Origin of the sequence: Pseudomonas sp. o96-267, from assembly GCF_003935465.1 — a bacterium.
In the GTDB taxonomy this organism is placed as follows: Bacteria; Pseudomonadota; Gammaproteobacteria; order Pseudomonadales; family Pseudomonadaceae; genus Aquipseudomonas; species Aquipseudomonas sediminis.
In genome coordinates this window covers 136,191-193,861 of the sequence record NZ_RHQP01000003.1, presented here as the reverse complement: position 1 = coordinate 193,861, position 57,671 = coordinate 136,191, and the positions used below count along the sequence as shown (strand labels likewise).

The 57,671-nt window shown below is 59.9% G+C and carries 44 protein-coding genes, 1 other RNA gene and 1 pseudogene (2 of these 46 cut by a window edge); 24 read left to right on the top strand and 22 right to left on the bottom strand.

Annotation, left to right across the window (positions count from 1 at the left end):
* Positions 1-80, top strand: the 3' portion of a protein-coding gene (locus EGJ86_RS03325; protein WP_125834045.1) for a site-specific integrase. Its footprint begins 790 nt before the window's first position; only the last 80 of its 870 coding nucleotides appear in the window; its start codon lies beyond the left edge, outside the window; its stop codon occupies positions 78-80.
* Here the strand turns inward: EGJ86_RS03325 and EGJ86_RS03320 are convergent.
* A protein-coding gene (locus EGJ86_RS03320; RefSeq protein ID WP_242408749.1) for a DUF4113 domain-containing protein crosses the window boundary here: on the bottom strand, positions 1-213 show its 5' portion. It extends 15 nt beyond the left edge of the window; only the first 213 of its 228 coding nucleotides appear in the window; it begins with the start codon at positions 211-213; its stop codon lies off the left edge, out of view. The genes EGJ86_RS03325 and EGJ86_RS03320 overlap by 95 nt on opposite strands.
* A 109-nt stretch (positions 214-322) precedes the next feature.
* Between EGJ86_RS03320 and EGJ86_RS03315 the strand changes: the two genes are divergently transcribed.
* Positions 323-949 carry an HAD family hydrolase gene (locus EGJ86_RS03315; protein WP_100549941.1) on the top strand — a complete coding sequence of 209 codons (627 nt, stop codon included), beginning with the start codon at positions 323-325 and terminating at the stop codon, positions 947-949.
* Positions 950-1,031: 82 nt separating this feature from the next.
* On the opposite strand, the pseudogene EGJ86_RS25250 reads toward EGJ86_RS03315, so the two are convergent.
* The 5 genes and pseudogenes from EGJ86_RS25250 to EGJ86_RS03295 all read right to left on the bottom strand — a co-directional run.
* Positions 1,032-1,373, bottom strand: a pseudogene (locus EGJ86_RS25250) (IS3 family transposase); the annotation flags it as partial.
* Positions 1,370-2,389, bottom strand: coding sequence for a YafY family protein (locus EGJ86_RS03310; RefSeq protein ID WP_218565866.1), 1,020 nt, complete (start codon positions 2,387-2,389; stop codon positions 1,370-1,372). The pseudogene EGJ86_RS25250 and the gene EGJ86_RS03310, both read right to left, overlap by 4 nt.
* 138 nt (positions 2,390-2,527) lie before the next feature.
* The gene (locus EGJ86_RS03305; RefSeq protein WP_125834044.1) at positions 2,528-4,699 is read right to left on the bottom strand and encodes an ATP-binding protein; all 2,172 of its coding nucleotides are present in this window, start codon (positions 4,697-4,699) and stop codon (positions 2,528-2,530) included.
* A gap of 99 nt (positions 4,700-4,798) precedes the next feature.
* Positions 4,799-5,449 carry a hypothetical protein gene (locus EGJ86_RS03300; protein ID WP_125834043.1) on the bottom strand — a complete coding sequence of 217 codons (651 nt, stop codon included), beginning with the start codon at positions 5,447-5,449 and terminating at the stop codon, positions 4,799-4,801.
* Between the two features lies 1 nt (position 5,450).
* A complete protein-coding gene (locus EGJ86_RS03295) occupies positions 5,451-5,846 on the bottom strand; it encodes a hypothetical protein (RefSeq protein WP_125834042.1) in 396 nt (131 codons plus the stop codon).
* A 216-nt stretch (positions 5,847-6,062) separates the two neighbouring features.
* On the opposite strand from EGJ86_RS03295, the gene EGJ86_RS03290 reads away from it, so the two are divergent.
* A complete protein-coding gene (locus EGJ86_RS03290; RefSeq protein WP_125834041.1) occupies positions 6,063-6,722 on the top strand; it encodes a hypothetical protein in 660 nt (219 codons plus the stop codon).
* 51 nt (positions 6,723-6,773) lie between these two features.
* On the opposite strand, the gene EGJ86_RS03285 is transcribed toward EGJ86_RS03290, so the two are convergent.
* On the bottom strand, positions 6,774-7,649 hold the full coding sequence (locus tag EGJ86_RS03285) for a WYL domain-containing protein (protein ID WP_125834040.1): 876 nt from the start codon (positions 7,647-7,649) through the stop codon (positions 6,774-6,776).
* Between the two features lie 173 nt (positions 7,650-7,822).
* On the opposite strand from EGJ86_RS03285, the gene EGJ86_RS03280 reads away from it, so the two are divergent.
* The 9 genes from EGJ86_RS03280 (at position 7,823) to EGJ86_RS03240 (ending at position 21,321) form a co-directional block, all read left to right on the top strand.
* Complete coding sequence (locus tag EGJ86_RS03280; RefSeq protein ID WP_125834039.1) at positions 7,823-8,068, top strand: hypothetical protein; 246 nt, start codon at positions 7,823-7,825, stop codon at positions 8,066-8,068.
* 75 nt (positions 8,069-8,143) lie between these two features.
* Entirely contained in the window at positions 8,144-8,785 is a 642-nt protein-coding gene (locus tag EGJ86_RS03275) for a peptidase M15 (RefSeq protein WP_125834038.1), read from the top strand.
* A gap of 240 nt (positions 8,786-9,025) precedes the next feature.
* On the top strand, positions 9,026-11,008 hold the full coding sequence (locus tag EGJ86_RS03270; RefSeq protein WP_125834037.1) for a class I SAM-dependent DNA methyltransferase: 1,983 nt from the start codon (positions 9,026-9,028) through the stop codon (positions 11,006-11,008).
* Positions 10,998-12,485 carry a restriction endonuclease subunit S gene (locus EGJ86_RS03265; RefSeq protein ID WP_125834036.1) on the top strand — a complete coding sequence of 496 codons (1,488 nt, stop codon included), beginning with the start codon at positions 10,998-11,000 and terminating at the stop codon, positions 12,483-12,485. The genes EGJ86_RS03270 and EGJ86_RS03265 overlap by 11 nt, the downstream gene beginning before the upstream one ends.
* Before the next feature lie 10 nt (positions 12,486-12,495).
* Positions 12,496-14,760, top strand: coding sequence for an AAA family ATPase (locus EGJ86_RS03260; protein WP_372237956.1), 2,265 nt, complete (start codon positions 12,496-12,498; stop codon positions 14,758-14,760).
* Positions 14,757-16,073 carry an McrC family protein gene (locus tag EGJ86_RS03255; RefSeq protein WP_125834035.1) on the top strand — a complete coding sequence of 439 codons (1,317 nt, stop codon included), beginning with the start codon at positions 14,757-14,759 and terminating at the stop codon, positions 16,071-16,073. Before EGJ86_RS03260 ends, EGJ86_RS03255 begins: the two co-directional genes overlap by 4 nt.
* Positions 16,074-16,242: 169 nt before the next feature.
* Positions 16,243-17,520, top strand: coding sequence for an AAA family ATPase (locus tag EGJ86_RS03250; RefSeq protein WP_125834034.1), 1,278 nt, complete (start codon positions 16,243-16,245; stop codon positions 17,518-17,520).
* Positions 17,517-18,119, top strand: coding sequence for a hypothetical protein (locus EGJ86_RS03245; RefSeq protein WP_125834033.1), 603 nt, complete (start codon positions 17,517-17,519; stop codon positions 18,117-18,119). The genes EGJ86_RS03250 and EGJ86_RS03245 overlap by 4 nt, the downstream gene beginning before the upstream one ends.
* 100 nt (positions 18,120-18,219) lie before the next feature.
* The gene (locus tag EGJ86_RS03240; protein ID WP_125834032.1) at positions 18,220-21,321 is read left to right on the top strand and encodes a type I restriction endonuclease subunit R; all 3,102 of its coding nucleotides are present in this window, start codon (positions 18,220-18,222) and stop codon (positions 21,319-21,321) included.
* Between the two features lie 1,324 nt (positions 21,322-22,645).
* On the opposite strand, the gene EGJ86_RS03235 is transcribed toward EGJ86_RS03240, so the two are convergent.
* From EGJ86_RS03235 to ssrA, 3 genes are all read right to left on the bottom strand, one after another.
* Positions 22,646-23,917: a tyrosine-type recombinase/integrase gene (locus tag EGJ86_RS03235; RefSeq protein WP_125834031.1), complete on the bottom strand. Its 1,272-nt coding sequence runs from the start codon at positions 23,915-23,917 to the stop codon at positions 22,646-22,648.
* A gap of 157 nt (positions 23,918-24,074) precedes the next feature.
* Entirely contained in the window at positions 24,075-26,528 is a 2,454-nt protein-coding gene (locus EGJ86_RS03230) for a site-specific integrase (RefSeq protein ID WP_125834030.1), read from the bottom strand.
* 99 nt (positions 26,529-26,627) lie between these two features.
* Positions 26,628-27,019, bottom strand: a transfer-messenger RNA (tmRNA) gene (ssrA, locus tag EGJ86_RS03225).
* A 128-nt stretch (positions 27,020-27,147) separates the two neighbouring features.
* Between ssrA and EGJ86_RS03220 the strand changes: the two genes are divergently transcribed.
* Entirely contained in the window at positions 27,148-30,060 is a 2,913-nt protein-coding gene (locus tag EGJ86_RS03220; protein ID WP_125834029.1) for an ATP-binding protein, read from the top strand.
* 4 nt (positions 30,061-30,064) lie between these two features.
* On the opposite strand, the gene EGJ86_RS03215 is transcribed toward EGJ86_RS03220, so the two are convergent.
* Together EGJ86_RS03215 and EGJ86_RS03210 are read right to left on the bottom strand one after the other, a co-directional pair.
* Positions 30,065-30,310 carry a hypothetical protein gene (locus tag EGJ86_RS03215; protein WP_125834028.1) on the bottom strand — a complete coding sequence of 82 codons (246 nt, stop codon included), beginning with the start codon at positions 30,308-30,310 and terminating at the stop codon, positions 30,065-30,067.
* Positions 30,311-30,375: 65 nt separating this feature from the next.
* The gene (locus tag EGJ86_RS03210) at positions 30,376-32,229 is read right to left on the bottom strand and encodes a DUF4105 domain-containing protein (RefSeq protein ID WP_177432752.1); all 1,854 of its coding nucleotides are present in this window, start codon (positions 32,227-32,229) and stop codon (positions 30,376-30,378) included.
* A 218-nt stretch (positions 32,230-32,447) separates the two neighbouring features.
* On the opposite strand from EGJ86_RS03210, the gene EGJ86_RS03205 reads away from it, so the two are divergent.
* From EGJ86_RS03205 to EGJ86_RS03175, 7 genes are all read left to right on the top strand, one after another.
* Complete coding sequence (locus tag EGJ86_RS03205; protein WP_125834026.1) at positions 32,448-34,937, top strand: Lon protease family protein; 2,490 nt, start codon at positions 32,448-32,450, stop codon at positions 34,935-34,937.
* 165 nt (positions 34,938-35,102) lie between these two features.
* On the top strand, positions 35,103-35,456 hold the full coding sequence (locus tag EGJ86_RS03200) for a hypothetical protein (protein ID WP_125834025.1): 354 nt from the start codon (positions 35,103-35,105) through the stop codon (positions 35,454-35,456).
* A 139-nt stretch (positions 35,457-35,595) separates the two neighbouring features.
* A complete protein-coding gene (locus EGJ86_RS03195; protein WP_004423362.1) occupies positions 35,596-36,087 on the top strand; it encodes a TIGR00645 family protein in 492 nt (163 codons plus the stop codon).
* 131 nt (positions 36,088-36,218) lie between these two features.
* Positions 36,219-36,521 (top strand): DUF6482 family protein, encoded by a 303-nt coding sequence (locus EGJ86_RS03190; protein ID WP_106733136.1) that lies wholly within the window; start codon positions 36,219-36,221, stop codon positions 36,519-36,521.
* Positions 36,518-37,918 carry a 3'-5' exonuclease family protein gene (locus EGJ86_RS03185; protein ID WP_177432750.1) on the top strand — a complete coding sequence of 467 codons (1,401 nt, stop codon included), beginning with the start codon at positions 36,518-36,520 and terminating at the stop codon, positions 37,916-37,918. Before EGJ86_RS03190 ends, EGJ86_RS03185 begins: the two co-directional genes overlap by 4 nt.
* Positions 37,915-39,450, top strand: coding sequence for a cryptochrome/photolyase family protein (locus EGJ86_RS03180; protein WP_125834024.1), 1,536 nt, complete (start codon positions 37,915-37,917; stop codon positions 39,448-39,450). Before EGJ86_RS03185 ends, EGJ86_RS03180 begins: the two co-directional genes overlap by 4 nt.
* Complete coding sequence (locus EGJ86_RS03175; RefSeq protein ID WP_021488275.1) at positions 39,447-39,575, top strand: DUF2256 domain-containing protein; 129 nt, start codon at positions 39,447-39,449, stop codon at positions 39,573-39,575. The genes EGJ86_RS03180 and EGJ86_RS03175 overlap by 4 nt, the downstream gene beginning before the upstream one ends.
* Positions 39,576-39,616: 41 nt before the next feature.
* Here the strand turns inward: EGJ86_RS03175 and EGJ86_RS03170 are convergent, their stop codons facing one another.
* The 3 genes from EGJ86_RS03170 to EGJ86_RS03160 form a co-directional block, all read right to left on the bottom strand.
* Positions 39,617-41,242 carry a methyl-accepting chemotaxis protein gene (locus EGJ86_RS03170; RefSeq protein ID WP_125834023.1) on the bottom strand — a complete coding sequence of 542 codons (1,626 nt, stop codon included), beginning with the start codon at positions 41,240-41,242 and terminating at the stop codon, positions 39,617-39,619.
* Positions 41,243-41,311: 69 nt separating this feature from the next.
* A complete protein-coding gene (locus EGJ86_RS03165; RefSeq protein WP_125834022.1) occupies positions 41,312-42,382 on the bottom strand; it encodes an HD domain-containing phosphohydrolase in 1,071 nt (356 codons plus the stop codon).
* Positions 42,372-44,861, bottom strand: coding sequence for an ATP-binding protein (locus EGJ86_RS03160; protein WP_125834021.1), 2,490 nt, complete (start codon positions 44,859-44,861; stop codon positions 42,372-42,374). The genes EGJ86_RS03165 and EGJ86_RS03160 overlap by 11 nt, the downstream gene beginning before the upstream one ends.
* A 215-nt stretch (positions 44,862-45,076) precedes the next feature.
* On the opposite strand from EGJ86_RS03160, the gene EGJ86_RS03155 reads away from it, so the two are divergent.
* Positions 45,077-45,706 carry an FKBP-type peptidyl-prolyl cis-trans isomerase gene (locus tag EGJ86_RS03155; RefSeq protein WP_092380275.1) on the top strand — a complete coding sequence of 210 codons (630 nt, stop codon included), beginning with the start codon at positions 45,077-45,079 and terminating at the stop codon, positions 45,704-45,706.
* A 137-nt stretch (positions 45,707-45,843) separates the two neighbouring features.
* On the opposite strand, the gene EGJ86_RS03150 is transcribed toward EGJ86_RS03155, so the two are convergent.
* Positions 45,844-46,074 carry a hypothetical protein gene (locus tag EGJ86_RS03150; RefSeq protein WP_004423370.1) on the bottom strand — a complete coding sequence of 77 codons (231 nt, stop codon included), beginning with the start codon at positions 46,072-46,074 and terminating at the stop codon, positions 45,844-45,846.
* A 253-nt stretch (positions 46,075-46,327) separates the two neighbouring features.
* Entirely contained in the window at positions 46,328-47,977 is a 1,650-nt protein-coding gene (locus EGJ86_RS03145; protein ID WP_125834020.1) for a methyl-accepting chemotaxis protein, read from the bottom strand.
* 222 nt (positions 47,978-48,199) lie between these two features.
* On the opposite strand from EGJ86_RS03145, the gene EGJ86_RS03140 reads away from it, so the two are divergent.
* On the top strand, positions 48,200-49,354 hold the full coding sequence (locus tag EGJ86_RS03140) for a mandelate racemase/muconate lactonizing enzyme family protein (RefSeq protein WP_125834019.1): 1,155 nt from the start codon (positions 48,200-48,202) through the stop codon (positions 49,352-49,354).
* 4 nt (positions 49,355-49,358) lie between these two features.
* Here the strand turns inward: EGJ86_RS03140 and EGJ86_RS03135 are convergent, their stop codons facing one another.
* The gene (locus EGJ86_RS03135; protein ID WP_125834018.1) at positions 49,359-50,264 is read right to left on the bottom strand and encodes a LysR family transcriptional regulator; all 906 of its coding nucleotides are present in this window, start codon (positions 50,262-50,264) and stop codon (positions 49,359-49,361) included.
* Between the two features lie 97 nt (positions 50,265-50,361).
* Between EGJ86_RS03135 and EGJ86_RS03130 the strand changes: the two genes are divergently transcribed.
* On the top strand, positions 50,362-51,507 hold the full coding sequence (locus tag EGJ86_RS03130; RefSeq protein ID WP_125834017.1) for a mandelate racemase/muconate lactonizing enzyme family protein: 1,146 nt from the start codon (positions 50,362-50,364) through the stop codon (positions 51,505-51,507).
* Positions 51,508-51,563: 56 nt separating this feature from the next.
* On the opposite strand, the gene EGJ86_RS03125 is transcribed toward EGJ86_RS03130, so the two are convergent.
* The 4 genes from EGJ86_RS03125 to EGJ86_RS03110 form a co-directional block, all read right to left on the bottom strand.
* Positions 51,564-53,084 (bottom strand): tripartite tricarboxylate transporter permease, encoded by a 1,521-nt coding sequence (locus EGJ86_RS03125; protein WP_125834016.1) that lies wholly within the window; start codon positions 53,082-53,084, stop codon positions 51,564-51,566.
* A 9-nt stretch (positions 53,085-53,093) separates the two neighbouring features.
* Positions 53,094-53,603 carry a tripartite tricarboxylate transporter TctB family protein gene (locus EGJ86_RS03120; RefSeq protein ID WP_125834015.1) on the bottom strand — a complete coding sequence of 170 codons (510 nt, stop codon included), beginning with the start codon at positions 53,601-53,603 and terminating at the stop codon, positions 53,094-53,096.
* A 66-nt stretch (positions 53,604-53,669) separates the two neighbouring features.
* Entirely contained in the window at positions 53,670-54,647 is a 978-nt protein-coding gene (locus EGJ86_RS03115) for a tripartite tricarboxylate transporter substrate binding protein (RefSeq protein ID WP_125834014.1), read from the bottom strand.
* A gap of 35 nt (positions 54,648-54,682) precedes the next feature.
* The gene (locus tag EGJ86_RS03110; protein WP_125834013.1) at positions 54,683-56,077 is read right to left on the bottom strand and encodes an enolase C-terminal domain-like protein; all 1,395 of its coding nucleotides are present in this window, start codon (positions 56,075-56,077) and stop codon (positions 54,683-54,685) included.
* Between the two features lie 550 nt (positions 56,078-56,627).
* Between EGJ86_RS03110 and kdgD the strand changes: the two genes are divergently transcribed.
* Positions 56,628-57,539: a 5-dehydro-4-deoxyglucarate dehydratase gene (kdgD, locus tag EGJ86_RS03105; RefSeq protein WP_106733123.1), complete on the top strand. Its 912-nt coding sequence runs from the start codon at positions 56,628-56,630 to the stop codon at positions 57,537-57,539.
* Positions 57,540-57,671: the final 132 nt, after the last annotated feature.

The window sequence follows — 57,671 nt, the reverse complement described above, 5'->3', positions numbered from 1 at the left end:
AAGCAGACTTATCGAAAGTTCGAACAACACATGCTGCATACGCTCGATCTCGTGCGAAGGCCATGCGCATTGATTGCTGATTGTCGAGCTCACCGGGCGTCGACCTTCAGTAGATCTCTCCCGTCGCATGCTCCGTTCGGCTGTTTTGGCCGGGCGCCTCGGCCGCTGCGTCCCTCGTCCCCAGCGTCCGTTAATGGTATCCAGCGTACTCATCAGTCGCTCGGTCTTGGCTGGCTGCTCCGGGGAAAACAGGACAGGCGTAGAACAAACCAGTCAATTCGGCGAAGATCAGGCTGTCCCTAACGCTCAGATAGGCATACCTGTGCCCCGCGTAAAAGCTGTGATTTTCGATGCTTTTGGAACTGTCCTGAAAATCCACAAAGGCTGCCATCCCTACAGGCAGGTACTTAAGATTGGTAGGCTGCGAGGTCGAGGCGTTCGTGCTGACGATGCCAAGATCATTATGACGAATCCGCTGAGCCTTGAAGCGGCGGCGGCTCATTTCGGAATCGCACTTCTGCCCTCTGAGCTGGAGCGGATTCAAGCAGAGCTAGATGCAGAGCTCCAGCGTATCGGACCCTACGAGGACGCACTGCTAGCTATCGAAGCACTGAAGTCAGCGGGCATAAAAGTCGCGATCTGCTCGAACCTCGCCCTTCCGTACCGGGAGCCGATAGAGCGTCTCTTTCCCGGCCTGGACGGATATGGCTACAGTTTCGAGATTGGAACACTGAAACCAGATGCCAGGATCTACCAGAACGTGATCGAACAACTCGGCGTCGCTGCTCATGAGGCATGGATGATCGGAGACTCACAGCAGTGTGATCGGGATGGGCCAACTAACTTTGGCATTAAAGGCCATTATCTCGACCGATACCTTACACGCACCGAGGGTTTTGCAGATCTCCGCTCATTTGTACGAGTTGTTCTTAATTCAAATAAACCATAAGTAATCTACCTGAATTATGCTCGCGTAGATGGCAAGGAGTGTCGTGCAAGCGGGAGGGCGCAGTGCTTGGCTACTCCTCTTCCTCGATATACCTGGCGAATAAATTAGCCCGTGCTTCATCACGAGTTCGATACGACTGATGGGCAATACGCTCTCGTTTGAGCTGACCGAAGAAGCCTTCAAAGGCAGCATTGTCGCCGCAATGCCAGACTGCGTTCATGCTGCAGGCCGGCGTGTTGCGATTCAGAAAGGGCTGCTAGTCAGCACCGGTGAATTGGCTACCGCGAGCCGAATGCAGGATCACTGACCAGTCACCCTGGCGCTGCCAGATCGCCATCTCCACCGCTCGGATCACCATCTGCCGATCCTGGCGATGATGCATCGAACAACCAACCACCAGCTTGCTGTAGAACCCTTCAATCAACTGTTAGGCACTTGCTCATGCAGCTCTAGAGCCGCCCGTAGTCGTTGCTGGATCTCGTCTCTGAGACCCTGTGGTTGTTGTATCTGAATGGATCCTGCGTGGGACAAAATCCACCACTTCAGCTCCCAGCTGTCATTCACTGTGGCGGTTAGTCGTGAGCCTTCATCTTCTGTGACCAGCAGCATGTCGTGGGATATGGGCGCCTCTTGCAGCAGGCGCGCGAGTCCTGCGCTGATCCAGGCTTCGAGCTTGATCTTCTCGTGGGTACCAAACTGCATGGCGCCACTATTGACATAGTCTCGCAGATCAAACCCTTCCGGTTTGAAGCATTGAGTGGGTAATCCACGTGCATCTTCGAAACGATGAACAACGAATTGACGGATGTCGTCGAAGGGTTCGACGCTGGCTATGAGGTAAGTGGTATGGGCTCGCTGTACCAGGCCCAGTGGGTTAAGGGTGAAGTTGTGAAATTGATTCTTGTGGGCTGAGTAGTAGCGGCAGCTGAGCTGGGTATCGTTCATCAGCGCTTGCTGAATCACGTCGAGAAGATCGGCGTTGATTTCTGGGGGGATTTGCGTGAGTTCCGGTTGCACGCTGGCCACCTTGTCCAGCCAGCGGGCCGAAGGATTTTCTTCGCTCATGGCTTCCAGCTTTTGCCTGGCCAGGTTGAAACGCGGCTCAAGCGTTTTCAGCATAAAAGCCGGTATCAAGGGGCGAATGCTGCCTTCCACCAGCCGCAAGGTAAGGGCCTCGCCAAGTGTGATGCCAGGAAGCTCGGCGCTTTTTCCGGGCATCCAGTGCCAACCGTAGGGCATGCCTTTGTTATTGCATTGCAGGGGAAAAAGCCTGGATAGCTCAACAAGGTCACGCTCAATGGTGCGCTTTGTGGTTTCGTGCCCTGCGTCACCGAGTAGGCGTTGTAACTCAAGCGTTGTGATCCCCGGGCCCTTGGGTGGCAGCAGCTTGAGCAGTTCCCATTGTCGGGTCAGTGTGCTGCGGCTGGTGGCTGATGGCACAGCGGGCATCCTTGTCTGGAAGTGTCTAATTGGCATCATGCCCAGCCCCGGTACTCCAAGCAACTGCATCATAGGGATGCCCTGACACCAACAAATCAGCAGGTTCAGCAACCTCAAGGCTGCCGAACCTTCCAGGATCTACCACTCGGCAAAGCCAATGGCTCTCATAGTGCTGGCGCTTTTCAGGCTGCTCTCAGCCAGCAGCGCATCAATCACGTGATTGGCGTCCGTAAAGGGGTTGAAGCGAGCACGCCTGGCCACTAGCGCAAAATCACCCGGTGTAAGGCAACTTTGTCTGAGTAGCCGGGCGAGCTTAAGGCTGTCCGGTTTCTTCAAGCCCATCTGGCGTAGATGCTGGCGGAGTAGTTGAGTGATTTGCTCCGCGGTGAGGTAGCCAAAACTAATCTTCAAGTCGAAGCGCCGCAGTGCCGCTTCGTCGAGGTTTTCCATCAGGTTGGTGGAGGCGATAAAGAGGCCGCGGTAGCTTTCCATCTGTGTCAGCATTTCGTTTACCGCACTGATCTCCCAGCTATGCCGAGCGTTGCGCCGGTCCTGCAGAAAGCTATCCACCTCATCGAGCAGCAGAATCGCATCATCGTCGTTGGCCTGCTCAAATGCCCGGGCGAAGTTTTGCTCGGTCATTCCCACATAAGGTGAAATCAAGTCGGATGCGCGGCGGGTCAACAGTGGCTTGCCGAGTTGCTGCGCCAGCCAATGACCAAACGCGGTCTTGCCTGTACCGGGAGGGCCGTAAAAGCACAGGCGCGCTTCGCCATAATTACGCAGCCCGCTCAAGAGCTGATCGAGTGGCATATCGGTATTGGCCAGTTCAGGGCTGTAAAACGTAGGCAAGGCATGCATGCGGCCCTGGCCGAGACGCGGAAAGCCCTGGGCTTGCAGCGTGGCATTGACCAGGAACTCAACAGTGGTGTCCAGGTTGGCCGCGTTTGTCTGATCCTGAATACTCGCCACGCTCATCGCCCGTGTGATGATGGCTGGCATCAACTGCTCGTGGTCCGCCAGCTTGTCGATCAAGGGCTGGCTGAGCTGATTGTGGCTGGCGCTGCGAATGATGTTCTCACGCTGCCGCCGCGGTGGGTTTTCCAGCCTGAGAACAAGGTCGAAGCGCCGAATATAGGCATTGTCCAGCGCATGAATGTTATTGGTGAGCCAAAAGCAGGGGATGGGGTTCTCCTCCAGCATGCGATTGATCCAGCCCTTCTGCCGCTCCTGGCCGGCCAGCATGGCCAGCTCGCTGCTGCCACTGAACAGATCTTCAATCTCATCCAGCACCAGCAGCGTCTTTTGCTGGCCGAGTACGCACATCGCTGAGCGAAGGGCGCACAGCCGTCCGCGGCGATCAATCGGATCGCCATTGTTATCCGTGCAGGCAATCTCATAGAGCTCGGCGCATAGTTCGTTTGCCAGCATGCGGGTGAGCTGACTTTTGCCTGTGCCGGGCGGGCCATAGATCAGAATGTTCACCCCCAGCTTCTTTTCCTCCAGTACCTGTTGCAGATAGGGGCGGGCGATATTCAGGGGCACACTGAGGTGGGTAAAGTCATCGGCACACAACAAGCTATCAGGGGCCGGACGAAAGGCGCTCTGAAAGAGTCCGATGGCACTGCCCTGATGGTGACGCACTGAAAACAGTAGGTCTTTGTTGTTGAAGCCCAGCAAATCAGACACGTGATTTCTCGCACTGCTGCGCAGGTTGGTTTCAATCAAGCCCGACTGCACCAGACGACCCTCTGCCGAAAGCCGCACGCGAATGTCATTCTGCGGGACGTCCAGCAGGATGCTCAGCACCCTAGTGAGGCGGTTGAAGCCGATGTAGCCGAGCTGGTTGCAACAGTCGTCCAGCAGAGTGTCAGTATTCATCAATGAGCAGAAACCGATCAGCTTCTGCTCAATTTCATCCAGGCCAATTAGCTGCGCGAGGTTCTCCAGATTTGCCTGGAGGTTGTCTGGCAGTACGGGGTTAGGGAAGGCTTTGTCGAAAAGCTTGCGCTCCGCACGCAGCGCGGCCAGCGTGCGTTCGTGGAAGCTAGGTTTGCGCGCTTTTTTCGAGGGTCCGGATCTACGGGTGTGAAAGACCGGTACCGGCACGGCGTCTTCGTCATCACTGTCGTCAGCTTCAATCAGCCAGTAGACCCCCAGCTCACGAGCGACATCATCATCACTGAAGCAGCAGTGGTTGATAAAACCACGATGACCAGAGCAGTCGAGCATCAACTTGAACATCCACGCTATAGCCAGCGGGCATGTGTCTTGACTGTGGGGGCCGGATTTGCGGGTGGGCTTTGGCATGGCGAGTCCTCCTTTGACCATGGAGGCATTCTTGCAACACCTTGCGACGTAATGTGTCGCATGCTGACTTGGTAGCTTTTTACCCAGCGCGATAAGGCCTCAAATTTCAAGCTCTCCTAAGAGCATCAGCACAGGTAGGGCGTTTTTATGGCTGGCGGTTGCAGCCAGCTTCAAATCATCAACGTTCGGATTGAGTTCTTCCAGGGCGCAGCCAAGGGCAGAGTAACTCCGCAACGATAAATCCGGACCTGCAAACAGAGAGGCAAAAAGGGTCTTGAAACGGCACTGCTGGAGCGCTTTCCATGGCACTTCTAGGGGATCTTCATAGGTGATGATGTGTATCACCAACTTCCGACTGGCACTGTTTCGTAGGCTATTGACTAGGTCCATCAAATCTATGCCCACAACCCCGTTGTGCATCAGCGCCACGCGAATCATATCGATGGCTTGCTCGGACCAGCTGATGAATTCACACGCATTCAGGGTGTGTGGGCATCTGACCTGATACGTATTCTCCGGCAAGACGCGAGCGCGGTCGGTCTGGTCGAAGTAAAGCGTAGCGAGCGCGCCATTTGCGGGCGGGCGGTAATCGAGCGGCGCATTGATGACAAAATTCAGATCGCTCAACCCTAGGGCGGACACCGGGTACTCCGCAGAGAAGCTGGTCTGCATGGACTCTTTAAGGGTCACAAAGTCCATAACACTTAAACGTGGCCAGTACATCGAATGCTTGATTTCAGGTGTCGACATATCATTCCCCTCGCTCAGCAACTTTCAGGCGAATGATCTTTCGGCTAACCGCCAAGTTGACCAGCCAGCTGATCAGTTGGGCGTAGTTAATGTCCTCCAATGCCGCAATCTGTTTGCGGGCCTCCTCTAGGCTGGCGAGCATCGCGCGCATGGCGTGGGCATCTAGGGTATCAGTGAGTCCCGCCCTAGACATTAAGGTAACGGGCTCAAGCAAGGCGTCGAATGCATCCTGCTGAATCAACAAGCGCGACAGATTGTTTAGCTGCTCCTGCAAATGCTCAGGTGGTTCGGAATGGTTGAGAAAGCCTGCCAGGCTGATGATTCGCCGACCTAAGCGCTTGGTATTCGAGGTTTCCTGCAGCAGTGATTCGAGGTTTTCCTTGATCAGGCTATCCATGGTGCTTCTCCCTTGAGAGTGAGCAGCCATGCTGCGCCTTGCGTGCGACGAAATGTGCCGCACGCATATTTTCCTGCTAGCCATAAACAATGAGTTGAGAGGCTGCTTTCTTGCGCCAAAGCTTTTATGACGGCAGTTTCCCCTAGCGACCTATTTTGTCGTGGAAGGGCTGCATGCTGAGTCAGCATTCTGTTTAGGTCGTGGAGACCAATTAACATGAACGGATTTCAGGGCGACTCAGTGTTTATGACAGTCAGCAGTATTGACTTCAATACCTGCCGTATTTCCCTGCATACGACACTAAAACGCGAGCTAGAACCTGAGGTATCTAGCTTGGGGGTTGGCAATGCCTACCTCGTTATTGATGCCCCGTTAGATACTGCTTGCAAGGGGGATGATGCCGGCGATGGGTTGCACCTGGAGTCATATGCGAGGATCAAGCAGCTGGAGGACTCAATCTTTCAGCTTATCTATGTCGAGCTACCCGCAGAGCTGTCATCTGACTCGTGGTTTGAGGCTGTGATGCCCTTTCTCAGGGCGTCCCTCTTAGAGGAGGGTTTGCTGGCTAATGGCTTGGAAAATTTCCTGGCTGTCCTGAGTGCGGCCAGTTCACGTCAATTGCAGTGCGCACTCATTAGCTGTACAGAGCCTTGGGAGGTGCCGGAGGAGGCGTTAAAGGTACTGAAGTTTCGCACCCTGTACGCCAACCTCTTTGGTGGCGAGCATCTCACATTAGGTATGTATGCCGGGCTGCTTGATGCGGTTGAGAGGTGCAATCCAGGTCTGACGACTAGCTGGCTTGATATGAAAATTCACGACAGTGCCCAGCCAATTTTGCTGCTACTCGGTGAGCCAGAAGGTGAGGCCGGGGTATAAGGTCTTGAATCGCCACTATCTGAGTCGTTACACGAAACCTGAAACCAAGCCTCAGTGATACAACCACTCCTGCAACTCATCCAGGTTCACCACCACAATTTGCTGCGCCGTTGCTTTGGCATGCACCTTGGTTGGATCGATCTGATAGCGCTGCAATACGTACTGCACCAATGCGCCGCGTGTTTCGATCACCAGTCGGCCATCCTGCATACCGTAGTCGGTTTCGATAATGGCTTGCTGCTCAGGCTTCAGGCGTGAGTCGGGTTCAATGATGACCTGCACCTGGTTAGTCCAGCCCGGGTCTTGCTCGCGTGTGTTTTCGGTTTTGTCGTCCATCAACTCCGGCACGCCACGAAAGCGGCTTAGCACAAAGTCGCGGTAATCCCGGTTCTTCTCGCAATAGGCGCGCACATGCCAGCGCATGCCGGTGTAAATCAGCGTGTGCGGGGCGATCAGGCGTGTTTCTGCGTCAGGCGTGGTGAACGAAACATACTCACATTCCAGGCGAAGGCCTTCGCGACAGGCGCGTAGAAGAGGGCGCAGTAGTTCCGGGCGAACCGTGCGATCCGGCACCTGCAGCACTTCGGTATGCGCATAGGCCAATGCCAGTCCTTCGATGTGTGGTGCACGGTCATGGTTCTGGTTGAGCAGGTGCAAATAGGCGCTGGCACTGTCATCAATAAACAGTGGCTTGAAGTGGCTGCTCGGTACATACCCCTTCAGATGCTTGTCGTATTCCAGGTTCTTCGGCGCGTAGTCGGAAATGTACGAGTTGATGTCCTTCGACGCCTGCTGACGACTGATGCCAAAGCTCTGCATCAGATGGCCTGTGGTCAGACGCCCCTCCCACCAGGCCACCGTCTCGATCAAACGGTAGCGCAGTGCCAGATCCCAGCGAACCGACGTGATTTCCTGCTTGCGCTTCATAGCCTCTCCATCTGCTCGAAAACTTTACCTGTACAGGCAAACACTCTAGATATGTCGCTTAAGGCTACATATCGTGATGCTGTCGTTCAAGTCCGCTGCAACAGGGCGGACTGGCAAAGGGAGAGCAAAGCGTGTTTGGACTTGGGATGTCGTGGCTCGTTATGGGTATTTGCATGCTGATTGTGCAAGGAGCTGGAATTGCCCTGTATTGGCAGGTCCTTAAGCGGCGTGAAGCGCTCGCCAGCTTGCAAAGCTTACAGGCCCAGTTGAAGCAGTCGCTGATGCGGGTTTATCAGCAAGAGGATGAAATACGCGAACTGACTGCCGGCCTGAGGGCGGAAAAGGCACACGTCGAGCAACTACAGCGCCAGCTTGAGTTTGCCCAAGAGCAGGCGAGGCAGATACATCACAACGGCTAATTACCCGCAGACAAATCAATAAGGTTTGGGTACAACCTCTGGCAATGGATGCCTATTTACAAGGAACACATCAGGATGAAGAAACCAGCATCGGTGCAGGCCCTGGAAGATTTGGGTCGGGTCAGGCTCTCCAAGCACTTTTTTATGCGTGATTTCCTCTACTCGGAAATCAGCCAAATCGAAGGCATCCCCAATATTCCGGACTACCCGGATCGGGCCATCGAAGCCGGGCGTGGGCTTTGTGAAAACTTGCTGGAGCCACTGCAAGATCGCTTCGGCCGTATCGCCACTCGTTCGGCGTATCGCGCCCCGGCGGTGAATGCCAAGGGGGCGGAAGACGGCAACAACTGTGCGAAGAACGAAAGCAACTACGCCGCGCATATCTGGGACTACCCGGATGCCGACGGCCACTTGGGCGCCACCGCCTGCATCGTGGTGCCGGCGCTGCTGCCCTGGTATGACCAGACCGGCGACTGGACGCCGCTGGCCTGGTGGATCCACGACAACCTGCCCTACGCCAACCAGTACTGGTTTCCCAAACTGGCCGCCTTCAACCTGCGTTGGAGTGCCAACCCGCAGGTGCTGCCGAGCATTAATACCTATGTCACCAACCCGCATACCGGGGATAAGAAGGCGTTGGTGTGCAAGGGCGTGGCGGCCCTTGGCTTGCAGGAGCGAAAGCAGCTCACAGAGTCATGGCTAGCTAGCCTGGGCTAAGCGCAGGGCTGGGATGGCTGGCCGCTGCAAACAGCGGTGTGTCGCTTTACCCCTGCTTTGCCAATGGATAAGGTGACGGGCATCGCAAAATGGCAGGTCGCGGTATCCCAGGGATGGCCCTCCAGATGCGCGGCGGCAACCGCCGCCTGGCGCTTCGCTCCCCGCGGTTCCCGTCTGTAATGCTGCCCCTATTTGAATTGAGTCGCCCCCGCTCTGGCGGGCGGCTATGGAGTGTTGTGTATGAGTGAGTTGGAGCAGGCCCTGCTGGTCTTGGTGCCGGTTGATGGTTCGAGCATTGGCAATCAGTCGCTACTGGAGCGCCTCAAGGGGCAGTTTCCCGATCTGAGCGAAGAGGCCTTCTGGGCCGCGCGTGACGGGCTGATCGAGCAGGGCGTGCTGCAAAAAGGCCGTGGCCGTGGCGGCTCGGTGTTGCGCGCGCAAGCATCGGGCAGCAGCCTGGCGGATCAGGTGTTGAACAAGGCCCGTGAGCGTATGGCCCCGGTGAACACTGAAGAAGTCTCAGCCGGTTATGTGGTGCAAGCCGCCGCAGCGGTGAAAAAGGCCAAAGCGCCCAAACAGCAGGCCACCAGCATTGAGGCCATGGAGAAAACCCTCTGGGCTACTGCCGACAAGCTGCGCGCCAATATGGACGCCGCCGAGTACAAGCACATCGTGCTCGGGCTGATCTTCCTCAAGTACATCTCCGACAGCTTCGCCGGCCGGCGCGCCGAACTGGAGCGCAAGCTCACCGACGAGAGCGACGACTACTACCTGGGCGCTCACGCCCTTGACGGCAGTGACCCCGAAGCGCTGAATGCCGAGCTGGAAGACCGCGACTACTACCGCGAGGTCAACGTGTTCTGGGTGCCGGAAGTGGCGCGCTGGGAGTCGATCCGCGCCGCCGCCAAGCAGGTGGATATCGGCAAGCGTATCGACGAGGCCTTGGCCGCCATCGAGGCGGAAAACCCCAAGCTGAAGAACATCCTCGACAAGCGCTATGCCCGCGCCCAATTGCCGGTTGGCAAGCTCGGCGAGCTTGTGGATCTGATCTCTACCGTCGGTTTCGGTGACGACACCAGCAAGGCCCGCGATCTGCTCGGCCAGGTCTACGAATACTTCCTCGGCCAGTTCGCCAGCGCCGAAGGCAAGAAGGGCGGGCAGTTCTATACGCCGGCGAGCATCGTCAAGACCCTGGTGGCGGTGCTCAACCCGCACCATGGCAAGGTCTACGACCCCTGCTGCGGCAGTGGCGGCATGTTCGTGCAGTCGGAGAAGTTCATCGAGGCCCACGGCGGCAAGCTGGGCGATGTGTCCATCTACGGCCAGGAGTCCAACCCCACCACCTGGCGGCTGGCGGCGATGAACCTGGCCATTCGCGGCATCGACTTCAACCTGGGCAAGGAACCGGCGGATACCTTTATCCGTAACCAGCACAGTGATCTGCGTGCCGACTTCGTGCTGGCCAACCCGCCGTTCAATATCAGCGACTGGTGGCACGGCAGCCTGGAAGGCGACCCGCGCTGGGTGTATGGCACCCCGCCGCAGGGCAACGCCAACTACGCCTGGCTGCAGCATATGCTCTACCACCTCAAGCCCAATGGCCGCGCCGGTATCGTGCTGGCCAACGGCTCGATGAGTTCCAGCCAGAACAGCGAAGGCGAGATTCGCCGGGCGATGGTCGAGGCCGACGTGGTGGAGGTGATGGTCGCGCTGCCCGGCCAGCTGTTCTTTAATACGCAGATTCCCGCCTGCCTGTGGTTCCTCGCCAAACAGAAAACCGCCCGCCCTGGCGAAGTGCTGTTTATCGATGCACGCAAACTCGGCACCAGTGTTAGCCGGGTGCAGATTGAACTGACCGACGCCGATATCGAGCGCATCGCGCAAACCGTCGCCAACTGGCGCGGCGAGCCGCTGGACGCCGCACAGGGCAGTGCCAGTGTCGCGGGAGGCAGGATGCCGGGAGCGACCGTGGGCGGAGGTCTCAGCGACTACCAGGACATCCCCGGCTTCTGCCGCAGCGTGAAACTTAGCGAAATCGCCGAGCATGGCCATGTGCTGACACCGGGCCGCTATGTCGGAGCCGAGGAAGTGGAAGACGACGACGAAGCCTTTGCCGAAAAGATGCAGCGGCTGACCCAGCAGCTTGGCGAACAGATGGAGAAGGGCGCGGAACTCGATCAGTTGATCCGGCAGAAGCTGGGGGGGCTGGGGTATGAGTTCTGAGTGGAGCTCACTCACTATTGGTGACTTGGTCAGAAGCGGTGAGGCAATAGTCCAAACTGGGCCGTTCGGCTCACAGCTACACAGTTATGACTATGTGGCCAATGGCACTGCCGTTATACCAACCGAGGCGATTGGTCGAGGCCGCATTCTCGATGTGTCTGTGCCACAAGTGAATGCAGACAAGGCCGCGGAGCTCGTAAGGCATCGGCTTAGTGTCGGTGACATCTTGTTTGCCCGTCGAGGTGCACAGGCAACTGGTCTGTCGGCCATTGTTGATGAGCGATATCAGGGTGCGCTATGTGGGACAGGGGCGTTGCTGCTACGTGTCCGGTCGAAGCGAGTGGACCCGCAATTCCTGGCCATGTACCTGTCCAGCGAAGAAGCATATAGCTGGCTCAGAACCCATGCGGTCGGCGCTGTGATGCCTAACATCAATACGGACATTATCAAAGCACTGCCCGTTTGTTTTCCGAGAATCGAAGAGCAAAGGAGCCTTGCACGTTTCTTGGGAGCCATTGATGAGCGTGTTCGTCTCCTGCGCGACACCAACGCCACCCTGGAGGCCATCGCCCAGGCGCTGTTCAAATCCTGGTTCGTCGATTTCGACCCCGTACGCGCCAAGGCCGAAGGGCGAGCACGCCAGGATGGCGAGCGCAGCGGGCAACCAAGGATGCCGCAGGCATCCGACTTGCCCAGGCCTGGAGCGGAGGCAGGAGCCGAAGCGCAAGGACAGCCGGAAGGCGCTATACAGGGATGTATGAGTGCCGCTGAAGGCAGGATGCCGAAAGCGGCCATGGACGCCACCACCGCTGCCCTGTTCCCCGATAGCTTCGAAGAGTCCGAACTGGGCTTGGTGCCGAAGGGGTGGCAGAGACTTGCTTTCACTGAAACAGTAAATGTTATTGGCGGGGGTACTCCTAAGACTTCTGTGCCGGAGTACTGGGATGGCGATATCCCTTGGTTCTCGGTCGTTGACGCCCCGGCAGTTTCTGACGTGTTTGTGATCGATACCGTCAAGCATATTTCTGTGGCAGGACTAAACGGTTCATCGACCAAGCTGTTGCCTGAAGGAACAACGATTATTTCAGCGCGTGGGACAGTAGGGCGTCTGGCTTTGGTTGGCAAAGACATGGCGATGAATCAGTCTTGCTACGGCCTTCAAGGCAAAGCAGGGGACGCCTATTTCACCTATTTCAGTACGTACCGTTTGGTTGAGAATCTTAAACAGCGTAGTCACGGCTCGGTGTTTGACACCATTACTACCGAGACAATGAAAGGTGTTCAGGTCATCTACCCGGATGCGAATGTTATTGAAGCGTTTGAAGCTCTTTTGCGTCCCTTCATGTGCCGAATTAAAGAAAACCTGCAACAAGCCCAAACCCTCACCCAACTCCGCGACACCCTCTTACCCCGCCTGATCTCTGGCCAGCTACGTCTGCCGGAGGCCGAGATTCTTGTCACAGAATCCATGGAATAGGAACTACTGGATGAGCACAGCAAGCCTTATTAGCGAGCAGGCGCTAGCGCAGGTGTTGGCCGACTCTGATACTCAGACGGTGCGTCAATGGGTTCTGGCTGCGCTTGCAGCCATCCGTGATCGTTATCCGACCTGTGATTTCTATGCGCTTAATCGCACTAATAATCGTGGAATTTATATAGGTGTCGGCAGGCGAAAGCCGGGTGCTGCCTCTGGCAAGAATGCGCTGATTTTGCTTGCCAAAAACCAAAAGGCTTATTTGGCTTTGCAGCACAATGGCATGTTTGCGGAACAGTACGGATCGCAACTGTCGCCAACGCAACTGGTGTCTGATCAGTACCCTGATGTTTCTGATGTAAGGAGCTGGCTTGAGCAGTTAGATGGTTTGCTTCGTGGGCAGGATCGTCAGGCATTTCAAGGTGAGGGGCGTACGCTGGATGATTATCTCAATCCTTCCAGTGCCACACCTGCAAGCTACGAGGAAACCACTATGACGGCGAGTCCAGCAGTGTCAGTGAGCCTGAACCAAATCCTCTACGGCCCACCGGGCACCGGCAAAACCTACAACACCATCAACCAGGCGCTGGCGATTCTGGCTCCTGAGTTCCTGGCGCAGAACAGTGGCAATGACCCGGAGACGCGCAAGCGCCTGAAAGCGGAGTTCGATCGTTTCGTGACCGCCGAGCGGGTGCGCTTTGTGACCTTCCACCAGAGCTTCAGCTACGAGGACTTTGTCGAAGGGCTGCGGGCGGACTCCGACACGGAAACCGGGCAGGTCAGGTATTCCGTTGAGTCGGGTGTGTTCAAGCGCCTGTGTGACGATGCCCGCACGCGACCGGCTTCTGACCTGGGGGTGCGGGGTAATCCTGCGATCTGGAAAATCTCCATTAATGGCACCGGCAGTTCACCGACCAAGAGTTACTGTCTGGACAATGGCGAGGCGCGCATCGGCTGGGGGGAAACCGGTGATCTGCGTGGGGACTATGAGCAGAATGCGTACTACCAGTCGCTCGGCGGTGGCGATAAAGGCACGCTCAATTACTTCGCCGAGCAGATGGTGGTGGGTGACATTCTGCTGTGCATCCACTCGGCCGAGCAGATCGGCTCGATTGGCGTGGTGACCGGCGACTACCGTTATGAGGCGCAGGTGCCGGCCGGGGTGCTCGGTGACTATCAGCATGTGCGCTCGGTGCGCTGGCTGTATCGGGATATCAATTTGTCCATTCTGCCGCTCAATGACGAACGCCAATTCACGCTGAAAACCGTGTATGCGATGAGTCGCTTCACCTGGGCTGATCTGCTGTCATACCTGCAGCAGCAGGGCGTGAAACCGGTTGAGTTGGTGACGGTGGCGGGCGCAGACAGTGAGCCCTATGTGCTGATTATCGATGAGATTAACCGGGGCAATGTTTCCCGCATCTTCGGTGAGTTGATCACGCTGATCGAGGAGTCCAAGCGCGAGGGTGCCGATGAGGCGCTGAGCGTGAAGCTGCCCTATTCGAAAAAGCCCTTCAGCGTGCCGAAGAATGTGTACCTGATCGGCACCATGAACACCGCCGACCGCTCACTGGCCGGGCTGGATATTGCCCTGCGCCGACGCTTCGTGTTCCGCGAGATGCCGCCGCGGCCTGAGCTGCTGGATGATGTTGAGGTGGTCGGGCTGAACATTGGTCAGCTGCTGCGGGTGATGAACCAGCGCATCGAGGTGCTGCTGGATCGGGATCACTGCCTGGGCCATGCCTACTTTATGCCGTTGAAAAAGGATGGCTCCCAGGCTCGGCTGGAGCTGATCTTCCGCAACCAGATTCTGCCTTTGCTGCAGGAGTATTTCTTCGAGGACTGGCAGCGCATCGCCTGGGTTCTGAATGACCAGCGCAAGGCGCCAAACGATCAGTTCATTCAGGAGCGAACCAGCTTCGCTGAAGCACTGTTTGGCCGGGACGTAGGGCAAGGCTTGGCGGCTAGCTACTGGACGCTTAATGATGAGGCGTTCGAGCGAATGGAGGCCTATATCGGCATTCTCGATGCCTCACGGGTGACTGCTGATCGGGTGGTAAAGCGCGAAGCGGCGCAGGGTGAGTTCACCTTGCGAGAACTGGCCAGCGGCTCCGTTGAGGTGTGGCGTGCGGATACCTTGCTGCAGCCGGCCAAGCCCATTTTGCGCCAGTTGGCTGAACAGCTTGGCGTTAGCCAGCAGAACAGCAACGGTAACGCGCTGAATACTAGAAGCCTGGGGCGCCACCTGATCGATCAGCTAAGCCAGGGCAAGGCGTGAAAGCAACCGTCACCATCCGCGAGTACGCTCGCCTGACTACGGCCGAGGTTGAGCCCACGTTGGATGTGGCTCAGCTATCGCAGAGCGCGTTCGACTGGCTATGTGAGCTGAGCGCCAGCTTCAGCCGTAACGGCGCCACGCTGCTGCAGGTGGACGGGCGGCATGCGTTGAAGTGGGACTCTTACGTAGGGGTGGTGGAGACGCCCTGTGGCACGCGCCTGGAGATTCTGCCCAAGCACCATGAGCAGGACGATTGCCTGCTCAAGAGTCGCCAGTTGCTGCGCAAGCTTATCCAGCAGGCTCTGCAGCTCAAGCCCCGTGATGCCTCGGTGGCCAGTCTGGAGCTGTTCGATGCGCCGCTCAGCGAGTGGGTGATGGGGCAGTTCTTGACTGAGCTGGATTTGCTGGTGAAGCGCGGTGTGCGCTTCGACTATCAGCGCATCGAGGAAGAGCAGCGCTTTCTGCGTGGCCAACTCAATGTAGTGGCGCAGATGCGCCAACCGCCGGGGCGGCAGCATCACTTCCAGATTCGTCACGACGTGTTTCTGCCTGATCGTGCCGAGAACCGTTTGCTCAAGCTGGCGCTGGAGCAGGTAGCCAAGAGCACGCAGGATGCAGCCAACTGGCGTCTGGCCAGCGAGCTCAGAGCGATGCTGGCCGAGGTGCCGTCTAGCAAGCAGGTGAGCCAGGATCTGCGTGCCTGGAGCCGCGACCGTTTGATGGCGCATTACCAGGCCATCAAGCCCTGGTGTGAGCTGATCCTCAACCAGCAGATGCCGATTGCCGTGAGTGGAGAGTGGCGCGGCATGAGCTTGCTGTTCCCGATGGAGAAACTCTTCGAGTGTTATGTGGAGGGCTGGCTGCGGCAACGCTTGCTGCGCGGTGCGAAACTAACCTCACAAGCCAGCCGGCACCACCTGTGCGGGCATGACAGCGGAAAGATGTTCTGCCTGAAACCGGACTTGCTGATCGACACCCCGGAGCAGCGTTGGATTCTTGATACCAAGTGGAAGCGCATCGATGCCGGTAAACCTGAGAAGAACTACGACCTCAGTCAGAGCGATTTCTATCAGCTGTTTGCCTATGGCCACAAATACTGCAATGACACTGGCATTCCGACGCTCGTGCTGATTTATCCGTGTTGGTCTGGTTTACGCAAGGCGCTGCCGGTGTTCGACTACGGTGAGGGGATGAAGCTTTGGGTGTTGCCGTTTGAGCTGGATGGGGAAGGCTGCCTAGTGGATGCCGAGGCGGCCGGTCTTGCGCTATGTAGCGATAGGGTCAGTCGAAATCCGCTGTGGCTGAGCGCATGAGACTAATTCAGCGATTAGATCCGGTGGCAGATACTCATCACGTGATGCGTTGCTTGTCCCTCATAAGTTGCAAGGGCACTGTTCGAGGTGTTTCTGGCATGATCAAATCCGTTTATTTGCACGGCGTGGCTGATGGCATTCCCTGCCCGTTAGTCAATGGAGATTACTCATGCTGAAAAGCCTGTTGCTTGAGGGCGTAGGTCCAGCCAAATTTTTTGGCCCGGTAGATTTTGCGCCACGGCTGAACTTCATCACCGGTGATAACGGCTTGGGCAAGAGCTTTTTGCTGGATATTGCCTGGTGGTCGCTGACTCGCACCTGGGCGCGGGGCGTGTCTGCGGTGCCGCCGACCAGCAGTAAGAAGAGCAGCATTACCTATGCCTTCAGTAAATCGACATCAGGTGACTTTGCAGAGACCAGCGTATTCAAGCGCGGTGATCAGCTATGGCCAACAAAGCAGGGCCGACCAGCTATTCCGGGTGTGGTGATCTACGCCGGGGTCGATGGCAGCTTTTCTGCTTGGGACCCCGCGCGCAACTACTGGCAAAGCGATGATGCGGCGGAGCGCCCCAGGGCGTTCAACTTCACCCCGGAGCAGGTGTGGAACGGGCTTGAGGGACCGAACGGCATTCGCTACTGCAACGGACTGATCCACGACTGGGTGTTATGGCAGAAGGGGCGGGATGAGGCTTTTTCGGACCTGATCAAGGTCTTGGCGGCACTGTCTCCCTCGGGCGTTGAACATCTTGAGCCGGGCCAACCTGTGCGTCTGGGCCTAGACGTTAAAGACTACCCTTCGCTACGTATGAGCTATGGACAGGATGTGGCGTTGGTACATGCTTCTGCCGGTATGCGCCGAATCGCCGCATTGGCTTATTTGTTAGTTTGGACCTGGCGCGAACATCGCCTTGCGTGTGAGCAGACCGGGCGAAAACAGGCCAAGGAAATCGTCTTTCTAATCGATGAGATCGAATGCCATCTACACCCGCAGTGGCAGCGTCGGGTAGTGCCTGCATTGTTGAGGGTAATGGAGGCGCTGACTGGCAAGAAGGTTCCGGTGCAACTGATTGTGGCCACCCATTCCCCGCTGGTACTGGCGTCGGTCGAGCCTGAGTTCGATGTGTCGAAAGATGCCGTATTCAACATTATTTTGCGCAATGGGCAGGCTGAAGTTAGTAAAGAGCCCTGGGCCAAGCAAGGGGATGTGGTGAATTGGCTGGTGTCAGACTCGTTTGGCTTGCGCCAGGCCCGATCTGTCGAGGCTGAGCAAGCCATCGAAGCCGCCGAGGCCTGGATGCGTGGTGAGCAAGCCGCTTTACCACAGAAGTTGCATTCTCAGGGCGCCATCCACAAGGAACTGATGCGTGTACTCCCAGGACATGACGACTTCTGGCCACGCTGGCTGGTTGAGACTCGGCAGCTACCACGCAGGTCGGGTGATGCATGATCGAAATCGATCAGAGGCTTATGGCTGAACCCGCTGAGTTCGATGAAAAATGCCGCAGGAAGGGCGCTCATTGGCTCGCGGCGCATCCCAAGGCGAGCAGGAAGCCAGGGAAGATGCGGCCCAAAGACTTCTGGACCCCTTTCAAGCCTGCGCTGGCAGATGCGTTTCGAGAACTGTGTGCGTATAGCGCTATGTACGAGCCAGTTGGCACCGTGGATCACTTTCTGCCAGTCGATGCCGATGAGGCTTTAGCCTACGAATGGAGCAACTACCGCTTCGCATCGGGCTGGATCAACAGTAGCAAGAACAAGGCTGTCACCATCCTCGACCCACTTGATGTGCGTGAAGGCTGGTTCGAGGTGCTGTTGCCTTCGTTGCAGCTCGTAGTGGTTCCCGAGCGGGTACCCGAACCATTGCGTGAGCTGACAGTGAAGACCCTTGAGCGCCTGCATCTGCAGGATGATGAGCGCGTACTGCGGCAGCGACGTGGCTGGTATCGCAAATATCAGGAGGGCAAGCTGACGCTCGAAGGGCTGCGTGATGTTGCCCCTCTGATTGCGCGAGCCGTAGAGAGGCAGAACGCTGCAGCTCTGCCGTGAGCGAACAAGTACCGATCAAGTAACCGAGCATGTAAGGCTCGCTCGCCGCGTGGTCGTGCCACGTCATTCGAGTGATGCTCCCGCCAGGTAAGGCAGTGAAATGACCGAAGATCAGCTGGAAAAAGAAGCACTCGAATGGCTCGTCGGGTTGGGCTACACGCATCTCTACGGCCCGGATATCGCCCACGACGGCGATAACCCCGAGCGCGAGAGCTATCGCGACGTGCTTTTGACCATGCGCCTGCGCACGGCCATCGCTCGACTCAATCCGCAGGTCCCGCTGGCGGCGCGTGAGGACGCCTTACGCCAGGTCCTGGAGTTGGGCGTGCCGGTGCAGCTGTCGGCCAACCGCCTGTTTCATCGTCTGCTGGTCGGCGGTGTGCCGGTGCAATACCAGAAGGACGGTGAGACCCGCGGCGATTTCGTGCGGTTGATCGACTGGGCTGATGTGCGAGCCAACGAGTGGCTGGCGGTCAACCAGTTCAGCATTCAAGGGCCGAAGCACACGCGTCGGCCCGACATCATTCTGTTCATCAACGGCCTGCCGCTGGTGCTGCTGGAGCTGAAGAACCCGGCGGATGTGCATGCTGATCTGGTGAAGGCGTTCGATCAGATCCAGACCTACAAGGAGCAGATTCCGGACGTCTTCCACTACAACGAGATTCTGGTGATCAGCGATGGCAGCGAGGCGCGTATGGGCTCGCTGTCGGCAGATATCGAGCGCTTTGCCCGCTGGCGCACCATCGATGGTGTGAACGTCGACCCGCTGGGTGAGTTCCACGAGTTGGAGACGCTGGTGCGGGGTGTGCTGCAGCCGGCGATGCTGTTGGATTACCTGCGTTACTTCGTGCTGTTCGAGGATGACGGCCGGTTGGTGAAGAAGATTGCCGGCTATCACCAGTTCCATGCCGTGCGTGCGGCCATCCAACAGGTGGTCAGCGCCTCGCGCCCAGGCGGCACGCACAAGGGTGGGGTGGTCTGGCATACCCAGGGTTCGGGCAAGAGCATCACCATGACCTGCTTCGCTGCGCGGGTGATGCAGGAAGCGGCGATGGAAAACCCGACCATCGTGGTGATCACCGACCGCAATGACCTGGACGGCCAGTTGTTCGGCGTGTTCTCGCTGTCCCAGGATTTGCTGCGTGAGCAGCCGGTGCAGGTGGCCACCCGCGGCGATCTGCGCGAAAAGCTGGCCAACCGCCCCAGTGGCGGCATTGTCTTCGCCACCATCCAGAAGTTCATGCCGGGTGAGGATGAAGACAGCTTCCCGGTGTTGTCCACGCGCTCGAATATCGTAGTGGTGGCCGACGAGGCGCACCGCACCCAGTACGGCTTCAGTGCCTCGTTGAAGGCGCCGGACCTCAAGGTTGCCGAGGCAAGTGCCCGCTATCAGGTGGGTTATGCCCAGCACCTGCGTGATGCCTTGCCCAACGCCACTTTTGTGGCCTTCACAGGTACGCCGGTGTCCAGTGAAGATCGCGACACCCGTGCGGTATTTGGTGACTACATCCACGTCTACGACATGCAGCAGGCCAAGGAAGATGGTGCCACCGTAGCCATCTACTACGAGTCGCGGCTGGCCAAGCTGTCGCTCAAAGACTCGGAGCTGGCGCATATCGACGACGAGGTCGACGAACTGGCCGAGGATGAGGAAGAAGATCAGCAGTCACGCTTGAAATCGCGCTGGGCCGCGTTGGAAAAGGTGGTGGGGGCCGAGCCGCGTATCAAGAGCGTGGCGGCCGACCTGGTGGCGCACTTCGAGGAGCGCAACCAGGCGCAAAGTGGCAAGGCCATGGTGGTGGCCATGAGCCGCGAGATCTGCGTGCACCTGTATAACGAGATCATCGCCCTGCGCCCCCAATGGCACGACGAGGATCCGGAGAAGGGCGCAGTGAAGATCGTCATGACCGGCAGTGCCTCGGACAAGGCACTGCTGCGCCCGCATATTTATCCCGGCCAGGTGAAGAAACGCTTGGAGAAGCGTTTCAAGGATCCTGCCGATCCGCTGCAACTGGTGATAGTCCGCGACATGTGGCTGACTGGCTTCGATGCACCTTGCGTGCATACCCTGTATGTCGACAAACCGATGAAGGGTCACAATCTGATGCAGGCCATCGCCCGTGTGAACCGGGTTTTCAAGGACAAGCAGGGTGGCCTGGTGGTGGATTACATCGGCATTGCCAACGAACTGAAGGCGGCGCTCAAGGAATACACCGCCAGCAAGGGTAGGGGGCGACCCACAGTGGACGCCCACGAAGCCTACTCGGTGCTGGAGGAAAAGCTCGATGTGCTGCGCAGCCTGCTGCATGGCTTCGATTACAGCGACTTCCTGACTGGCGGGCACAAGCTGCTGGCCGGTGCAGCCAACCATGTGCTGGGTCTGGAGGATGGCAAGAAGCGCTTTGCTGACAACGCGCTGGCCATGAGCAAGGCTTTCACCCTGTGCTGCACGCTCGATGAAGCCAAGGCGGTACGTGAGGAAGTTGCCTTCCTGCAGGCCATCAAGGTGCTGCTGACCAAGCGCGAGATCAGTGCCAAGAAGAAAACCGACGAAGAGCGCGAGCTTGCCATCCGCCAGATCATCGGCAATGCGGTGGTCTCGGGTGAAGTGGTGGATGTGTTCGAGGCGGTTGGCTTGGACAAGCCCAATATCGGCCTGCTGGATGACGAGTTCCTAGCCGAGGTGCGCAACCTGCCGGAGAAGAACCTCGCCGTTGAGTTGCTGGAGCGCCTGCTGGAAGGCGAGATCAAGAGCAAGTTCGCCAGCAATCTGGCCCAGGAGAAGAAGTTCTCTGAACTGCTCGATAGCGTAATCAAGCGCTACCAGAACCGTTCCATCGAAACCGCCCAGGTCATCGAAGAGCTAATCGAGATGGCCAAGAAGTTCGCCGCTGCCAGCAAGCGCGGTGACCAGTTGGGGCTGAATGACGATGAATTGGCTTTCTACGATGCCTTGGCTAATAACGAAGCTTCGGTACGTGAGCTGGGTGACGAGATTCTCGCCAAGATTGCCCATGAACTCACCGACAGCCTGCGCCAGAACGTAACGGTCGATTGGAGTAATCGAGACAGTGTGCGTGCCAAACTGAGGCTTTTGGTTAAGCGCATCCTGCGCAAATACAAATACCCGCCGGATCAGCAGGAGGAGGCGGCGCAGCTGGTACTGGCGCAGGCGGAGACGCTGTGTGAGGCGTGGATGTAGTTGTGCCTCAGCGTGTTGAGGTCGATTTGACCAAGCGTAAGCTGACGTGGAAGCGGTGGAAGTATGTTGGCGGTCTCGGTCTAAGTCATGCCAAGCCATGCTCCGCATCGAATGACCAGCCACTCACCTGCGGCGAGTGAAAAGCTGCTTTTTGACAACAAAGCCTGTCGCTGCGCGAAGGCAGTCGACCATTTTGCTCCTTTGCTCGGTTTCGCTTCACATTCGTTACGCTGACCTCACAAACGATCAAAACGCCCAACTGCCCCATACTTGAAGATTTCAAGTATGGGGGGAGGGGGCGTACTTGAAGAATCGCCTGGACGGCTGCTTCAAGTACGCCCCCTCCCGTGTATTTGTTGTCAAAGTCAAAGCTTAGCCAGCCCGGCAGGCCGGGCTGAAAAGACGGCCTTGCGGGTGGTGCGGCGTTTAGCTGCTCATGCCGTTTGCGATCAAATTCAAAAAGTAGCCAGCGCTAGTGGCGCCGCAGTGACGAGCTCGGCGTCAAAAAAGTGCTGATGGCCATGCAGAAGAAGCTTCATTCAAAATGCTCGCCATGCGGTGGTGATTTGGTTATGAAAAAAGTCACCGAAGTCAGTGTTTTCAAGGGTTGCAGCGATAATATAACCAAAAAAAGGAGTGCCAGTTTTGGCACGTTTTGCGCCACTAGAGGCCAGTACGGTGTCAGTCCCGGCTTCCTCCAGTGCCACTAGTGGCACTCAAACTGCCTCTAGTGGCACGATCCGGGTGTCACAAAACGTGTGTGCGACACGCATGGTGTATCGCAGCAACTGAGTGCGACATGGTTGGAGTGTCGCAATGCGCGCGTGCGACAGACCGAGAGTGTCGCATTGATGTTCTGCGATACACCCTGAATATCGCAGGCCAGACCGTGCGACACGAAGGTTGTGTCGCAAATCTGCAACCACATTGCCGGTACCGCTTGAGGCACGGTATGGGTGTCGCAATGAGCATGTGCGACATGCTGGGTGTGTCGTAGTCAGTTCATGCGACAGGGGGCGCGTATCGCAGCGTGAGCGTGCGACAGCCCAAGTGTGTCGCATTGCGGTGTCGCTAATACACGATTGGGTCTCAGTACATGAGGTGATATGCCACCGGTCAAAAAAACCAAGGTGGTAGCCGTATGTGATGACCCAGTGCCGGCGGCATTCTGGTCGCATCAGCGTTCTGCGACAGGCTGGTAGTATCGCTGATGTCTGAAAGCTTTCTAAAAATGCAAAAAGGCCGCACTGACGGCGGCCTTTATTGATCCTTCATCGCATCATCTCCAGCTGATGATGGTGCCCTTCTGCTATGAATGAAGGGGCTAGTGCAGCGTTTTCTTGGCTTTCCGGCCTCGCTTGCTACGTCCTTTCTGGCTGCTCATCAAATTCTTGAAATGCTGCCAGTTTATGGCGCCTAGGGGCAGGTTGTAGCTCAGGGATCGCTCCAAGGTATCCAGCAAAAACACGGACTGCGGCTTATCGAGGTAGTGCTCGCGGGTGACTTCGAGCATATCGCTGTTATGACCCAGCAGGTTTGCAATAACGGTTGCTGGCACGCCGGACTTCTGAAGCTGTACCGCGAAAGTGCGACGAAAGCTTTTAAAAGTGAAGCCGCCACTGAGTGCAACTGGGCAATGCTGTCCGATGAAGCCGGCTCCTGTGACTGGGCCGCAGAAGAAGCGGCTCGCAGCACGTGAATATAGGTGCTTTTCGTCAAAGCGAAGCTCTGAAAACAGCAAAGCATCAGGTCCTTCGGACTGACGGCGTTCCTCGACGAAGTCCAGAAAGCCCATTTCGATCAGCTTCGAGCAAATTGGGATCTCGCGCTCCGACTGCGCATTCTTTAGCGACTTGTTGAAGCCATGGGCGTTGATACTGATTAGGGGCACGCCATGGGCGTCATGGAACACATCGCTAACACGTAGCTGGCAGATTTCGTTGAGTCTGCCACCGGTGAAGAGCCCAAGCGGCATCAGCCAAAAGCAGTAGCTATGTGCGTCTTGGCGAACTTGCGCTGCCGGTGTGCCTGGCGCGTAGTTCTGATAGGGCCAGCTATTGAAGAGGCTGACCAGATTGGAATCCAAAAAGAACTTGGTGACCTTTGCTTTGGTGGTCTGGCAGCCCTCGGCTTTGAGCTCTTCATCGGCGATCAGCTTTCCCTTCAGTGCCTCGTTAATCATGCGATTGAACAGCTGATAGTAGGCCTGCAGGTTTTCTCCCTGGCTTCCTGAGGTGCTGCCTTTTCTGAGTAGCAGCGGGAGCTTATCCCGGATCGCATCAATGTCAGCACTGCCCAACTCCGACACTCGGCGCTGTGGGTTGTCCTCGGTGAGTACTGACTTCAGCTTGGCCATCCGGGCTTGGATCATGTAGGCAGTCTTGGGGGCGTAGTCGTTTTCGCGAAGGAAACGAGCCAGAACTGTATCCAAAAATTCGCTGAGGAGCGGGGAGTGATGAAAGCGATAAATCGCGTCGGCAATACTGGAGAGGTGCGGTAGTGCCAGCTCCAAGCTTTTTTCATGCCCGGGGGCGGCCACCAGGGTTAGGCCGTGGAGGATTGGAGCGGATAGGTGCGGAGTGTTTACAGCATTCATAGGTGCCTCACTAGTTAATTGAGGCACCACAATATCACTGGCTATGTAACCAGTAAATATGAAAATTGCAAAATAATATAATTATCTGCCTCCATTGACAAGTTGTCAATAGATTTTTTTTCAGTGCGGGGAGGGCGATCTCCCCGCGCCGCCTCAGCTATCGGGTGATGCGGGATTGCCAGTGCCGTTTTTCAGCCCAACCGGTGGCCTTGGCCTTGTCGACTCCAGCTGGGCGGCCGATGCGAAAGACGCCTTGCTTGGCTTGCAGCGCCTTGTAGTGGCTGTAGTGGATGTGCGTAGTCGAGGCCTCAAAGTCGATCTTGTCGAGCTCCTCTTTCAGCACATAGCTCGGGTAGCAATCGCCATAGCCGCCAGTGGTGCTGCGGTCGGCGTGGCCGACCAAGGCTTTGCCGATCAGCATGTCCAGCTTTTGTCGACGGAACTGCTGAATGAACGTATGCCGCAGGCCATGAAAGGTGAGTTCGTCATCGCCCAGTCCGCATTGTCCCAAATAGCCTTTGTCATCTTTGTCTGAGCCCCGGTACCAGCGACTGGCTGTGTGCCCGGGCGAAAGGTCGCCATACACGCGAAGATTTTCAAAAAGCGGCGCTGACAGATCACTGCCATTTGCCTCCAGGCGCTGCTGATGAAACGCCAAGAAGCCGGCTTCAAGAATGACCTTATGTAGCGGCACGAGGCGCTCCGAGTCGACAGTTTTCAGCTGCCGCGCCCCGGAGCTGCTGATGCTGATTACCCATACGCCAAGCTCTTCACGAATATCGCCGAGCCGAAGCTGGCAAAGCTCGCTCAGGCGAGCGCCAGTGTAGAGGCCGAGCAGGGGTAGCCAGAAGCGGTAGTCATCCAGGCGCCAGCGCGGCGGCGACTTGAGCGTATAGACCGGGCCATTGAGCAGTTGCTCAATCTGTCTGGGGGTATAGGTGCGCTTCCGTGGCGCGGCTGCGCCTTTGGTGCTGAATGAAAGTCCGGCAGCCAGATTCTCTTTCAAATACCCCTGGTCGTGCGCATAGCTGATGAGCGCGCGTGCCAGCTCGAAAAACTTCTTCGCTGTCCTGGCATTCAAAGGCTCGTACTTGCCGCTCTGAATAATCTGACTTAGGGGCTGATAGCGAGTGGCGCGCAAGCGATGACGATTTTTGGGGTAGCTGCGCAACTGATCGCGCAAAGCATTGAAGTCCGCGCGGGTCAGCGTGCTGAGTGGGCGATGACCGCCGATTAGCTCTGCAAGTCCTTCCAGGCGAGCATGCATGGTGATGCGGGTGCGCGGATTCTTCCATGCCCCTTCGCGTACCTGGCGCTCTTCGAACTCCCGGATGAGAGCGCCGAAGTGCCGGCAGTTCTCATGAGTGAGTGGTGGCTGGATCAGCAGGTCGTTGGAGGCGGGTGCCTCAAACAAGGCTTGTAGCTTTGCGTTTTGGGCGGGTGACAAAACACTGCCGAGAGCATTCAGCAGTGCAAGCGTGCCGGCGTCCTGGGGTGCTGTGACGGCGTCGTTTGCCGCGCTCATGTCGGGGAGGGTGTACATGGGCTCTGCAGGTGGGATGGGGCCAAGCATGCGCCGGATCAGGTCCTGAATTTCTTGCAGGGCGCGTTCGTAGGCATCCGCTGAAGGGGCTTCGATGAAGCTTTTAACCAGAATCTTGTCGATCTGGCCGAGGCTGAAATGCAGCAGGATCGACGCGAGGATCGGTGAACTAGTAAGCAGTTCGACCCGCAGTTTGTCGGGGTGGCAAGGCACGCCATTGAGCCGCGCGCCGGTCAGCGGAATAAGGAGCGTATAGAGCCCGCTTTCTTCCTGAAGAATTTGAAAGTTTTGGCAGAGGGTTAGGCGGTCGAGCTGTCCCGAGATCCGGCTGAAGTGAAACATTACGCTGTGCGCGGAGCGTGGAAGGCCCGGCGGAATATGCAGCAGATGGCGACCCTGGTCGGGGCGGGCAAAACACAGGTACTCGTAGAACGACAGCATCGTGATAAGTGGATGCCCGGTTTTGAAGATGTTCTTAGCCATCGGGGTGGTTTCCAGCACTGTGATTGCGCTGTAGATGTAAGCGGCAGCCGCGTTGGCGGTGACTGGGTCGTTAGTGCCGAGCGGCCAGTCAAAGCGGGTGAAACCGAATTTGAGGGCTTGGCGCAGGGCTTCGCTCGGATACAAGGCGAAGTGGATTTCCCCGCCTGGTTCATTGCAATAGAGCACGATGTGCTCTTGGCACTCTTTCAGCAGGCGCTCATGCCCGGCGCTCAGATCAGAGTTAGCCAGTACGGCAGGTGCAGGGCGGAGCGCCCAGATTTTCAGGTGGCTCTCCGTAAAACGGCTGATTTCGGCGTGAACAATGGCCAGGTTTGACAGAAAGCCCTCAGGATCCAGCTCAATCGTGTCGGCGCTGCTGCGCCTCATCAGATCTTCGAAACGCGGGTTGAGATATTGGGCGAGATCGCGTGCGAGCGCTTCATCATGGCCGAGTGACCAGCGGATTTGTGCTGGTAGCTGCGGGTGATTGCCGATATAGCCCGGGAAGGTGAAGTAGTACTGGAAGCCAGTTTTGGCTTGATAGACCAGGTGCTGAACACCGGTTTTGCTTTGACGCTTGGACATGATGGCATACCTATTTGGATTCACAGTTGGACTGTGTGAAATCCAGTGCCATCAAATCGTGCCTGAAACCCGCGTTTTAGACGGGTTCCAGGCTTTATTTGGTGGAGCCGGGGGGATTTGAACCCCCGTCCGCCAGTTCTCCACTGTTGGTACTACATGCTTAGCCGTGTCTATTGAGTTAACCCTCAGCCGCCCGACGGGCAGGGTGCATTGGGCGAGTTGTGTAAGTTTTAGCCACTTCGTCCACAACGTACTACGCGGCGATCCTGTTCTGCATGACAATCACTTCAGGTTTACAGGCATCCCCTAGTGATCGCTGGAGCCGAAGCTACCAGAAGGACTAGTCGCGCCGCTTACGCAGCGAGAGCGTAGCCCTCGTAGTTTTCGTCATTGGCAACTATAGAAAGTTGCAACAGTTTATTTACGACTTCTGTTACCAAGTCGGCATGCACCTCGAGCTTCGCTACCGGCGTCGAATCCTAATCGGCCCCAAAACTTTTCGGTTACAGATAGGACGTGAAGTGTACGGCAAAGGTTCCTCAGCGTCGACTGCGGATTCCGTCCGGGGAGGCTATGATGGCGCCTCGCATCTGCCTGCGCCCTCAGCAAAGGAGCCGTAATGCCGAGTTCTAGCCGCTACCCTCTCCGTCAGTGGATCTGGCGCGCGTTTGTGCAAAGCGCACTGATCCCGCTGATTCTGGTGGAGTCGGTGTTGATTGCGGTGTATCTGCTAAGCAACCAGGCGATTCGCGATGCGCAGATCGGCCATCTGCAGGAGACGGCGGTCAAGGACCTGGCTAGCGCGGCGTTGCGTGAGGGGCAGATCATTGACAGTCGCCTGCGCTCGATCGAGTCGCTGGTGCAGGTGTACCGTGATGCCACCCACAAGGCCCTGCTCGATACCCGCTTTGAGGCTGACGAACTCGAGCGTCAGCGTCATGCTGTGACCGACGGCGTCTTCTATACCCGCAGCGATGACGGGCGTGCGGCCTCCTTCTATGCCAACAGCACGCCGCTGGCACAGCAGGATCACGCCAAGGTGATGCGCCTGTCGCAGCTCGATCCGCTGATGAGTTCTATCCGCCAGGCCAACCCGCTGGTGGCAGCCCTGTATTTCAACACCTGGGATAGCTACAACCGCATTTACCCCTGGTTCGATACGCCCGCGCAGTATCCCCACGACATGGTGATACCTGATTACAACTTCTATTACCTGGCTGACGCCAAGCACAACCCGCAGCGCAAGGTGATGTGGACCGAGGTGTATCTCGACCCCGCCGGCCTAGGCTGGATGATGTCGGCTATCGCCCCGGTGTATCGCGACGATTTTCTAGAAGGTGTGGTCGGTCTCGACGTGACCATCGGCCAGATCCTGGGTGAAATCGCCGAGCTCAACGTGCCCTGGCAGGGCTACGCGATGCTGGTCAGCCATGACCACAACATCATGGCGTTGCCGAAGGCCGGGGAACGGGACTTCGGTCTGCGTGAGCTGACCCAGTATTCCTACGATGAAGCCGTGCGCCGTGAGGTGCTCAAGCCCGAAGACTTCAACCTCACCAAGCGCGAGGGCATGGCGTCGCTATTGCAGGCGATGAATGAAGGTAATGGCAGCGCGCAGGAGGTGATGCTCGGTGGCCGCAAACAGTTGGTGGCCTGGAGCGAGATTCCACAGACCGGCTGGCGCCTGTTGCTGGTGGTGGACGAGGAGCAGATCTTCCATGACACCAACCAGCTGGCCGAGCGCTACATGCAGATCGGTTACCTGCTGATCGCAGGCCTGGCCGGGTTCTACCTGTTGTTCTTCGCCCTGATGTGGCTGCGCTCGCGCCACCTAAGCGACCAGCTGTCGAGGCCCATCAATGGCATTGTCGACATGGCCGCCAGTCTCGGTCAGGGCAAGTATCTGCCCGCCGCACCGGACAGCCATATCGCCGAGGTCAGCCGCCTGGCCGATGCCGTGCAGCAGGCCGGCAAGCAGCTCAAGGCCAGTGAGCATGAGCGGCAGGAGGCACAAAGCATCCTGCAACTGGTGCTGGAGAGCACCACTGAAAGTCTCTGGCAGATCGATACGCGTGATCTCACCATCGATCTCAGCGAGCGCTTCGTGCGGCGTTTCGGCCTGGGTGCGAGGCATCTGACGCTGAGCGAATTCAACCAGCGCGTGCATCCAGATGATCTGGAGCGCCTGCGCCATCTGCGCAAGTTGTTCGCCGATAATGGCGAGGAATATTTCGACGCTGAGTATCGCTATCTCGATTGCCGTGGCGAGTACCTCTGGTTGCTCAGCCGAGGCAAGGTTCTTTTGCGTGACGAGAGCGGCTGGCCGCTGCGAATCGCCGGCACGCACGTCGATATCACCCGGCTCAAGCAGGTGGAAGATGACCTGCGTCACGCCAGTCTCGAGGCACTCGCCGCCAGCCAGGCCAAGAGCCGTTTCCTATCGAGCATGAGCCACGAGCTGCGCACGCCGCTCAACGCGATTCATGGCTTCGCCCAGTTGATCGAAATGGAGGCGCAGGACAAGCACGATGCCAAGCTGGAGACCGACTACTCGCGTGAGATCGTCAGCGCCAGCCGCCATCTCACCTCGCTGGTCGATGACATCCTCGATCTGTCGAGCATCGAAAGCCGGCGTCAGCAGTTGCAATTCCAGCCGATCGATATCGGCAAACTGCTCAAGGGCTGTGCCGAGCTGGTGCAGCCCGAAGTGCAACAAAAACAGCTGCAACTGCAAGTAATGGAGGCGGCCGATCCGCCCTTGTTCGTGCAGGGCGACCCACGTCGGGTGCGACAGATTCTGCTCAACCTGCTGTCCAATGCGATCAAGTACAACAGCCCGCGCGGGATGATTCGCATGGGCTACGAGGTGCGTGCCGACGGTGTGCGATTGTGGGTCGACGACACCGGACCAGGGCTTTCCAGCGAGCAACAGGCGCAGCTGTTCCAGCCGTTTCAGCGCCTCGGCCGGGACAGCTCGAACATTCCCGGTACCGGTATCGGCCTGGTGCTGTGTCGCGAACTGGCCACGCTGATGAATGGCGAGATCGGCGTGCGCAGCGAACCGGGAGTGGGCAGCCGTTTCTGGCTTGACATACCCAGTGCTGCCAGCCCTGATGGACAGGCTGACGAGGCAGCCGAGGCGCCGGCGCAGGTCGTGAAAAGTCTGGTACAGGTGCTGTGCGTGGAGGATCACCCGGCCTGTATGAAGATTCTCCAGGCATCCTTGCGTGAGTTTGCCGAGGTCAGGGGAGTGGGGTCCTGCCAGCGGGCACTAGCCGAATTGCAGGACAGTGAACCAGCGCTGGTGCTGCTGGATATCGATTTGCCCGACGGCAGCGGACTCGAGGTGCTCGACGCCATGCGCGCCGAGCCTCGCCTGCGTGATGTGCCGGTGATGGTGATCAGCGCAGTGGCTGACGCCCGCTTGTTCGAGGATGCTCGGGCACGCGGAGCGTCAGCCTGCCTGAGCAAACCGGTGGATCTGCAAGAGGTCAGGCAGGTGGCGCTGGGTCTGCTTTACAGCGGCTTCTGACCCTTCACTCGCTGGCCGACAGCAGGTCCAGGGCTTCGCCGAGTACCTTGACCGACTCGGTGTGATCGCCAGCCTTGTGCAGGGCTTCGCCCTCGGCGCGCAGCTCCTTGACCTTGGCCAGCACCTCTGGGTCGGACGGTGGATCGCTTTGCAGCAGTGCATCGATCTTGGCCATGTCCTGCGGGCAGTGCATGGCCCACAACGGCAGGCTGACCAGGGCAGCGGCGAGAAACATGAGCGTGCGACGCATGATGACTCTCCTGAAACGGGTGAAGGAGATTTCAGTATAGAAGCCCGCCTTCTGCGTGTTGCCCTTTAGTAGTGATACCAGCGCAGCTCCAGTTTCACTTCATTGACCGGGCTGGCCAGCTGGCTGAATTCGCGCTGGGCGCTCAGGCGCAGGCCGAGGTTGCGCGAAACTTCCCATTGCTGGTTGAGCGATAGACGTCGGCGCACTTCGCCGTTGTGGAAGTAATCGCCTGCAGCTTCCAGGGTCATGTTGCCCAGCGGGTTGCGCCAGAGCAGTCCACTGTTGAATCCGAGTGCCGGAGAGATGACGGCGGCAAAGTCCTCGTTGTATTCCAGGCGTGCGGTGCCGAGGGCAAAGCCCAGTAGGTCGTCGTGCAACTGCCAGGTGGCGCCGGCGCCGCCGCTGATATGGCCGACCAGCCGGCTATCGCCATCTTCGCCTAGCACCCGCTCCAAACCGCCGCCGATCTGCCAGGACAGCGGCTGCAGCAGGGCGTTGCGTGGTGTCAGCGAGCGGATATTGGCCAGATCCAGGCGTTGCAACTGCCAGTGGTTGTTTTCGTACTGGCGCAGCTTGAGCTGGAAGATCTCGATCTGCGCGCCGAGTGGGAAGCCGTCGAGGTTGTCGGTGAGGTCGTGGTAGGCCATGCGCAGGCCGTACTCGGCAAAGGCGCGATCATCGCGGCTGCCGCCAGCCAGTTGCCAGGTGCGTGATTCGTGGCCTTCCTCAGGCAGCGGCGGGCGCTCGACTGCCAGTGGCGGTGGCGGGTTGCGATTGATCGCGCCGAGTAGCTGGAAGCTGCGCTGGGCGTTGCTGCTGCGCTCTTCATCGTTGGCGTGGTAGCGCACCAGACGGAAGGCGGCGTCCTGGATCAGGGCACGGCGTTCCGCCGGCATGGCGAGGAAGGCGCTGTCGTCGAGTTGCGTTGGGTCTTGGCTCAGGCGCAGCACCCAGGCCTGTTCGTCGCGCTCCAGCGGTTCAGCGCGGGCCAGCAGTTCGCGCTCGCGCGAAGGGCGGTAGTCGATGCGTTCGATCAGCCCGGCATCCTTGGCCGCGCGCACGGTGTCGGTGGGGATGGCGGTCAGCGGGAAATGTTCGGTCAGCTCGATGCCAGGGCGGGCGATTTCCAGCAGTTCCAGCAGGCGGTAGGAGCAGTTCTCGTCGAAGAAAAAGTAGTCGAAGCGAACCTGCTTGAGTTCCCAGACGTGCTCGACCATGCGCGCGGTTTCTTCCGACGTCAGGTTCAGCCGGTATTCCCACAGGTCGCGATTTTCCAGGCGATTGTATTCGCTGAGTTTCTCACGGTACGGCACCAGGGCGAACAGGCCTGGATAGCCGCCCATCAGGCCGCGCCAGGCGTAGAGGATGCTGTTGTCGTTACCTTCGATGAACGCGCCGAAATTCAGCGCGTAGCTGAGCAGTGCGGTGTTGTGGCTGTCGATATCGGCCTGGTCGATGCGCAGCAGTGTGTGGCCGAACATTGATGACGGGCTATTCAGGTAGGCCGCTGGGAACACCAGCACCGTGCTGTGTGGATTGACGTCGGCGAACCAGTTTCGATATTCGGCGCAGTCGGGGCTGGGCAGGTCATCGAGTTGCAATTGCGCCTTGAGCCAACGAGTGCGCGCCGGGTAGACGCACTGCGGGTGGCGGTCGCCCAGCTCGGCAGGTTGGTACAGCGCCTTCAGGGTCGCATGCAGTTCGGCTGCCGGGTCGCTGTCGCCATCTTCGGCGAGAAAGAAATCGTCGTCGTCGACATAGCTGCGCCAGCCGCCGAGCTTGCCGGTTTCATAGTGGCCGAGGGCGATCCAGTAAGGATCGTTGGCCAGTTGTTCGAGCGTGGCAGCATGCAGGGGAAGGCTGAAGCTCAGGGCAAGGACCGCGAATATCCGTTTCAAGATCGCTGTTCTTCTGGTCATGGCGATGGCCGAGCTTTGGCCACGCGGCAGACTGGTGTCAAGGCAGTCGACGTCGGCATTTTGCGCAAGTGCTGGCCGGTGTCCATTGTGGGCGTTGCGCGGCGCATCACGGTTGAGCCGCTCTTCATTTTTTGAATCAAGCCTTGATCCCTTTCGCGCCACAGGCCCAGAATCACCCCATGTTTTGCGGAAACTTCCGCCCGCTATAAGGATTGCCAATGTCCAAGCGTAGCCTCGATGCTTTGCGCCTTGCCCCCGACTCACTGACCCGCCCCTTCGCCCCCGAGCAATTCAACTTCAGCAGTACCGATGACCTCGAACCCTTCCGCGGCGTACTGGGCCAGGCTCGCGCGGTCGAAGCCCTGCAGTTCGGCGTGGCCATGCCGCGCCCTGGCTACAACGTGTTCGTCATGGGTGAGCCCGGTACCGGACGCTTCTCCTTCGTCCAGCGTTACCTCAAGGCAGAAGCCAAGCGCATGGAGACGCCGGCCGACCGGGTTTACGTCAACCACTTCGACGAACCGCGCGAGCCGCGTGCGCTGGAGTTGCCAGCCGGTACCGCAAGCGATTTCATCGCCGACATCAACCTGCTGATTGACAACCTGCTGGCCACCTTCCCGGCGGTGTTCGAAACCCCGACTTACCAGCAGAAGAAAAGCGCCATCGATCGTGGCTTCAACAAGCGCTACGACCAGGCGCTGGACGTGATCGAGCGGCTGTCGCTGGAGAAGGGCGTGGCCCTGTACCGCGACAGCACCAATATCGCCTTCACCCCAATGGCCGAAGGCAAGGCGCTGGACGAAGCCGAGTTCGCGCAACTGCCCGAAGCCGAGCGCGAGCGCTTTCACGCCGATATCGCCGCGCTGGAAGAGCGCCTCAACGAGGAGCTGGCCAGCCTGCCGCAGTGGAAGCGTGAGTCGAGCAACCTGCTGCGTCAGCTCAATGAAGAAACCATTACCGTTGCCCTGCAGCCGCTGCTGGCACCGTTGTCGGAGAAATACGCGGAAAACGCCGATGTCTGCGCCTATCTCCAGGCCATGCAGGTCAACCTGCTGAAAACCGCCGTCGAGCAACTGGTGGATGTCGACAAGGCCGACCCGCAACTGCGCAAGCTGCTGGAGGAAATGTACTGCCCGAGCCTGGTGGTTGGTCACCATGCCAACGGCGGTGCGCCGGTCGTGTTCGAGTCGCACCCGACCTACGACAATCTGTTTGGCCGTATCGAATACAGCTCCGATCAGGGCGCGCTGTACACCAGCTACCGGCAACTGCGCCCCGGCGCGCTGCACCGCGCCAACGGCGGCTATCTGGTGGTCGAGGCAGAAAAAATGCTGGGTGAGCCCTTCGTCTGGGAAGCGCTGAAGCGTGCCCTGCATTCGCGCCAGTTGAAGATGGAGTCGCCGCTGGGTGATCTCGGCCGCATCGCCACCGTCACGCTCAACCCGCAGGTCATCCCGCTGCAACTGAAGGTCATCATCATCGGCTCGCGTCAGCTCTATTACGCGCTGCAGGATGCCGATCCCGACTTTCAGGAGATGTTTCGCGTCCTGGTCGACTTCGACGAGGACATCCCGCTCGCCGAGGAAAGCCTGGAGCAGTTCGCGCAATTGATGAAGACGCGCACCTCGGAAGAAGGTATGGCGCCGCTGACTGGTGCTGCCGTGGCGCGTCTGGCTACCTACAGCGCACGCCTGGCTGAACATCAGGGGCGTCTGTCGGCGCGTATTGGCGATTTGTTCCAGTTGGTCAGCGAGGCTGACTTCATTCGCCAACTCGCCGGAGAAGGCCTCACCGATGTCGGTCACATAGAGCGCGCACTCAAGGCCAAGGCCACCCGCACCGGGCGCGTGTCGGCGCGAATCATCGACGACATGCTGGCCGGCATCATTCTGATCGACACCACGGGCGCGGCGGTGGGCAAGTGCAACGGTCTGACCGTGCTGGAAGTCGGCGACTCGGCTTTTGGCGTGCCAGCGCGGATTTCCGCCACGGTCTATCCCGGCGGCAGTGGCATCGTCGATATCGAGCGTGAGGTCAGTCTGGGTCAGTCCATCCACTCCAAGGGCGTGATGATCCTCACCGGCTTCCTCGGCAGCCGCTACGCACAGGAATTCCCGCTGGAGATTTCCGCAAGCATCGCCCTGGAGCAGTCCTACGGTTACGTCGACGGCGACAGCGCGTCACTCGGTGAGGTCTGCACGTTGATCTCGGCGTTGTCGCGCACGCCGCTCAAGCAGTGCTTCGCCATCACTGGCTCGATCAACCAGTTTGGTGAAGTGCAGGCGGTCGGCGGCGTCAACGAGAAGATCGAAGGCTTCTTCCGTCTGTGCGAGGCGCGTGGCCTGACCGGCGAGCAGGGGGTGATCATCCCGCACTCCAACGTCGCCAACCTGATGCTTGACGAGCGCGTGCTGCAGGCCGTGCGAGAAGGCCAGTTCAACGTCTACGCCGTGCGTCATGTCGACGAGGCCCTGAGCCTGCTGGTCGGCGAGGCGGCTGGTCACCCGGATGAAAAGGGGCGCTTTCCCAAAGGCAGCGTCAACGCTCGGGTGGTCGAACGTTTGCGCGATATCGCCGAGATCGGGCTGGAGGAAGAGATCAAGCCGGCTGACGCGGACAAGGCGAAGGCCGAAGCCGAGGCGGCTGCGGTGAAACCGGCCAAGGCGCCGCGGCGCAAGAAGGGAGAGGGTGAAGGCACTGTGGGCTGAGCAAATATTGCACGATTGTCACGGATCGCCCGGGGCAGGTGCATCTTGATTGTTGCTCACTACTCATGCACAGAGTTATCCACAGATTGCGTGGATAACTTTGGCCTTCACAGTGCGGCTGCTCGGGGTGTAGGCTGAAGCCTGGATTCTGCGAGGGTCGCCGCCATGTCGCGCAGCCTCTGCCTCACCCGTCAATGCCTGGGCCTGGTCACTCGCATCGAATGCGTGATCAGGCCACTGGCAGGAGACAACGGACGTTGGACACTGCTTTGCGCCGCCGGTATGTCGGGGGCGCAGCCTTCCGCGATCAAGGCGCAAGGCCCGTTCTATGGGCCTTCCGTCGCCGAGGATGCCCTGGCGGCGATTGCCGAGAGCCTGGCTCTGCAGGGCTACGTCGAATGCTCTGAAGCGCCGATCTGGCGTCTGCACCTGCAGGCCGAGTTACGCCGGGTCAATGGTGAGCGGCACAGCGCTGCCGGGCCCTTCCAGCGCCATCCTGAAACCGACGGACAGAGCTGAAGCGCCCGAATCATGGCGCGTTCGGGCAATCCGGGCGTTGCCGCCGGGCTGGGGTTATCCACAGTGCTCAGGCACCTTCTTTTGGTGCAATGCGATGGGTATACTCGCCGCGATTTTCCCCTCCTTCAGTGAGCCCTCCATGGAACGCTTCATCGAAAACACCATGTACGCATCGCGCTGGTTGCTGGCGCCGATCTATTTCGGTCTTTCTCTCGCCGTGCTCGCCTTGTCGGTCAAGTTCTTCCAAGAGCTTTATCACATCCTGCCGCAGATCTTTTCCCTGGCCGAAGCCGACGTGATCCTCAAGCTCCTGTCGCTGATCGACATGGCGCTGGTCGGTGGGCTGTTGGTGATGGTAATGCTGTCCGGCTACGAGAACTTCGTTTCACGCCTGGATATTCACGAAGGCACCGAGAAGCTGAGCTGGCTCGGCAAGATGGACTCCAGCTCGCTGAAGATGAAAGTGGCGGCGTCCATCGTGGCGATTTCCTCCATCCACCTGCTGAAAGTGTTCATGGACGCGAAGAATTACGATCTGGAGTACCTGAAATGGTACGTGATCATTCACCTGACGTTCGTTGGTTCTGCCTTCGCCATGGGCTATCTGGACAAGGTCACCAAGCACGACTGATCCGAAGCCGCCTCGCAACCGCCCGTCCGAACGTGACGGGCGTTTTGCTTTATGGGCTTGAGCTTTTTCTTTGTTGTACAAGAATTGTTTTTGTATAAGTTCTTGTATAGTTAAGGTCGGAGGCAAGCCTGATGAACCTGAATGATCTGTCCACCCACGCCCACGCCGGGCGCATCGATGAACTGAACCTGATCTCGCTCGAAGGCGGCATTTATCTGCTTGAAGCGCGGATGGACGGGCGGGCGCACCCGATCATCAATGAACAGGGCAACACGCTCAACCTGCGCTCGGTGGAGCACGCGCGCGATGTGCTGCAGGAAATACCGGCGCTGCCGTTTTTCCTGGTGCACAGCTCGGTCCATGATGAAATGTGCGGTATGCCGTCGGCTGACAACAGCCTGCGTGTGCCTCTCGCTTTCCGCTCCAACTGGTGACTGCAGCCTTTGCACCGGCCGCGACGTTGCAGGGCAGGGCTCTGGCCGTCGTGGAGGTGAAGACCACAGGCGTGCATCCGGCACGTGATGCCATCTGGGAGCTGGCGATCATTCAGGTCGATGTCGACGGTACTGTCGAAGCGCGCCTGCACTGGCTGTTCGAGCCTGCCGTGGCCGTACCCCCGCCGTTGCTCAGCCTGGCAGGCCTGCATCCGTTGGAGTTGCGTGGCCAGCCGCGTATCGAATGCGAGGCGCAAGCCATTGCCGAGGCCATTCGTGGCCGCGTGTTGGTGGGCCACAACCTGCGCTTCAGCCTGGCGTTCCTGCGCCGCGTGCTGCCCGAGTGGAAGCGCCTGCGCCCACCCCAGCTGTGCACACTGCGCCTGGCCAGAGCGGCACTGCCAGAGCTGGCGAGCGGCGGTTTCGATGCACTCTGTACGCATTTCGGCATCGCGCGTTTTTTCCGCGATCGTGCAGTGCCGGATGCCGAGGCCGCCCTGGCCTTGGCCCGGCAGCTGTTGACGCGGGTGGCGCCGTCGGCGCTGGGCAGTCAACTGCGTAGCGCTGCACGTCCGCCCCTGCTGGCGGTAGAGCGTTTCGCCCGGTTGCCGGAGCGGCCTGGCGTGTATTACTTCCTGGGTGATGGCGGGGCGCAGCTTTACGTGGGCAAGAGCCGTAATTTGCGCCGCCGGGTGATGTCGCATTTTCAGAACGATCACCGCGACCGTCGTAGCCTGCAGATGGTGCAGCAGATTCGCGACGTGCAGCTGGCAGTCACTGCCGGTGAACTGGGCGCGCTGCTGCTCGAGTCTGCCGAGATCAAGCGCCTGCAACCCTTGTACAACCGTCGTCTGCGCAAGCAGCGCGAGCTGCTGACCTGGGCGCTGGCGGGCGAGCCTGGTGAGCTGCACATCGAACTGCTGCAGCACCATGCATTGAGGTCCGGGCTCAGGCATGTTGGGCTGTTCCGCTCGCGTCATCAGGCGCGTCAGTGGCTACTGGAGCAGGTGCGCGAGCGGCGTCTGTGTCTGCGCGTGCTGGGGTTGGAGGACGGCGAGGGTGCCTGCTTCGCCTATCAACTGGGGCGCTGCGCGGGCGCCTGCTGTGGTGAGGAACCGCGCTCGGCCCATGACAGGCGGCTGCTTGCCGGTGCCGAGCGCCTGCAGACCCAGGCCTGGCCCTGGAGCGGGCCGGTCGCGCTGGTCGAGCGCGACGAGCAGCACGGCCTCACTCAGTGGCACGTGCTCGATCAATGGCGTCATCTCGGTACGGTCGACCAGCTCGATCATGCCCAGCCGCTGCTGGCCGCGCGTCGTGGCGGTTTCAATCTCGATACCTATCACATCCTGATCGGCCATCTGCGCCGCCATCCGAACATGGAGATCGTGCCGCTGTGAGTGCGCGTCGTCTGATTCTGATCCTGGGTGACCAGCTTACCCACGGCCTCGGTGCATTGAAGGACATCGACCGCGAGCACGACCACGTGCTGCTGGCCGAAGTGATGGAAGAGGCCAGTCATGTGCCGCATCACCCGAAGAAGATCGCCCTGATCTTCAGCGCCATGCGCCATTTCGCCGAAGCCTTGCGTGAGCAGGGCCAGCAGGTGCATTACGTAGCCCTGGACGATCCGGACAACACGGGCTCGTTGCCGGGCGAGCTGCTGCGCTGGACGCAACGGCTCGACCCTGCCGAAGTGCATCTGACCGAGTGCGGCGACTGGCGCCTGGAGCAGGCGCTGCGTCATTGTGGCGTGCCGATCCACTGGCATCAGGACAGCCGCTTTCTCTGCAGCCGCGATGCGTTCGCTGCCTGGGCCAAGGGGCGCAAGCAGTTGCGCATGGAGTTCTTCTACCGTGAGATGCGCCGTGACAGCGGGCTGCTGCTCAACCCTGACGGCACACCGGAGGGCGGTGCCTGGAACTTCGATGCGGACAATCGCAAGGCATTGCCCAAAGACATACATCCACCCGCGCCGCTGAGTATCGAGCCGGATGCCATCACCCGTGATGTGCTGGCGCTGGTCGAGCGGCGTTTCACCAGTCATTACGGCAGCCTGGAGGGTTTCGATTATCCGGTCACCGCGGAGCAGGCCGAACGCCTCTGGCGGTATTTTCTGGCCCAGGGCCTGGCCGACTTCGGTGACTACCAGGACGCCATGGCCGATGGTGAGCCATTTCTCTTCCACTCGCGCATTAGCGCTGCGCTGAACATCGGCTTGCTCGATCTGCGGCGGATCTGCGCCGAGGTCGAGGCCGCCTATCGTGCCGGCGACGTGCCGCTGAATGCCGCCGAAGGTTTCATCCGCCAGTTGATCGGCTGGCGCGAATACGTGCGCGGCATCTACTGGCTACGTATGCCGGAGTACGCCGAGGGCAATCGCTTTGGCAACTCACGAGCGCTGCCCGAGTTCTACTGGACCGGCAAGACGCGGATGAACTGCATGCGTCAGGCCATCGGCCAGACCTTGGAGCATGCCTACGCGCACCATATCCAGCGGCTGATGGTTACCGGCAACTTCGCCTTGCTCGCCGGCATCGCGCCCAAAGCCATCTGCGACTGGTACCTGGCCGTGTACATAGACGCCTTCGACTGGGTGGAACTGCCCAACACCCTGGGCATGGTGATGCATGCCGACGGTGGCTACCTCGGCTCCAAGCCTTATTGCGCCAGTGGTCAGTACATCAAGCGCATGTCCAACCATTGCCAAGGCTGCAGCTACAAGGTGAGCGAGAGCACCGGCGAATCGGCCTGCCCGTTCAACGCGCTGTACTGGCATTTTCTGATGCGCCACCGCGAGCCCCTGGAGCGTAACCCGCGCATTGGCATGGTTTACCGCAACCTGGCGCGCATGACCGAGGCCAAGCAACAGGCGCTGTGGGATTGGGGCGAGCGCCTGCTGGCCAAGCTCGATGCCGGGGAGATGCTGTGAAGAAAAGCGAGTTGCCGGTGAAGACCTGCGCGGTCTGCGGCCTGCCGTTCAGCTGGCGCAAGAAGTGGGCGCGCTGCTGGGACGAAGTGCGCTACTGCTCAGAGCGCTGTCGGCGTTCGCGCTGAGCGGGTGCCCGGAGTCGGCTCCGGGCACCCGCTGCGAAGGCTCAGACCTGAAAGCGCGCGACCATGCCCTGCATGTTGGCGGCCAGGCTCGACAGCGCGCGGCTGGCGGTGCTGGTTTGTTCCGAACCAGCCGAGTTCTGCAGCGACAGGTCGCGAATGTTGATCAGGTTGCGATCCACTTCACGGGCGACGTGGGCCTGCTGTTCGGTGGCGCTGGCGATCACCAGGTTGCGGTCGCCGATCTCGGCAATCGATTGAATGATCTGATCCAGTGCGACTCCCGCGCCCTCGGCGATGTCCAGCGTCTGCTTGGCTAGCCCGTTGCTCGACTCCATGGCGCGCACCGCCTGTTCGGTGTCACCTTGAACGGTGCTGATCATGGTCTCGATCTCGCGGGTGGATTGCCCGGTCTTGTGCGCCAGGGCGCGCACTTCATCGGCAACCACGGCAAAACCGCGACCTGCTTCGCCTGCACGTGCAGCCTCGATGGCGGCGTTGAGGGCAAGCAGGTTGGTCTGTTCGGCGATGCTGCGAATCACGTCGAGTACCTGGCTGATGCCACGGATCTTGCCGGCCAGTTGGCCGAAGTTGCTCGAGGTCGAATCGACATCGGCGGCCAGCTGGTTGATCGATGACAACGTCTGGGTGATGCGCTCGCTGCCCTGGCGGGCAATGCGCCCGGATTCGCTGGAGCTTTCCGAGGCACTGGCGGCGTTACGCGCCACCTCATCCACGGCGCTGCTCATTTCGGTGACGGCGGTGGCGGCCTGGTCGATCTCCAGGCTTTGCTGATGCAGGTTACGCGCGGTGCCATCAGTGACGGCACTCAGTTGTTCAGCGGCCGATGCCAGTTGATTGGAGGCGTCGGCGATCTGTTCGATGGTGCCGCGCAGATTGCCCTGCATGCTCTTGAGCGCCTGCAACAACTTGGCCGGCTCGTCATTGCCCTGGGTGTCGATGTTCAGGGTCAGATTGCCGCTGGCCACCGAGTCCGCCACCTGTACCGCGTCAGCCAATGGCTTGACGATGCTGCGAGTCAGCAGCGCGGCGAGTATCACCGTGGCAATGGCCGACAAGGCCATGACCAGCAACGTGCCGCGTGTGGCCTGGGTGTAAACGGCATTGGCAGCTTTGGCTGCTTCCGAGGCGCCTTCGCGGTTATGCGTGATCAGCTCGTTGAGCGCTTTGGTCATCGCATCGGCTTGTGGGTTAAGGCTCGTGTAAAGGAGTGCCATGGCCGCTGTGCGATCATTGCTGCGCAGATGCTCGGTGAGCTGCGCGCGAGTGGCCAGGTACGTACTTTCGTAACGTTTGAAGTCGTCGTAGTGCGCGCGCTCTTCCGTGGAGCTGATCAGACCCTCGTAGCGTTGTTGCATCTGTGCAAGGTCATCGAGCAGTGTCTGTGCCTGGGTCGTGCTCTCCCGAAGTTGCGTGGCGTCTTCACTGAGTAGCATGCGCAACGTGGCTGAGCGTAGGCGCAAAATGTCTTGAGATACGTCGCCAAGGGTATTGATGCTGGGTATCCAGTTGTCGTCTACCTCATTAGAGCGGTCATGCATGCTGCTCATCTGCAGCAGCGAGAAGCCGCCGAGGACGAGAACCAGCAATGCGATCAAGCCAAATCCTATTGCAGCACGAGGGGCTATGGAGATGGATCTGAAGTTCATGGTGGCAGTACTCAAAGATTTAAGAGATGACTAGCGGGCTGAGGCGTTACATGTCGTTATCAAGGTCCATCAGTCTCCTTGCGGGCAATCGCTGAGGTCGTGCTGGAGGGTCTCGATCTGCTCATAGAGGCTCTCCACCAGCGAGACCAACTCTGGGTCGAAATGCTTGCCGGACTGTTCACGAATAAACGCCTGGGCTTTTTCGATGGGCCAGGGCGCCTTGTATGGGCGTGGCATGCGCAAAGCGTCGTAGACGTCGCAGATGGCGACGATGCGTCCGGACAGAGGAATCTGTTCGCCACGCAGCCCACTCGGGTAGCCGCTGCCATCCCATTTCTCGTGGTGGGTCAGGGCGATTTCTGCCGCCAGCGTGGTCAGCTCAGAGGCGTGCTGGTCGGTCAGAATGGCGTGGCCGATGGCGGGGTGCTCCTGCATCTGCCGGCGTTCATCATCGGTCAGAGCGCCGGGTTTGAGCAGGATATGGTCGGCGATGCCGATCTTGCCGACATCGTGCATCGGCGCCGCCTGACGAATCAGCTCGACCCAGTCGGCGCTCATGCCATAGGCCTTGGCAATCAACGCGGCTGACTCACCGATACGCACGATATGGTTGCCAGTCTCACTGTCTCTGTAGGCCGATGCTCGGCACAGCGTGCGTACCAACGCCGAGTAGCTCTGGCTCAATTGTGCAGTGCGCTCGCGCACGCGTTGTTCCAGGGTCGTGTTGGCTTCGTACAGGGCCAGGCTGGCCTGGCTCAGTTGCAGGTTGCTGCGCACTCGCAGGATCACCTCGGGCAGGTCGACGGGTTTGCTCAGATAATCGTTGGCGCCCAGTTCCAGGCCGGTGCGGCGGCTGGCCGCGTCGTTCAGCGCGGTAATGATGATGATCGGGTTGCTGCTGCGATCACGGTCGGCCAGCGCGCGGAGAATGTCGAAGCCGTTCGGCGCCGGCATGTCCAGATCGAGCAGCAGCAGGCTCCAGGGGTTGTGCTGCAACCAGTCCAGCGCGGCGGCCGAATCGGAGAAACTGATGGTGTCGCGCAGGCCAAAGGCCCGGAGGCTGGACTCCAGCAGGCGACTGTTGGCGATCACATCATCGACGATGACCACGCGTGATTGTCGAAAGTCCTTAGACAGCATCGTTAGCCTCCTTACCGGTCAGGTCGCAGACCAGTTGGTGTAGTTCATCAGGATCGATGGGCACGCCGAGCAAGGCGCTGGCACCCAGGCCGACCAGTTCCTGCAGCTGATCTTCACGGCTCAGCAGAATCACCGGCAGGTCCGCCAGCTCGGCGCTCTGGTGCAGGGCGCGGAGCAGGTCGCGGCCGTCCAGGCCATTCAGCTCGACGCTGAGCAGCAGCAGATCAGGACGTCTGCTGTGCAGCGCCGCCAGCAGCTGCTGGCCATCCTCGAACTGCTGCAGATCGATATCGGCCAGCGCCTGGCTGACGATTTCACGGTTCGTGCGGTCGAGGTCGCCGTGATAGACACATGCCTGGTGCGACGTCGATTCAACTGCTTCAGCTTGTACCGGGGTGACGTGGCGCGGCAGGTCGATCCAGAACTGGCTGCCCTTGTTCGGCTCGCTGTGCAGGCCCATCTCGCCATTCATCAGCGCTGCATATTCCTTGCACAACGATAGGCCAATTCCGGTGCCCTGGATGGCGCCGTTCTCCTGGCCCAGGCGCTGAAAGGGTTCGAACAGCAGCGGTTGCAACTCACTGGCGATACCCATGCCGGTGTCGCTGACCATCAGCCGTACACGGTCATCATGTTCGGTGCAGCTCAGGCTGATACTGCCGGACGGGGTGTACTTGATGGCGTTGGACAGCAGGTTGAGCAGCACCTGGCGCAAGCGCCGCTGGTCCGCCAGTACCGGCACGGCTGTTTCCGGCAGCGTCAGCTTGAGTTCCAGGCCATGGGCTTCGACTTCCGGTGCGACCAGGTCGGCGCACTCGTTCATCAGGGCGACGGCGTCGACCTTGGTCATGTCCAGGCGTGGCTGGTCGCTCTGCAGGCTCGACCAGTCGAGGATATCGCCCACCAACTGGTTGAGGTGGCGGCTGGCGAGCAGGATTTCTTCCAGGTAGTCGGTGTCCTGCTTGTCCGGTTGAGCCTGTTGCATGCGCATCAATTGCGCGAAGCCCTGGATGGCGTTGAGCGGGGTGCGCAGCTCATGGCTCATGCTGGAGATGAACTGGCTCTTGACACGACTGGCTTCCTGGGCTTCGTGGCTGGCGCGCTGAAGCTGGGTGGCGCTGCGCTCCAGGCGCTGCCCCATGGATTCGACATCATCGATGATCGCCTCGAGTTCGGCGATGGTGGTCGCCGGGCGCTTGGGCTTCCAGTTGCCCTGGCCGATTTCGCGAAGCATGGCAACGATGCCGCCGATGGGTTTGCGCAGGCGCTCGGTCAGTTCACGGGCACGGCCCCACATGAAGGCGAAGAACACCAGGTAGAACAACACCAGGCCGGCGATCAGCAGGTAGCCGATGTTGCGGTAGTGGCTGGCCAGTTCGTTGGTCTGGCTGAATACCTCGGACTCATCGACCACGGTGAGCAGATGCCAGTCGGTAGCCGGAATCGTGGCCCAGGCGATCAGGTACGGACGGCCATTCAGAGGCATGGACAACACGCCACTGTCACGCTGCGCGATGGCTTTGGCGAGATCGACGGTGTCGGTGCGTTTGCGGAGATTGAAATCCTCGGGCTTGAACAGCTCCGAACTGATCGCTTCGTCGTAGGAGTGAGTGGTCAGTTCATCCAGGCCGAAGTCGTCTTCTCCTGCCGGTGGCAGCGCCATGATGTTCATCTCATCGCTGATGATCATGGCGTAGCCGTCCCAGGGCACATTGAGGCTCTGAATGTGTTCGAGCAGCTTGCCGACGGTGATGTCCAGGCCCGCCACACCTTCGAGAAAGTCCCCACGCAGCACGGGGGCAACGGCAGAAAGCATCCAGCCCTGGCCAGCCGGGTCGAGGTAGACGTCGGTCCAGGCGACCTTGCGTTCGGGGTTGTGCTTGGCGTCTGCCAGGTAATAGAAGTTGTAGTCCGGTATCACCATGTCGTGGGGATACTGCGAAGGTGTGTCGAACCAGGGAAAGATGTGGTTGTAGCTGTCCCAGCTGTTGAAATAGGTGCTGGCTACCAGTGGGTTTTGCCGCACGGTTTCGCGCATCAGCGGATCGAGACGGGTCAGGCGCGCCACCTTGTACAGATCCTGTTTGTCCAGTGGCGTGGCATTGGAGTAGAAGGACGCCGCGCCACCCTCATCGCTCGGGCTGTAGCGCACGCCGCTGGCAGTCGTCGCCAGGGTTGCCGGGGCGATGGGCTGACGGTCGTTGAGGGTCTGCTGGGTAAGGGCTGCGTAGGTGCTGGTAAGGCGAGCGATATGACCGAGTTCGCTCTCGATCAGATGCGCCTCCTGGCTCGCTGCGGCCTGCAGGTCATTGAGGGCGGCCTCACGCAGGTGTGATATCTGCGCGTCACGGATGGACACATTGGTGAACAGGTAGACGCTGATCAGGACAGTCTCGACCAGGATCAGCGGAATCAATGCAGTTTGTACGAAGGCGCGCCATATCCATGTCCGAAGACTGACTCGAGAGCAGTTTTGCATGACGCACGCTCCTGCGTGATGTAAGGGCGAACAGTGTGATGTCAATATGATATCCTGCTTTCCTTAAGGGTGGCTTAGCTAAAGGTAGTAGTAATTGCTGCAGGTCAAGGGAGCCGTGGCTGCCTTGAGCCGGCAGATCAATGGCGGGGGGGGGGGGCGTGCGGTTCTATGCTAGGCTGGCCGACCTTTTTTTGATACCCCAAGCGGAGCCCTTCATGTCCGAATTCAACTTCAGCCCCGACCTGTCCTCCGATGAAGGCCGCGTCAGTTACGGCATCGGTCGTCAACTCGGTGGTCAGCTGCGTGACAACCCGCCGCCCGGGGTCGATCTGAACGCCATTCTCGCCGGTCTGACCGACGCCTTCACCGGCCAGGCCAGCCGCGTGTCCGAGGCCGAGCTGGGCGCCAGCTTCAAGGTCATCCGCGAAATCATGCAGGCCGAAGCGGCCGCCAAGGCGGAAGCCGCTGCCGGTGAAGGCCGTGCCTACCTGGCCGAGAACGCCAAGCGTGAGGGCGTGACCGTACTGGCTTCCGGCCTGCAGTACGAAGTGCTGGTAGCCGGCGAGGGCGCCAAGCCGTCTGCCGAAGACCAGGTACGTACTCACTACCATGGCACCCTGATCGACGGCACCGTGTTCGACAGCTCCTACGAGCGCGGCCAGCCGGCTGAATTCCCGGTCGGTGGTGTGATTCCGGGTTGGGTCGAGGCGCTGCAACTGATGGGCACCGGCAGCAAATGGCGCCTGCACGTACCGAGCGAGCTGGCCTACGGAGCTCAGGGCGTTGGCAGCATTCCGCCGCACAGTGTGCTGGTATTCGATGTCGAGCTGCTCGACATCCTGTAAGTGAAATCGGCAGGCGCGTGTCGGGTGGACAAGGCTCTTTTGTCCACCATCGCGACCACGGTGGACGGGTGAAGCGTCGTCCACCCTAGGCTACGTACGAACGGCCCTTCTGCATCGCACAAGGGCCGTTTTGTCTTTCAGGATGGGCGCAATGCCCGGGCGTAGCAGTACAGAAACAGGCTGCGCACCAGTTCCTTGAGGACGATGGGTTCGCTGGAGCTGAGCTCGTGTAAATCCAGGTCGCCCTGATCACGCAGTTCGTCCAGGGCTTCTTCTTCGAGCATGGCGCAGACTTCACCGGTTTCACGGTTGAGGATGCGCAGATAGGGATGCGGGCGGTCCAGCCAGGCATCGATCAGGTAGGTCATGGCAGTCTCCTTGGCCGTCATTACGTAACTGAGAATAATTCCTATTACATAAATAGCAAGGGTTAATTGCTGCCTTTTGTCGTTTGCCTGTTTTCAGCAGGTGGAGCGGACAGGGCGAAGCCTTGCCTGCCTTCCGCGCAGGCGAGTTGGAGGGGCGCAGCATGCTGTTGATCCCGCGCCTCGCTACTCACTCTGCGCGCAGGCGGTAGATGCTGGAGGCGGAGACGCGTGCCATGCCGGTTCGCAGATCGGGTCAGGAGCCCAGGCGGCGAGTCACTTCGCCCAGTTGCCCGGACATGTCATGCAGGTTGCGGCTGGCTTTCTGCGTACGTTCGACGTTGTCCTGGTTGGCGCTGGCGATGGCGGTCAGCTCGGTAAGGTTGCGCGAGATATCCTCGGCCACCGAGGTTTGCTCTTCGGCGGCGGTGGCGATCTGCTGGTTCATGTCGCGGATGGCTTCCACGGCCTCGGTGATGCGCTGCAGCATGGCACCGGCCTCGGTGACCTGGGTCACGCCCTGTTCGCTGCGCTGTTGACCGCTCTCGATGGCGCGCACGGCATTCAGCGCACCGCTCTGCACGGTGTCGATGATCTGGTTGATCTCTGCGGTGGACTCGGCGGTGCGCTGGGCGAGGTGGCGCACCTCGTCGGCGACCACGGCGAAACCGCGGCCTTGTTCGCCGGCGCAGGCGGCTTCGATGGCGGCATTAAGGGCCAGCAGGTTGGTCTGTTCGGCGATGCCACGGATCACTTCCAGCACCTTGCCGATGCGCCCGCTGTCGCTTTCCAGGCGGCGAATCACTTCGGCGGTATTGGCGATCTCGCCGCGGATGTCGGTGATGGTGGCGATGGTCGATTGCATCACCGTGCTGCCCTGGCGTGCCGAGTCGTCGGCATCGTTGGCCGCATGCGCGGCGTCGGCGGCGTGGCGCGCGACTTCCTGCGCCGTGGCGGACATCTCATGCATGGCCGTGGCGGACATCTCATGCATGGCCGTGGCGACCTGATCGGTGCGCTCGAACTGCTCGCTGACGCCCTCGGTCATGCGTGAGGCGATGGCGTTCAGCTCGCTGCTGGCGCTGTCGAGGTTCTGCGTACTGTGGTGCAGGCGCTCGCTGGTGCTGGCAAGAAAGTCGCGCAGGGTGTTCGCGGCGCGCGCCAGCAGGCCCAGTTCATCTTGCCGGGTGCTTTCCACGCGTTGGCCGAAACGGCCTTGGCTGAGTTGGTCGACATGGCCGATCAGTTGGCGGATGGGGATGATCAGATTGCGATTGACCAGCCACAGGCTGAATACGGCGATGACCAAAGCTGCGGCCAGCATCACGACTGTGCCGCTGAGAATGGTGCGCGCGGCGCTGGCGTTGATCTGCTCGGCCTGGCTCAGGCTGTTCTGGCGTAACTGCTCGACCAGTGCAGTCATCTGCTCACTGGCGGCGCGGTCGATGCCTTTGACGGCTTCATCGCCGGCTCTGGCATCGGCTCCGGCGGCCACGAAGGCGTCGCGGCCCTTGCGGTAATTGCCACCAAGCGCCTGATGTTCGCTACGCAGGCGCTCGACCTGCGTCTTCAACGCCGGGTCGGCAGCGGCGACCAGGGTCAACTGGCCGAGAATATCCTGCACCTTGCGCTCCTGCGCTTCGAACTGGCTCCAGTAGCGTTGCAGGTTGGCGCTGTCCTGGCCGCGCAGTAGGACGTTCTTCCATTCCTGCACCTGAATCTTGAATTCGACGTTGGCCGCGTCGATCAGGCGCGAAGATTCCAGCGGCCCATCGAGCAGGCCACGGTAGGACTGAATGCCGCTGGAGAGAAAGCTGAAGCAGGCCAGGGCGGTGATCAGGATCAGTTCCAGACTGCCGCCGAGCAGGGCGAGAATCTGCGCGCGCAGGGATTTTTGCAGGAACATGATGGGATGCCTCGGAGGTCAGGCGCAGCGGGACATGTTCAGCGTAGTTGGTGAATGTTGCAGATTTGTGAAATGTCTAGATGGGTCGTCGCAATGCCGGATCAGCCAGGGAACAGCAGATGATTTCGATGCTTGAATGATTGCGCAATCATCTTAATCTGACTCGGGTTGTCCATTTTTGGCGACCCATCGGGGCGCCGACTTTCATCACGAGGAAGAGTCATGACCGATAACTCCAGCCCACGCGCCGATGATGACCGCATCACCTGGCTCAGTCTGCGCTCGGTAGCGCTGCCGCTGGCCAACCCGATCAGCGATGCCAAGGTGCTCACCGGCCGGCAGAAGCCGATGACCGAGATTGCCATCCTGATCGCCGAGATCGAAACCCGCGATGGTCATCGTGGCCTCGGGTTCAGTTACTCCAAGCGTGCTGGAGGCCCGGGCCAGTTCGCCCATGCCCTGGAAGTGGCGCCGAACCTGATCGGCGAGAACCCCAGTGATATCGCCAAGCTGTGGGACAAGCTGTGCTGGGCCGGCGCGTCGGTCGGTCGCAGCGGCCTGGCGAGCCAGGCCATCGGCGCCTTCGACGTCGCTCTGTGGGATCTCAAGGCGCGCCGCAGCGGCCTGTCGCTGGCACGTTTGCTCGGTAGCCATCGTGATTCGGTGCGCTGCTACAACACCTCCGGCGGCTTCTTGCATACACCGCTCGATCAGTTGCTGAAGAACACCGATATCTCCCGCGAGAAGGGCATTGGCGGCATCAAACTCAAGGTCGGTCAACCTGACTGGGCGCTGGATATCCACCGCGTCAGCACGGTGCGTGAACATCTGGGTGAGAGCTTCCCGCTGATGGTCGATGCCAACCAGCAATGGGACCGCCCGACTGCGCGGCGCATGTGCCGTCGTCTGGAGCCCTTCGACCTGATCTGGATCGAGGAGCCGTTGGACTGCTACGACGCCGAAGGTCATGCCGAGCTGGTGCGCCTGTTCGATACACCGATCGCCACCGGCGAGATGCTCACCAGCCCCGCCGAGCACTGGGAGTTTATTCGCCAGCGCGGCGCCGACTTCCTCATGCCCGATGCGCCGCGTGTCGGCGGTATCACCCCGTACCTGCGCGTGCAGACCCTCGCCGAGCAGGCCGGCATGACCCTGGCGCCACACTTCGCCATGGAGCTGCACGTGCACCTTGCCGCCAGCCACACGCGCGAGCCATGGGTCGAGCATTTCGAATGGCTGGAGCCGTTGTTCAACGAGCGCCTGGAGATTCGCGACGGACGCATGTTGGTGCCGACTCGTCCGGGCCTGGGTCTGAGTCTGAGCGAGCAGGTTGCCGGCTGGACGGTGCAGCAGGCAGAGGTCGGCAACCGCGCTTGAAGCGTCAGCTCTGCGGATAGATGTCGTGCGCGGCCTGGCGCACAGCTGCGATCATCGACGGTAAGGCCGGGTTGTCGTTGTCGTCGCGCCAGACCAGATGCAGCTCCCCACTTATGCCTTCGGGTAGCGGCAGCTCGCGGAAACGTACTTGCTCGAAGCGGATGGCACTGGCGCTGCGCGGCACCAGTGCCAGCCCCATGCCGGCATTGACCAGCGACAGGATGGTCAGGGTCGAGCCCAGCGCCTGAACAAACTCCGGCTGGATGCCGCTGGCGCGAAACAGGCCGGTGTGCAGTTCGTTGAAGGGCTGCCAGGCGGTATGTGCATAAAGGATGAAGGGTTGGCCATGGAGCATTTCCAGGGTCGGCCTTTCGTGCTGCGCCAGTGGATGTTCGGCGGGCGCAGCCAGCACGAAGGGTTCGCGCAGCAGGCATTCGCTGATCAGCCCAGGTTGTTGCAAGGGCGCTCGAACGATGGCCAGGTCCACACGCCGGGCGCGCAGCGCTTGCACCTGTTCGAAGGTGCTCATTTCCAGCAAGGCGATATCCACCCCGGGGCGTTCGCGCTTGGCGGTGGTGATCGCGCGCGGCAGCACGTCATACACCGCGCTGGCGACGAAGCTGATGTTGAGTGCGCCGCTTTCGCCGATGGCAGCCAGCCTGGCGCTTTGCGCTGCGCGGTGGGCCTGGTCGAGCAGCGCCTGGGCTTCGACGAAGAAGGCGCGGCCAGCTGCCGTCAACGCCACCGAGCGGGTGCTGCGGGTGAACAACGCCACGCCCAGCTGGTGTTCGAGCAGCTGGATCTGCCGGCTCAGTGGCGGCTGAGTCATGTTCAGGCGCTCGGCAGCGCGGCGGAAATTCAGCTCGGCGGCCAGGGTAGTGAAGCAGCGCAGTTGCGATAGCTCAAACACTGATTCAATCCAGGTATCAATTGAGTAGAAAACTAGATTAGACCTGGATCAATGGCGGCGTCCATCATCGCTCCACGCTTTCGCGCCCGGAGTGACGATGAGTCTCGACCTTTACACCCCTGATCCGATCACATGGATCGGCCTGCGCTCGGTGGATCTGCCACTGGCTCGGGCCGTGAGCGATGCCAAGGTGTCCACTGGTCGACAATTGCCGCTGTCGGCCGTCAGTCTGTTGTTCGTCGAGCTGCAAACCCGCCAGGGGCATACCGGGCTCGGCTTCAGCTACACCCTACGCACCGGTGGCCCGGCGCAATACGCCCATGCCCGCGAGCTGGCACCGCTGCTGCTCAACGAAGATGGTAACGATATCGCCCGCCTGTGGGGGCGGCTCAGTTGGGCCAGTGCCTCCATCGGCCGCAGTGGTCTGGCAGTGCAAAGCATCGCGGCGTTCGACACGGCGCTGTGGGATCTCAAGGCGCGGCGGGCCGGTTTGCCGCTGGCCAAGCTGCTCGGCGCCCAGCGTGACGCGGTGCCTTGCTACAACACCTCTGGCGGCTATCTGCAGGCGCCCATCGAGGAGGTCATCGACCGCGCCGGGCAGGCGCTGGCGGGCGGCATCGGTGGTATCAAGCTCAAGGTCGGGCAGCCGAATCAAACTGAGGATTTACGACGCGTGCGGGCCTTGCGTCATGCCCTCGGTGATGAAGTGGCGGTGATGGTGGACGTCAACCAGCAATGGGATCGCACCACGGCGCTGCGCATGGGGCGCGCTCTGGAAGAGCTGAACCTGACCTGGATCGAGGAGCCGCTCGATGCACACGATCTGGAGGGGCATGCGGCGTTGTCCGCGCAGTTGGTTACGCCGGTCGGCAGCGGCGAGATGCTCAGTAGCGCAGCCGAGGCGTGTGCTTACGTGGAGCGCGGCGCGGTCGACGTGATCATGCACGATGCACCTCGAGTCGGTGGTATCACGCCTTTCCTGCAGGTTGCCGAGGTGGCCAGACGGCACGGCCTGGTCATGGCGCCGCACTTCGTCATGGAACTGCATATCCACCTGGCGGCTGCCTACGAGCATGCCACCTGGGTGGAGCATTTCGAGTGGCTGGAGCCTTTGTTCAACGAGCGCCTGGAGATTCGCGACGGTTGCATGCAGGTGCCGATGCGGGCCGGGCTGGGCCTGAGTCTGAGCGAGCAGGTGGCGGGCTGGACAGTGGCGCAGGACGCCTTTGGAGTGCGGGCGTGAGAGGGGAGATGCAGGTATTCCCCTCGCCGTGTTGGCGAGGGGAACGGTGGGGTGGGTCAGGTGCGAAGTATTTCGTTGATCGCGCTGGGTTTCGGGCGCAATGCACTGAACACCTGCCAGAGCACGAACACCAATGCCAGGCCGAGGAAGGTGCCGGCAATCGGATTGGTGAAGAACTCGGCGAAGCTGCCGTCCGACAGCATCAGACCGCGACGCAGGTTGGTTTCCGCCATAGGCCCGAGGATGAAGCCGATGATGAACGGCGCCGCCGGCATACCGGCCTTGACGAAGGCGTAACCGAGCAGACCGAACAGCAGGATCGACCAGACGTCGAACAGGCGGCTGGACAGACCAAAGGCGCCGACCACGCACAGCACCAGAATGATCGGCAGCAGGATGTGCTTGGGCACGTCGAGCAGCTTGATGAACAGGCGCAGGCCGTAGAACTCCATGAACAACATCATCACCGTGGCGACGATCAGCGCGGCGAAGATGGTGTACACCAGCGGACCCTGGCTGATGAACAGCAGCGGACCGGGTTGAATGCCGTGGATCAGGAAGCCACCGAGCATGATCGCGGTGACGGTGTCGCCGGGGATGCCCAGGGTCATCAGCGGCATCATGGCGCCGCCGATACCGGCGTTGTTGGCCGTCTCGCTGGCGACCACGCCGCCGATGTTGCCCTTGCCGTAGGTGTGCCCGTCTTTCGCGCGTTTCTTGGCGATGATGTAGGACACCAGGTTCGAGGTTCCTGCGCCGATGCCTGGCAGGATACCGATGCCCAGACCGATCAGGCCGGAGCGACCGGCGTTGGGCAGTTGCTCGCGGAACTCCTTGAGCGAGAAGCCGAAGCCCTTGATGTTCTTCATGCTCACCGACTTGGCCTTGCCCTGCACGGCATGGCGGCCGGTTTCGGCGAGCTTGATGATCTCGGCTACGGCAAACATGCCGATCATTACCGTGAGCATCGAGAAGCCGCCATTGAGCTCACTGATGCCGAAGGTGAAGCGGCGCACTGCCTCGACCGGGGCGATGCCGACGGTGGATACCGCGATACCCAGCGCACCCGCGAACAGGCCCTTGACCATGGAACCGGCCGAGAGGGTGGCGATCAGGGTCAGGGAGAACACGGCGATGGCGAAGTATTCGTGCGGGCCGAAGCTCAGGGCGACCTTGGCCAGCTGCGGTGCGATGAACATCAGCGCGACGATGCTGAAGATGGTGCCCAGGAAGGAGAACACGATACCGACGCCCAGCGCCTTGACGCCGTGCCCCTGTTCCATCAGCGGGCCGCCGTCGAACACCGTGGCGATCGATGAAGGTGTTCCCGGAATCTTCAGCAGGATCGCCGAGATCAGGCCTCCGGATGTGGCGCCAATGAACAATGCGACCAGCAGCGACAGACCCGCTTGCGGGCCCATGGTGAAGGTCAGCGGCAGGCATAGCGCCACGGCCATGGTTGCCGACAGGCCGGGCACGGCGCCGAAGACGATGCCCATGGCCACGCCGACGGCCATCAGCATCATGATGTTCAGTGAAAAGACGGCACCGAAGCCTTGCTGCAGTAATTCGAGCATGGTCGATCCTCAGATGTAGTTGTTCAGCAGGCCAGCGGGCAGCAACAGATCGAAGGCCTCGCGGAACAGCAGGAAGATGAGCGCAGAGCAGGTGACGGCGACCAGCAGATAGGTCAGGTGCCTGGCTTTCTGGTTTACCGGGGTCAGCACTAGGAACTGCAGATACAGGTAAACCACGGTCATGATCGGGAAGCCCACAGGGCCGAGCAGGGCCATGTAGCCAAGGATCAGACCGAGTGTCTTGATGACGGTCTTCGGCTCGACAATTTCAACAGTTGGCTCTTCGGCCTCTGCAGGAGCCGGACTGGCGGCGGGTTCGGCAGCAGCCTTGGGTTTGGCAAAGGCGCTGACCAGTTGCATCAGGCCAAGCAGAGACAGGAATCCGGCCAGCAGTTTCGGCACCGTGGCGGCATCGACACCATCATGCCCGGGGAGCTGTTGTGCCAGTACCAGGTAGGTAAGGCTGGCGCCGAGCATGGCAATGCCGATGATCAGCTCTTTCTTGTTCAGGGTGTTCATCGTGTACCTCGGTGTTCTGAGGTGCAGCGCCGGTAAGAATCGATCGTGCCGGCGCTGCGTTATGGCTTACTTGGCCTTGCGCAGTTCATCCTTGAACTGCATGAAGTCTTCGCGGGTCTTGGCCAGAATCTGCTTGGCGTCTTCGGTGGCGAAGAACGCGACCGGTTGCTTGAATTTCTTCAGGTCTTCGGCGTAAGCAGGTTTCTCAGTGATCTGCTGCATGATGTCAGACATCTTCTTCACGATCGCCGGGTCGGTGCCTTTCGGGAAGGCCACTACGTAGGGCTTGTCCATGGTGATGTCGAGGCCTTGCTCCTTGAGGGTCGGGACCTCGCCGAGCATGGTGTTGCGTTCGTCGTTGGGCTGGCCCAGGGCGACCATTTGCCCGCCCTGCACATAGTCCTGTACGGAGCCATAGGTGATGGCGCCCATGTCCAGACGACCACCGAGCATGCCGACCACGCGATCGGATACGGTGCCACCGTCAACCATCTTCAGTTTGGCGCCGGTGAGTTTCTCCAGCATCAGGCCCTGGATGTGCGAGAAGCTGCCCATCTCGGTGCCATAGGTGATGCTGCCGGGGTTGGCTTTCGACTTGTCCACCAGGTCCTGCATGCTGGTCACGCCGGATTGCTTGGAGGCGACGAACACGGTGCTCTTGTCGACGCCGGCGATGCAGGAAACGTCGAAGGTCTCGTAGCTGTCTTCGGTCAGGCCGGCGACTTCGTTGACGATCAACTGGCCCGGGTGGGTGAAGAGGATGGTGTTGCCATCCGGCGCTGCGCCTTTGACCTGTTCGGCCGCCAGGGTACCGCCGCCGCCAGCGACGTTGGTCACTACCATGGTCTTGCCGGTGATCTCGTTAAAGTACTTGGCCATCATGCGGGCGTTGAAGTCGGTGTCGCCGCCTGGGTTGGCGATTACCACCACCTGGACGGGGCGGGTCGGCCATTTCACGTCATCGGCGAAGGTAGCGGAATGAGTGGCCAGGACACCCATGCCGACCAGGGCAGAAAGGAGGGAGGCGCGGAATGTTTTTTTCATTGGAATACTCCGGGTTGGGATAAAAGCCGCGCGAGTCACTCGCGGCCGAGGCTGGGACGTTTCGGGTCGTATTGCCAACCCGGAACCAGGTACTGCATGGCCATTGCGTCGTCACGCGCGCCGTTGGCCACCTTCTTGTAAAGTTCGTGAGCGGCCATGATCCGCTCCATGTCCGGCTCGATACCCAGGCCGGGCTTGTCCGATACCTGCACTTGGCCACCGATGATCTGCAGCGGCTCGCGGGTCAGACGTTCCTCGCCTTCCTGCCAGATCCAGTGGGTGTCGATAGCCGTGACGCGGCCGGGCACGGCCGCCGCAGCATGGGTGAACATGGCCAGGGAAATATCGAAGTGGTTGTTCGAATGCGAACCCCAGGTCAGGCCGAACTCTTCACAGACCTGACCGAGGCGCACGGCGCCTTGCATGGTCCAGAAGTGTGGGTCGGCCAGGGGAATGTCCACGGCCTCCAGGCGCAACGAGTGCCCCATCTGCCGCCAGTCGGTGGCGACCATGTTGGTGGCGGTGGGGATGCCGGTGGCGCGCTTGAACTCGGCCATGATCTCGCGACCCGAGTAGCCATTCTCCGGGCCGCAAGGGTCTTCGGCATAGGTCAGCACGTGGCCTTGTCCTTGGCACAGGGCGATGGCTTCATCCAGCGACCAGGCGCCATTGGGATCGAGGGTGACGCGGGCATCGGGGAAGCGCGCCTTGATCGCACGGATTGCTTCCATTTCCTCGGCGCCACGCATCACGCCGCCCTTCAGTTTGAAATCGTTGAAGCCGTAGCGCGCATGCGCCGCTTCGGCCAGGCGGGCGATGGCCTCCGGCGTCAGCGCGGCCTGATGGCGCAGGTGATACCAGTCATCTGCCGAGCCTTTACCTGCGAGGTAGGGCAGGTCGGTGCGCTGGCGTTCACCTATATAGAAGAGGTAGGCGAGCATCGGCACGCTGTCGCGTTGCTGGCCGCTGCCGAGCAGTTCGGCCACCGGCACGTCGAGATGCTGGCCGAGCAGATCGAGCAGGGCGGCTTCGACCGCGGTGATCACGTTGTCCAGGCGCAGGTTGATCTCGTGCGGTTGCTTGAGTACACGCGCTTCGGATTCGGACGTGACCTGATGCTGGGTGGTCTGCGGCCCTTTGGCCGTGCCGGCGATGGCCTGGCGCAGGCGATTGAGCACGTGGTTGTAACGGCCGACCGATTGGCCGATCACCAGTTCGCGGCAGCGCTCCAGCGCCTGGCGGATGCCTTCGCCACCCGGGACTTCGCCACAGCCGATGCGCCCGGCATTGTCCTTGAGCAGCACCAGGTTGCGGGTGAAGTAGGGGGCATGGGCGCCGCACAGGTTGAGCAGCATGCTGTCATGGCCGGCGACCGGAATGACCTGCATCTCGACGATCTGGGGTGTGCTGCTACGGGAGGCTTCGTACATCTTGGCTGGGGCTCCGAAACTGGTGCGGCCCTCGGCCGCAATGGCAAAGGTACGGTTCAGTCGTGCACCGGGGTCATCGTGCGATCCGCGCGGTAGCAAGTGAGAGCATGGGCAAAGACGGCAACGAGGCCTGCGCGGACTGCGCTGTTCAGGCGGCTGCTGACATCGGTGCGATGGTCGGCACGATGGCAGGGTGGGGCGGCAGTGAAGGTCTGTGACATGACCAGGGCCTCGTTTGTTTTTATTGGAATGTCATAGGTTGTCGTATGACTTGGTGAAATTAGTACCAGCCTGTTCCTGGCCTGTCAACGCTGCTCAGGGTTAATGATGATTGCGCTGCCATCTCTTCAGGCGCCATGATGGAGCCTGCTCTACGCTGAGCTTTCACGCTTACGCAGCAGTTTTGCGGGCAGGCTGGGCGAAGGCGATAAAAACTTCGACGAACGGGTAATACAAAAACTGGTGTTTTTTTTGTTGTTGTACGATAACGTATCTCTACAGCTACGGCTGACGTCATTTCCACAACTCGCTTTAACAGGGTGTTCGCATAATGAATCCACAAGAACTTAAGTCCATCCTCTCCTCCGGTCTGCTGTCTTTCCCGGTGACAGACTTCGATGCTGCCGGTGATTTCAATCAGGCTGGTTATGTGCGCCGTCTCGAGTGGCTGGCACCTTACGGTGCTTCCGCTCTGTTCGCAGCCGGCGGTACTGGCGAGTTCTTCTCCCTGGCGCCGGACGAATACAGCGCCGTGATCAAGACCGCCGTGGATACCTGCGAGAATTCCGTGCCTATCCTGGCTGGTGTTGGCGGCCCGACCCGCGTTGCCATCCAGATGGCGCAGGAAGCCGAGCGCCTGGGCGCCAAGGGCCTGCTGCTGCTGCCGCACTACCTGACCGAAGCCTCGCAGGACGGCGTTGCCGCTCACGTAGAGCAGGTGTGCAAGTCGGTGAAGATCGGCGTGGTGATCTACAACCGTAACGTCTGCCGCCTCAACGCCAACCTGCTGGAGCAACTGGCCGAGCGCTGCCCGAACCTGATCGGTTACAAGGACGGCCTGGGCGACATCGAGCTAATGGTGTCGATCCGCCGCCGCCTGGGCGAGCGCCTGACCTACCTCGGCGGCCTGCCGACCGCTGAAGTCTACGCAGCGGCCTACAAGGCACTGGGCGTACCGGTGTATTCCTCGGCCGTGTTCAACTTCATCCCGAAAACCGCCATGGACTTCTACCGCGCCATCGCCGCGGAAGATCACGCCACCGTTGGCAAACTGATCGATGATTTCTTCCTGCCGTACCTGGACATCCGCAACCGCAAGGCCGGCTATGCCGTGAGCATCGTCAAGGCAGGTGCCAAGATCGTCGGTTACGATGCCGGTCCGGTACGCGCACCGCTGACCGATCTGCTGCCGGACGAGTACGAAGCCCTGGCCAAGCTGATCGAAGCCCAAGGCGCGCAGTAATACCGAAAAGGGGCGCCCCCCCCGGGGGGCGGGGCGGGGTTGGGGGGGTAAAGGTGTGTTTTAACCGCGCCGAGGCGACACCCAAGGGGGGCACAGAGTGGGGGTAATAAACAAAAAAGCAGGCCCCGCGAG

Excerpts from the sequence above, each read along its gene's own strand:
- EGJ86_RS03160 (WP_125834021.1), bottom strand. The coding sequence starts at position 44,861 with ATGCAAAACTGCTCTCGAGTCAGTCTTCGGACATGGATATGGCGCGCC.
- EGJ86_RS03305 (WP_125834044.1), bottom strand. The coding sequence starts at position 4,699 with ATGCCAAAGCCCACCCGCAAATCCGGCCCCCACAGTCAAGACACATGC.
- EGJ86_RS03265 (WP_125834036.1), top strand. The coding sequence starts at position 10,998 with ATGAGTTCTGAGTGGAGCTCACTCACTATTGGTGACTTGGTCAGAAGC.
- EGJ86_RS03290 (WP_125834041.1), top strand. The coding sequence starts at position 6,063 with ATGAACGGATTTCAGGGCGACTCAGTGTTTATGACAGTCAGCAGTATT.
- EGJ86_RS03150 (WP_004423370.1), bottom strand. The coding sequence starts at position 46,074 with ATGACCTACCTGATCGATGCCTGGCTGGACCGCCCGCATCCCTATCTG.
- EGJ86_RS03300 (WP_125834043.1), bottom strand. The coding sequence starts at position 5,449 with ATGTCGACACCTGAAATCAAGCATTCGATGTACTGGCCACGTTTAAGT.
- EGJ86_RS03280 (WP_125834039.1), top strand. The coding sequence starts at position 7,823 with ATGCTGATTGTGCAAGGAGCTGGAATTGCCCTGTATTGGCAGGTCCTT.
- EGJ86_RS03145 (WP_125834020.1), bottom strand. The coding sequence starts at position 47,977 with ATGTTCCTGCAAAAATCCCTGCGCGCGCAGATTCTCGCCCTGCTCGGC.
- EGJ86_RS03140 (WP_125834019.1), top strand. The coding sequence starts at position 48,200 with ATGACCGATAACTCCAGCCCACGCGCCGATGATGACCGCATCACCTGG.
- EGJ86_RS03205 (WP_125834026.1), top strand. The coding sequence starts at position 32,448 with ATGTCCAAGCGTAGCCTCGATGCTTTGCGCCTTGCCCCCGACTCACTG.
- EGJ86_RS03275 (WP_125834038.1), top strand. The coding sequence starts at position 8,144 with ATGAAGAAACCAGCATCGGTGCAGGCCCTGGAAGATTTGGGTCGGGTC.
- EGJ86_RS03125 (WP_125834016.1), bottom strand. The coding sequence starts at position 53,084 with ATGCTCGAATTACTGCAGCAAGGCTTCGGTGCCGTCTTTTCACTGAAC.
- EGJ86_RS03220 (WP_125834029.1), top strand. The coding sequence starts at position 27,148 with ATGCCGAGTTCTAGCCGCTACCCTCTCCGTCAGTGGATCTGGCGCGCG.
- EGJ86_RS03120 (WP_125834015.1), bottom strand. The coding sequence starts at position 53,603 with ATGAACACCCTGAACAAGAAAGAGCTGATCATCGGCATTGCCATGCTC.
- EGJ86_RS03260 (WP_372237956.1), top strand. The coding sequence starts at position 12,496 with ATGAGCACAGCAAGCCTTATTAGCGAGCAGGCGCTAGCGCAGGTGTTG.
- EGJ86_RS03110 (WP_125834013.1), bottom strand. The coding sequence starts at position 56,077 with ATGTACGAAGCCTCCCGTAGCAGCACACCCCAGATCGTCGAGATGCAG.
- EGJ86_RS03190 (WP_106733136.1), top strand. The coding sequence starts at position 36,219 with ATGAACCTGAATGATCTGTCCACCCACGCCCACGCCGGGCGCATCGAT.
- EGJ86_RS03115 (WP_125834014.1), bottom strand. The coding sequence starts at position 54,647 with ATGAAAAAAACATTCCGCGCCTCCCTCCTTTCTGCCCTGGTCGGCATG.
- EGJ86_RS03165 (WP_125834022.1), bottom strand. The coding sequence starts at position 42,382 with ATGCTGTCTAAGGACTTTCGACAATCACGCGTGGTCATCGTCGATGAT.
- EGJ86_RS03195 (WP_004423362.1), top strand. The coding sequence starts at position 35,596 with ATGGAACGCTTCATCGAAAACACCATGTACGCATCGCGCTGGTTGCTG.
- EGJ86_RS03230 (WP_125834030.1), bottom strand. The coding sequence starts at position 26,528 with ATGTCCAAGCGTCAAAGCAAAACCGGTGTTCAGCACCTGGTCTATCAA.
- EGJ86_RS03250 (WP_125834034.1), top strand. The coding sequence starts at position 16,243 with ATGCTGAAAAGCCTGTTGCTTGAGGGCGTAGGTCCAGCCAAATTTTTT.
- EGJ86_RS03245 (WP_125834033.1), top strand. The coding sequence starts at position 17,517 with ATGATCGAAATCGATCAGAGGCTTATGGCTGAACCCGCTGAGTTCGAT.
- kdgD (WP_106733123.1), top strand. The coding sequence starts at position 56,628 with ATGAATCCACAAGAACTTAAGTCCATCCTCTCCTCCGGTCTGCTGTCT.
- EGJ86_RS03295 (WP_125834042.1), bottom strand. The coding sequence starts at position 5,846 with ATGGATAGCCTGATCAAGGAAAACCTCGAATCACTGCTGCAGGAAACC.
- EGJ86_RS03200 (WP_125834025.1), top strand. The coding sequence starts at position 35,103 with ATGTCGCGCAGCCTCTGCCTCACCCGTCAATGCCTGGGCCTGGTCACT.
- EGJ86_RS03215 (WP_125834028.1), bottom strand. The coding sequence starts at position 30,310 with ATGCGTCGCACGCTCATGTTTCTCGCCGCTGCCCTGGTCAGCCTGCCG.
- EGJ86_RS03235 (WP_125834031.1), bottom strand. The coding sequence starts at position 23,917 with ATGAATGCTGTAAACACTCCGCACCTATCCGCTCCAATCCTCCACGGC.
- EGJ86_RS03170 (WP_125834023.1), bottom strand. The coding sequence starts at position 41,242 with ATGAACTTCAGATCCATCTCCATAGCCCCTCGTGCTGCAATAGGATTT.
- EGJ86_RS03130 (WP_125834017.1), top strand. The coding sequence starts at position 50,362 with ATGAGTCTCGACCTTTACACCCCTGATCCGATCACATGGATCGGCCTG.
- EGJ86_RS03285 (WP_125834040.1), bottom strand. The coding sequence starts at position 7,649 with ATGAAGCGCAAGCAGGAAATCACGTCGGTTCGCTGGGATCTGGCACTG.
- EGJ86_RS03155 (WP_092380275.1), top strand. The coding sequence starts at position 45,077 with ATGTCCGAATTCAACTTCAGCCCCGACCTGTCCTCCGATGAAGGCCGC.
- EGJ86_RS03210 (WP_177432752.1), bottom strand. The coding sequence starts at position 32,229 with ATGACCAGAAGAACAGCGATCTTGAAACGGATATTCGCGGTCCTTGCC.
- EGJ86_RS03270 (WP_125834037.1), top strand. The coding sequence starts at position 9,026 with ATGAGTGAGTTGGAGCAGGCCCTGCTGGTCTTGGTGCCGGTTGATGGT.
- EGJ86_RS03240 (WP_125834032.1), top strand. The coding sequence starts at position 18,220 with ATGACCGAAGATCAGCTGGAAAAAGAAGCACTCGAATGGCTCGTCGGG.